Source organism: Clostridium sp. AM42-4 (assembly GCF_003480105.1).
In the GTDB taxonomy this organism is placed as follows: domain Bacteria; phylum Bacillota; class Clostridia; order Lachnospirales; family Lachnospiraceae; genus Brotaphodocola.
In genome coordinates, this window is record NZ_QUIK01000004.1 from 26,205 (window position 1) to 83,875 (window position 57,671).

58 protein-coding genes, 1 pseudogene and 1 riboswitch (1 of these 60 only partly in view) are annotated in these 57,671 nt (G+C 47.3%); of the genes and pseudogenes, 11 read left to right on the plus strand and 48 right to left on the minus strand.

Going from position 1 to position 57,671, the window contains the following annotated elements; all coding sequences use genetic code 11:
- Positions 1-25: 25 nt before the first annotated feature.
- The 5 genes from DW922_RS04235 to DW922_RS04255 form a co-directional block, all read right to left on the minus strand.
- Positions 26-625, minus strand: coding sequence for a cytidylate kinase-like family protein (locus tag DW922_RS04235; RefSeq protein WP_118725920.1), 600 nt, complete (start codon positions 623-625; stop codon positions 26-28).
- A gap of 14 nt (positions 626-639) precedes the next feature.
- The gene (locus DW922_RS04240) at positions 640-1,386 is read right to left on the minus strand and encodes an amino acid ABC transporter ATP-binding protein (protein ID WP_118721100.1); all 747 of its coding nucleotides are present in this window, start codon (positions 1,384-1,386) and stop codon (positions 640-642) included.
- The gene (locus tag DW922_RS04245; RefSeq protein WP_118721099.1) at positions 1,370-2,050 is read right to left on the minus strand and encodes an amino acid ABC transporter permease; all 681 of its coding nucleotides are present in this window, start codon (positions 2,048-2,050) and stop codon (positions 1,370-1,372) included. The genes DW922_RS04240 and DW922_RS04245 overlap by 17 nt, the downstream gene beginning before the upstream one ends.
- Positions 2,051-2,177: 127 nt before the next feature.
- Entirely contained in the window at positions 2,178-3,035 is an 858-nt protein-coding gene (locus tag DW922_RS04250; protein WP_243032046.1) for a transporter substrate-binding domain-containing protein, read from the minus strand.
- Positions 3,036-3,127: 92 nt separating this feature from the next.
- Positions 3,128-3,838 (minus strand): gamma-glutamyl-gamma-aminobutyrate hydrolase family protein, encoded by a 711-nt coding sequence (locus DW922_RS04255; protein ID WP_118721098.1) that lies wholly within the window; start codon positions 3,836-3,838, stop codon positions 3,128-3,130.
- Between the two features lie 495 nt (positions 3,839-4,333).
- Here DW922_RS04255 and DW922_RS04260 point away from each other — a divergent pair, with 495 nt between their 5' ends.
- The gene (locus DW922_RS04260; protein WP_118725921.1) at positions 4,334-4,993 is read left to right on the plus strand and encodes a DUF6198 family protein; all 660 of its coding nucleotides are present in this window, start codon (positions 4,334-4,336) and stop codon (positions 4,991-4,993) included.
- 123 nt (positions 4,994-5,116) lie between these two features.
- Here DW922_RS04260 and DW922_RS04265 read toward each other — a convergent pair whose 3' ends face one another.
- Together DW922_RS04265 and DW922_RS04270 are read right to left on the minus strand one after the other, a co-directional pair.
- Positions 5,117-5,350, minus strand: coding sequence for an EAL domain-containing protein (locus DW922_RS04265; protein WP_147353359.1), 234 nt, complete (start codon positions 5,348-5,350; stop codon positions 5,117-5,119).
- Positions 5,351-5,480: 130 nt separating this feature from the next.
- Positions 5,481-6,299, minus strand: coding sequence for a MerR family transcriptional regulator (locus DW922_RS04270; protein WP_118725923.1), 819 nt, complete (start codon positions 6,297-6,299; stop codon positions 5,481-5,483).
- 150 nt (positions 6,300-6,449) lie between these two features.
- On the opposite strand from DW922_RS04270, the gene DW922_RS04275 reads away from it, so the two are divergent.
- Positions 6,450-7,802 (plus strand): MATE family efflux transporter, encoded by a 1,353-nt coding sequence (locus tag DW922_RS04275; RefSeq protein ID WP_118725924.1) that lies wholly within the window; start codon positions 6,450-6,452, stop codon positions 7,800-7,802.
- Between the two features lie 33 nt (positions 7,803-7,835).
- Here DW922_RS04275 and DW922_RS04280 read toward each other — a convergent pair whose 3' ends face one another.
- Positions 7,836-9,161: an MATE family efflux transporter gene (locus DW922_RS04280; protein ID WP_118725925.1), complete on the minus strand. Its 1,326-nt coding sequence runs from the start codon at positions 9,159-9,161 to the stop codon at positions 7,836-7,838.
- A 354-nt stretch (positions 9,162-9,515) separates the two neighbouring features.
- Between DW922_RS04280 and DW922_RS04285 the strand changes: the two genes are divergently transcribed.
- Positions 9,516-10,199 carry a TMEM165/GDT1 family protein gene (locus tag DW922_RS04285; RefSeq protein WP_118725926.1) on the plus strand — a complete coding sequence of 228 codons (684 nt, stop codon included), beginning with the start codon at positions 9,516-9,518 and terminating at the stop codon, positions 10,197-10,199.
- A 1,070-nt stretch (positions 10,200-11,269) separates the two neighbouring features.
- Complete coding sequence (locus tag DW922_RS04290) at positions 11,270-11,890, plus strand: hypothetical protein (protein ID WP_118725927.1); 621 nt, start codon at positions 11,270-11,272, stop codon at positions 11,888-11,890.
- 19 nt (positions 11,891-11,909) lie between these two features.
- On the opposite strand, the gene DW922_RS04295 is transcribed toward DW922_RS04290, so the two are convergent.
- The 6 genes from DW922_RS04295 to DW922_RS04320 form a co-directional block, all read right to left on the minus strand.
- Positions 11,910-14,444: an excinuclease ABC subunit UvrA gene (locus DW922_RS04295; RefSeq protein ID WP_195714998.1), complete on the minus strand. Its 2,535-nt coding sequence runs from the start codon at positions 14,442-14,444 to the stop codon at positions 11,910-11,912.
- A gap of 68 nt (positions 14,445-14,512) precedes the next feature.
- A complete protein-coding gene (locus DW922_RS04300; protein ID WP_118725928.1) occupies positions 14,513-15,802 on the minus strand; it encodes an ATP-binding protein in 1,290 nt (429 codons plus the stop codon).
- A 327-nt stretch (positions 15,803-16,129) separates the two neighbouring features.
- Entirely contained in the window at positions 16,130-16,774 is a 645-nt protein-coding gene (locus DW922_RS04305; RefSeq protein WP_182436820.1) for a trimeric intracellular cation channel family protein, read from the minus strand.
- Between the two features lie 125 nt (positions 16,775-16,899).
- Positions 16,900-17,172: a hypothetical protein gene (locus DW922_RS04310; RefSeq protein ID WP_118725929.1), complete on the minus strand. Its 273-nt coding sequence runs from the start codon at positions 17,170-17,172 to the stop codon at positions 16,900-16,902.
- A 385-nt stretch (positions 17,173-17,557) separates the two neighbouring features.
- Complete coding sequence (locus DW922_RS04315; RefSeq protein ID WP_118725930.1) at positions 17,558-17,935, minus strand: SdpI family protein; 378 nt, start codon at positions 17,933-17,935, stop codon at positions 17,558-17,560.
- 32 nt (positions 17,936-17,967) lie between these two features.
- Positions 17,968-18,492 (minus strand): hypothetical protein, encoded by a 525-nt coding sequence (locus DW922_RS04320; protein ID WP_118725931.1) that lies wholly within the window; start codon positions 18,490-18,492, stop codon positions 17,968-17,970.
- A gap of 284 nt (positions 18,493-18,776) precedes the next feature.
- Here DW922_RS04320 and DW922_RS04325 point away from each other — a divergent pair, with 284 nt between their 5' ends.
- The gene (locus tag DW922_RS04325) at positions 18,777-19,625 is read left to right on the plus strand and encodes a site-specific integrase (RefSeq protein WP_118725932.1); all 849 of its coding nucleotides are present in this window, start codon (positions 18,777-18,779) and stop codon (positions 19,623-19,625) included.
- Positions 19,622-19,888: pseudogene (locus tag DW922_RS04330) on the plus strand (transposase zinc-binding domain-containing protein); the annotation flags it as partial. The gene DW922_RS04325 and the pseudogene DW922_RS04330, both read left to right, overlap by 4 nt.
- Here DW922_RS04330 and DW922_RS04335 read toward each other — a convergent pair.
- The 4 genes from DW922_RS04335 to DW922_RS17920 form a co-directional block, all read right to left on the minus strand.
- A complete protein-coding gene (locus tag DW922_RS04335; RefSeq protein WP_243032060.1) occupies positions 19,827-20,348 on the minus strand; it encodes an ATP-binding cassette domain-containing protein in 522 nt (173 codons plus the stop codon). The pseudogene DW922_RS04330 and the gene DW922_RS04335 sit on opposite strands and share 62 nt — an antisense overlap.
- Positions 20,349-20,597: 249 nt before the next feature.
- Positions 20,598-21,467 carry a TIGR02452 family protein gene (locus tag DW922_RS04340; RefSeq protein WP_118725934.1) on the minus strand — a complete coding sequence of 290 codons (870 nt, stop codon included), beginning with the start codon at positions 21,465-21,467 and terminating at the stop codon, positions 20,598-20,600.
- A gap of 453 nt (positions 21,468-21,920) precedes the next feature.
- Positions 21,921-22,178 carry a hypothetical protein gene (locus DW922_RS18380; RefSeq protein WP_347560262.1) on the minus strand — a complete coding sequence of 86 codons (258 nt, stop codon included), beginning with the start codon at positions 22,176-22,178 and terminating at the stop codon, positions 21,921-21,923.
- Positions 22,172-22,474 carry a helix-turn-helix transcriptional regulator gene (locus DW922_RS17920; protein ID WP_243032047.1) on the minus strand — a complete coding sequence of 101 codons (303 nt, stop codon included), beginning with the start codon at positions 22,472-22,474 and terminating at the stop codon, positions 22,172-22,174. The genes DW922_RS18380 and DW922_RS17920 overlap by 7 nt, the downstream gene beginning before the upstream one ends.
- A gap of 269 nt (positions 22,475-22,743) precedes the next feature.
- Between DW922_RS17920 and DW922_RS04350 the strand changes: the two genes are divergently transcribed.
- Positions 22,744-23,016 carry a helix-turn-helix transcriptional regulator gene (locus tag DW922_RS04350; protein WP_118719015.1) on the plus strand — a complete coding sequence of 91 codons (273 nt, stop codon included), beginning with the start codon at positions 22,744-22,746 and terminating at the stop codon, positions 23,014-23,016.
- Positions 23,017-23,338: 322 nt separating this feature from the next.
- Here the strand turns inward: DW922_RS04350 and DW922_RS04355 are convergent, their stop codons facing one another.
- Entirely contained in the window at positions 23,339-23,866 is a 528-nt protein-coding gene (locus DW922_RS04355; RefSeq protein ID WP_118725935.1) for a GNAT family N-acetyltransferase, read from the minus strand.
- A 133-nt stretch (positions 23,867-23,999) separates the two neighbouring features.
- On the opposite strand from DW922_RS04355, the gene DW922_RS04360 reads away from it, so the two are divergent.
- Positions 24,000-24,512: a hypothetical protein gene (locus DW922_RS04360; protein ID WP_195714999.1), complete on the plus strand. Its 513-nt coding sequence runs from the start codon at positions 24,000-24,002 to the stop codon at positions 24,510-24,512.
- Positions 24,513-24,556: 44 nt separating this feature from the next.
- Positions 24,557-24,823, plus strand: coding sequence for a hypothetical protein (locus DW922_RS04365; protein WP_118725936.1), 267 nt, complete (start codon positions 24,557-24,559; stop codon positions 24,821-24,823).
- A gap of 292 nt (positions 24,824-25,115) precedes the next feature.
- On the opposite strand, the gene purD is transcribed toward DW922_RS04365, so the two are convergent.
- The 17 genes from purD to DW922_RS04455 all read right to left on the minus strand — a co-directional run bounded on the left by purD (position 25,116) and on the right by DW922_RS04455 (position 40,960).
- Positions 25,116-26,390 (minus strand): phosphoribosylamine--glycine ligase, encoded by a 1,275-nt coding sequence (purD, locus tag DW922_RS04370; RefSeq protein ID WP_118725937.1) that lies wholly within the window; start codon positions 26,388-26,390, stop codon positions 25,116-25,118.
- Between the two features lie 139 nt (positions 26,391-26,529).
- Entirely contained in the window at positions 26,530-27,126 is a 597-nt protein-coding gene (gene purN, locus DW922_RS04375; protein WP_118541990.1) for a phosphoribosylglycinamide formyltransferase, read from the minus strand.
- Positions 27,120-28,151, minus strand: coding sequence for a phosphoribosylformylglycinamidine cyclo-ligase (purM, locus tag DW922_RS04380; protein ID WP_118725938.1), 1,032 nt, complete (start codon positions 28,149-28,151; stop codon positions 27,120-27,122). The genes purN and purM overlap by 7 nt, the downstream gene beginning before the upstream one ends.
- Before the next feature lie 123 nt (positions 28,152-28,274).
- Positions 28,275-28,790, minus strand: a complete 516-nt coding sequence (purE, locus tag DW922_RS04385) for a 5-(carboxyamino)imidazole ribonucleotide mutase (RefSeq protein WP_118725939.1) — start codon at positions 28,788-28,790, stop codon at positions 28,275-28,277.
- 193 nt (positions 28,791-28,983) lie between these two features.
- Positions 28,984-30,138 (minus strand): RNA-guided endonuclease TnpB family protein, encoded by a 1,155-nt coding sequence (locus DW922_RS04390; protein ID WP_118725940.1) that lies wholly within the window; start codon positions 30,136-30,138, stop codon positions 28,984-28,986.
- Positions 30,077-30,748 carry an IS607 family transposase gene (locus tag DW922_RS04395; protein WP_118725941.1) on the minus strand — a complete coding sequence of 224 codons (672 nt, stop codon included), beginning with the start codon at positions 30,746-30,748 and terminating at the stop codon, positions 30,077-30,079. Before DW922_RS04395 ends, DW922_RS04390 begins: the two co-directional genes overlap by 62 nt.
- A gap of 241 nt (positions 30,749-30,989) precedes the next feature.
- The gene (locus DW922_RS04400) at positions 30,990-33,071 is read right to left on the minus strand and encodes an aminopeptidase (RefSeq protein ID WP_118725942.1); all 2,082 of its coding nucleotides are present in this window, start codon (positions 33,069-33,071) and stop codon (positions 30,990-30,992) included.
- A 140-nt stretch (positions 33,072-33,211) separates the two neighbouring features.
- The gene (locus DW922_RS04405) at positions 33,212-33,553 is read right to left on the minus strand and encodes a hypothetical protein (protein WP_118719005.1); all 342 of its coding nucleotides are present in this window, start codon (positions 33,551-33,553) and stop codon (positions 33,212-33,214) included.
- Positions 33,550-34,014 carry a VanZ family protein gene (locus DW922_RS04410; RefSeq protein WP_118719003.1) on the minus strand — a complete coding sequence of 155 codons (465 nt, stop codon included), beginning with the start codon at positions 34,012-34,014 and terminating at the stop codon, positions 33,550-33,552. The genes DW922_RS04405 and DW922_RS04410 overlap by 4 nt, the downstream gene beginning before the upstream one ends.
- Positions 34,015-34,246: 232 nt before the next feature.
- Entirely contained in the window at positions 34,247-34,396 is a 150-nt protein-coding gene (locus tag DW922_RS17450) for a hypothetical protein (protein WP_182430467.1), read from the minus strand.
- 87 nt (positions 34,397-34,483) lie between these two features.
- The gene (gene pyrE / locus DW922_RS04420) at positions 34,484-35,158 is read right to left on the minus strand and encodes an orotate phosphoribosyltransferase (RefSeq protein ID WP_118542114.1); all 675 of its coding nucleotides are present in this window, start codon (positions 35,156-35,158) and stop codon (positions 34,484-34,486) included.
- Positions 35,159-35,732: 574 nt separating this feature from the next.
- The gene (locus DW922_RS04430; protein WP_118725944.1) at positions 35,733-36,635 is read right to left on the minus strand and encodes a dihydroorotate dehydrogenase; all 903 of its coding nucleotides are present in this window, start codon (positions 36,633-36,635) and stop codon (positions 35,733-35,735) included.
- Positions 36,635-37,414, minus strand: coding sequence for a dihydroorotate dehydrogenase electron transfer subunit (locus DW922_RS04435; protein ID WP_118718997.1), 780 nt, complete (start codon positions 37,412-37,414; stop codon positions 36,635-36,637). The genes DW922_RS04430 and DW922_RS04435 overlap by 1 nt, the downstream gene beginning before the upstream one ends.
- A gap of 116 nt (positions 37,415-37,530) precedes the next feature.
- Positions 37,531-38,448: an orotidine-5'-phosphate decarboxylase gene (gene pyrF, locus DW922_RS04440; RefSeq protein ID WP_118725945.1), complete on the minus strand. Its 918-nt coding sequence runs from the start codon at positions 38,446-38,448 to the stop codon at positions 37,531-37,533.
- Positions 38,449-38,581: 133 nt separating this feature from the next.
- The gene (locus DW922_RS04445) at positions 38,582-39,502 is read right to left on the minus strand and encodes a YitT family protein (protein WP_118725946.1); all 921 of its coding nucleotides are present in this window, start codon (positions 39,500-39,502) and stop codon (positions 38,582-38,584) included.
- 385 nt (positions 39,503-39,887) lie between these two features.
- The gene (locus DW922_RS04450; RefSeq protein WP_118725947.1) at positions 39,888-40,577 is read right to left on the minus strand and encodes an LrgB family protein; all 690 of its coding nucleotides are present in this window, start codon (positions 40,575-40,577) and stop codon (positions 39,888-39,890) included.
- Positions 40,574-40,960, minus strand: a complete 387-nt coding sequence (locus tag DW922_RS04455) for a CidA/LrgA family protein (protein WP_118718989.1) — start codon at positions 40,958-40,960, stop codon at positions 40,574-40,576. Before DW922_RS04455 ends, DW922_RS04450 begins: the two co-directional genes overlap by 4 nt.
- A gap of 245 nt (positions 40,961-41,205) precedes the next feature.
- On the opposite strand from DW922_RS04455, the gene DW922_RS04460 reads away from it, so the two are divergent.
- Positions 41,206-41,979, plus strand: a complete 774-nt coding sequence (locus DW922_RS04460) for a GNAT family N-acetyltransferase (RefSeq protein ID WP_195715001.1) — start codon at positions 41,206-41,208, stop codon at positions 41,977-41,979.
- An 88-nt stretch (positions 41,980-42,067) separates the two neighbouring features.
- Here the strand turns inward: DW922_RS04460 and DW922_RS04465 are convergent, their stop codons facing one another.
- Positions 42,068-42,904: an Mrp/NBP35 family ATP-binding protein gene (locus DW922_RS04465; protein ID WP_118718985.1), complete on the minus strand. Its 837-nt coding sequence runs from the start codon at positions 42,902-42,904 to the stop codon at positions 42,068-42,070.
- Positions 42,905-43,225: 321 nt separating this feature from the next.
- Between DW922_RS04465 and DW922_RS04470 the strand changes: the two genes are divergently transcribed.
- Positions 43,226-43,939 (plus strand): GTP pyrophosphokinase family protein, encoded by a 714-nt coding sequence (locus tag DW922_RS04470; protein WP_118725949.1) that lies wholly within the window; start codon positions 43,226-43,228, stop codon positions 43,937-43,939.
- A 98-nt stretch (positions 43,940-44,037) separates the two neighbouring features.
- Here the strand turns inward: DW922_RS04470 and DW922_RS04475 are convergent, their stop codons facing one another.
- From DW922_RS04475 to DW922_RS04525, 11 genes are all read right to left on the minus strand, one after another.
- Positions 44,038-44,613, minus strand: a complete 576-nt coding sequence (locus DW922_RS04475) for a folate family ECF transporter S component (protein WP_118719043.1) — start codon at positions 44,611-44,613, stop codon at positions 44,038-44,040.
- 63 nt (positions 44,614-44,676) lie between these two features.
- A riboswitch (THF riboswitch) is annotated at positions 44,677-44,845 on the minus strand.
- Between the two features lie 27 nt (positions 44,846-44,872).
- Entirely contained in the window at positions 44,873-46,234 is a 1,362-nt protein-coding gene (locus tag DW922_RS04480) for an MATE family efflux transporter (RefSeq protein WP_118725950.1), read from the minus strand.
- Between the two features lie 25 nt (positions 46,235-46,259).
- Entirely contained in the window at positions 46,260-47,771 is a 1,512-nt protein-coding gene (gene yfcC, locus DW922_RS04485) for a putative basic amino acid antiporter YfcC (protein WP_118718981.1), read from the minus strand.
- Between the two features lie 79 nt (positions 47,772-47,850).
- Positions 47,851-49,824, minus strand: coding sequence for a diguanylate cyclase (locus DW922_RS04490; protein ID WP_118725951.1), 1,974 nt, complete (start codon positions 49,822-49,824; stop codon positions 47,851-47,853).
- Positions 49,825-49,831: 7 nt separating this feature from the next.
- Positions 49,832-50,188, minus strand: coding sequence for an Hpt domain-containing protein (locus DW922_RS04495; RefSeq protein WP_118718979.1), 357 nt, complete (start codon positions 50,186-50,188; stop codon positions 49,832-49,834).
- A gap of 217 nt (positions 50,189-50,405) precedes the next feature.
- The gene (gene ppdK / locus DW922_RS04500) at positions 50,406-53,033 is read right to left on the minus strand and encodes a pyruvate, phosphate dikinase (RefSeq protein ID WP_118718977.1); all 2,628 of its coding nucleotides are present in this window, start codon (positions 53,031-53,033) and stop codon (positions 50,406-50,408) included.
- A gap of 383 nt (positions 53,034-53,416) precedes the next feature.
- Positions 53,417-54,805 (minus strand): glycine--tRNA ligase, encoded by a 1,389-nt coding sequence (locus DW922_RS04505; protein WP_118718975.1) that lies wholly within the window; start codon positions 54,803-54,805, stop codon positions 53,417-53,419.
- A gap of 20 nt (positions 54,806-54,825) precedes the next feature.
- Positions 54,826-55,482 (minus strand): hypothetical protein, encoded by a 657-nt coding sequence (locus DW922_RS04510; RefSeq protein WP_118725952.1) that lies wholly within the window; start codon positions 55,480-55,482, stop codon positions 54,826-54,828.
- A 161-nt stretch (positions 55,483-55,643) separates the two neighbouring features.
- Positions 55,644-56,333, minus strand: coding sequence for a DNA repair protein RecO (gene recO, locus DW922_RS04515; RefSeq protein ID WP_118718971.1), 690 nt, complete (start codon positions 56,331-56,333; stop codon positions 55,644-55,646).
- 69 nt (positions 56,334-56,402) lie between these two features.
- On the minus strand, positions 56,403-57,395 hold the full coding sequence (era, locus tag DW922_RS04520; RefSeq protein ID WP_118718969.1) for a GTPase Era: 993 nt from the start codon (positions 57,393-57,395) through the stop codon (positions 56,403-56,405).
- A 111-nt stretch (positions 57,396-57,506) separates the two neighbouring features.
- Positions 57,507-57,671 carry the 3' end of an insulinase family protein gene (locus tag DW922_RS04525; protein ID WP_195715002.1) on the minus strand. Its footprint extends 2,769 nt past the window's final position, so 165 of the gene's 2,934 nt are visible here — the last part of the coding sequence; the start codon falls outside the window, past its right edge — the gene reads right to left on this strand; its stop codon occupies positions 57,507-57,509.

Here is a 57,671-nt window from a genome sequence, read left to right on the forward strand (position 1 = left end):
CTCGTTCGTTACTGTGCTAAATTGTTTATATCTCCCCAAATTTCATCCGTGCCGCCTGCTTGATCAGCTCTGCGGCTTCCTCGATACTGTAATATGCGCTGTTGATGCACAGATCACTGTTTAACGTATCATTCTGATACCCGGGGATGTATTTTTTGTGATAATGTTCCCGTGCCTTATCGGCCTCATTGACAGCCCGCACGGCTTCTTTTCCGGACATGCCGAAATACTCCACACAGTTTTTCAGGCGCACTTCATATGGCGCATAGATGTAAACACGCAGAAGTCTCGGTTCATTTCTAAGACAATAAGCGCCGCAGCGTCCTACAATGATGCAGGAACCCTTGCTGGCGAAATCCTGAATGATACTCTGCTGCACCAGAAAGATTTCATCGCTCACATCCGGTGTTCCCAGTCCAAACGGATAACTGAGATAGGAGAACTTGGAACGGGTGACTTCCTCTTCGCGGCTGATCTGCTTGATGGACGTATTCATCCGCTTCGCAGTCTCTTCGACAATATCGCGGTCCATAAAATCAATATGGAGCTGTTCGGAAAGCTCCTTTGCCACCAGGCGTCCAAAGGAGCCGTACTGTCTGGAGATGGTGATCACATATTTTTCCATGGCTGCACCTCCGTCTAAAGTACCTTATTCAGGAAGCTGATGGTACGTGCTTCTTTCGGGTTCAAGATGACCTCCTGCGGAGTTCCTTCCTCCACAATGTAGCCACCATCCATGAAGATGACACGGTCAGCCACCTCTCTGGCAAATCCGATCTCATGGGTAACGATCACCATGGTCATGCCATCTGCTGCCAGCTGCTTCATAACCGCCAGAACCTCACCGACCATCTCCGGATCCAGCGCAGAAGTCGGCTCGTCGAACAGCATGATATCCGGTTTCATACAGAGCGCACGCGCAATCGCCACACGCTGCTTCTGTCCGCCGGAAAGCTGTGCCGGGTAAGCATCTGCTTTCTCAGCAAGGCCCACCCGCTTTAACATGGCCATAGCACGCTCTTTCGCTTCTTTTTTGTCAGCCTTTTTCAGCTCCATCGGAGCCAGCATGAGGTTATGGAGCACATCCATGTTATTGAACAGATTAAAGTGCTGGAACACCATGCCGATGTTCTCCCGCACCTTGTTCATGTTTACTTTTTTATCTGAAATATCGACACCGTCCACTACAATGCTTCCGGCCGTAGCTGTCTCCAGCTTGTTTAAACACCGCAGAAAGGTGGATTTACCGGAACCGGATGGTCCCAGGATTACAACCACTTCGCCCTCATGGATCTCTGTAGAGATATCCCGCAGAACCTCCAGGTCCCCAAAGCATTTGCGAAGCTTCTCAACTTTAATCTTTACAGCTTTATCGTTTGACTCCACGGTTTACCCTCCTCTCTACGATTTTCGCAAGATAAGACAGGATCGTAATAACGATCAAATACATGGCTCCGACAATGGTCCAGGTCTCAAAGGACTTAAAGGTGCCTGCCTGGACGTTTTTCGCAGCCAGAACCAGCTCTGGAAATCCGATCACGGACAAAATAGACGTATCCTTTACGGTAATGATAAACTGGTTGATGATACTCGGGATCATCGTACGGATCGCCTGTGGAAGAATGATCTTTCTCATGGTTTTCCAGTAAGGAAGACCTAAGGATCTTCCGGCCTCCATCTGGCCGATGTCCACGGACTGGATACCGGCACGGATGATCTCAGCCATGTAAGCGCCGCAGTTTAAGGCGAGGCAGATGACGCCGGCCTGAAGTGCCGACAGCGTAAAGCCATTTCCGATGCCCAGGATCGTATTGAGCAGATACGGAATACCAAAGAATACATAGAACGCCAGCACGATCATCGGCACACCACGTATTACGAATACGAAGATCTGTGCAATGATGTTGCATGCCTTATTCTTAACTACACTGAGAAGTCCGAAGATCATTCCCAGGATACAAGCGAATATCAAACCTAAGAATGCAAGCAGCAGGGTCCGTCCCATTGCAAGCAGAAGAAGCTGTCCGTAGGTGGTGATAATCTTAATCATAATGCCTCACCCTTTTCTTTCCTTGTTTTAAGTGTTACAATCCGCAAGGCCCGCAAAACGCGGGCCTGCTTTGTTTTTTTGTATATCTGGGAGCGCCGGCAGCGCATCCACTGATTTCTGATTGAAATTACTCGCCTAAATATTTTGCGATGATCTCATCGTAGGTGCCATTGTCCTTGATGTCTTTCAGGCCAGCGTTGAACATGTCAACCAGCTCCTGCTTGCTGTCATCAAAGATTGCAAAGCCATACTCAGCCGGGTCGTTGCCAGTTCCGTCTACAAGCTTCATTGCGATGCCGGTGTCTTTGATGTTGCTTGCCATGATCGGGGTATCATCGAAGCATGCTGCTACCTGGCCGCCGACAACTGCCTGGTACATGGTCGGTGAATCCTCGAAATAGGTAACCTCAAAGCCGTACTGGTCTTTTAAGCTCTCTGCATAATCTGCACTCATGGAAGCGGTCTTTACTGCAACCTTCTTGCCACTTAAATCATCAAAACCAGTAATGTCGGAGTTTTCTGCGACTGCCATGCTCTGGTTTGCGTCATAGTAGCCATCGGAGAAGATCCAGCCGGAATTCTTACGTTCATCGGTGATAGATGCGCCTGCGATCATAGCGTCTGCCTGACCAGCCTGGCATGCTGCGATGGAAGCATCCCAGCCAAGTACCTGTACATCGTACTTAAAGCCCTGGTCTTCTGCGATTGCTTTGAGGATATCCATATCAATTCCTACGAAGTTACCGCTGTCATCGGTGTACTCGAACGGCTTAAAAGCGGTATCGGTTGCGATAACCCAGGTCTTGTCTGCGCTGTCTGCTGCAGCTGCTTCTGTCTCATCTGCTTTGGACTCTGCTGCGGTATCTGCTGCGGTAGTATCTGCTGCCGCTGTGGTGTCTGCGGTTGTGCTCTTAGAACCGCCGCATGCGGTCAGAGCTGCTGTCATTGCTGCTGCCATTACCATAACCAATGCTTTCTTTTTCATAATCTTATTCTCCTCTCTTTTCTCCGTGACGGTTTTGTCTGTTTCCTCTCCCTGTCACGCATTTATCTGAAATGGCTTTCACCAATCCAAGATCACTTTTTTCCATTGCAGGCACTGACAAATGCCTGAACTAACTTTTTACACTCCGGATCACTCTCAAACGCAAACTCCGGATGCCACTGCACCCCGGCGATAAAGGATTTATCCGGTACAGCGATTGCTTCCACCAGTCCGTCCTCGGAGTACGCCATAGCCTCAGCTTCCGGCGCCAGGTCTTTGATTGCCTGATGGTGATAGCTGTTCACCGCATGCTGTCCGGCTCCAATGATATCCGCCAGCTTTGTTCCTGCGGCTACATCGACCATGTGCACTGGCTTGTCATAAGGCGGTGTCATGTGATGCTCTGTTTGGGATGGATGCTCCGTTGGGAGATCCTGGTAAAGTGTCCCGCCAAGCAGTACGTTCATAAGCTGGACACCGCGGCAGATGCCGAATACCGGTTTATCCTCCGCCAATGCTTTTTTGAAAAGGTACGCTTCCATCTGGTCGCGGCTGCTGCAGGCAGTTCCGCAGGTTGCTTTGGCTGTTTCCCCATACAGCTTCGGGTCCACATCGTGGCCTCCTGTCATGAGGATTCCATCGCATAGCTGGAAGCAGTCATCCAGCTCCTTTGGATCTGTCGTTAAGGGAAGCATGACAGGCAGTGCACCGCAGCTTTCCAGAACCTTCATATATCCGGGAAGCATCCAGTAGCTGTCCTTGTCATCGTCATAAAGAGGAATCAGTCCGATTATTTTCTTCAAGTTTTCATCTCCTCTCCTGCCAATGCCGTTTTTTATGTAACAAAGGGGGTATGTTGTTTATATAACACAAAAGGGCCTACATCTCCTCATCTGATGTAGACCCCTTTGTCTTGTGTCGTATGATATCACGCCGTTTGGCAAAAGTCAAGTTTGCCTTTATACTTTCTCTATTTTGTACACTTCTGTCTTTATTTTCTGGCATTTTTTCTTAATAATCTTAAGTTGGTTTCCGATTTTGTCTGTATTACAGTTGAAAAGCTGTGAAAAACACACAATTTAAGTTGTAATTTTTTGGTAATTCGCCATAATGGTACAACTTATTTCTAATTTTTTGTTATAGCACTTGAAAAAAAGTTAGATTTTGTTTAAAATATACACAACATACAAAAATAGACGCGACCGTTTCTTGTACAAATATAACAATTTTGTCACTTTTCTATTATTATGACAATGTACCAGAAACACCGGCCGCGACCTGGGGAGGTTTACAAAAATATGTCCATTCACACTTACATCCGACGCTATGCCCTGTTTTTAACCGGGGTGATCTTAAGTGCCACCGGCATCGCTTTTATCACACGCGCAGGTCTTGGCACTTCGCCGGTATCCGGCCTGCCTTTCGTTTTAAGCCTGGTCACAGGAATTTCCATGGGAACCTTTACATTCCTGTTTAACATGACATTCCTGGTCCTGGAAGCACTGCTCCGGAAAAAATTCACGATTCAGCAGGCTTTTCAGATCCCGATCACCTTTTTCTTCAGCTTCTGTATTGATGTAGCCATGCGTTTTATCCCGACACGCTTTGGCGGCCCGTGGGGTCCGTCCTTTGTTTATCTGGTCATTGGCTGCATCATCATGGCGCTTGGCATCAGCTTTGAAGTCATCGCCGATGTGATCATGCTTCCAGCCGAAGCACTGGTCCGCGAGATTTCCAGACAGAGTGGAATCCGCTTTGGCAATGTAAAGGTTGCATTCGACAGCACCCTGACTATTCTGGCTATGGTGGTTGCCCTCATTGCCTTCCATAAGCTCAATGGTGTCCGCGAAGGTACCCTCATTAACGCTCTTTGTGTTGGACAGCTCGTCCGGCTGTGGCGTGCTTTCGTCGAGGTACCACTCAAAAAGATCTGTACGGCAGAGCCGGTTACAGAATAAATGTTATATCCCTTCATGCAAAAACCCGGATGTATGGCTGGCGAATTGCTCACCAGCCATACATCCGGGTTTTTCGTTCTGTAATTTTAAGAATGCTCTTTCTCTTTATTCTGCATCCAGCAGCTACACGAATGGCCTCGGCTTACTGTAATAGTACCCCTGCGCAAAGTCACAGCCCATATCATAGATCAGCTCGGCCTGTTCCTTTGTCTCAATTTCTTCGGAGATGACCTGCATGTTAAGTGCCTTTGCCATATTCATGATGGAGCGGATGACCTCCAGATACACCAGTTTCGGATCCAGATGGTAGCATTCCAGCATACCATGCAGCACATCTGTGAGAGCTTGATCTTCCAATCCTTTTCACATAGCAGAAATACTGCCTGATATTCATCACTGTGCGTACGTTTCATTTGCCTTTTCTACCAGTTCCTTTGCATCTTCTGTATAAAGTACAGCGCAATGTGCGAACATCAGCCAGCACCTGTCACGTTCCCACGATCCGCACCGCGATCTCCGTCACATAATCCTCCATCCGCTTCACAGACAGATTATCCATTACGTCACGCTCCACATAAGGCCCCTCTGTCCGGATTCCATGCTCCTTGCGGTAAGCCTCTATGCGTTCATATGCTTCCTGCATTTCCATCCAGGGTCCCGCATGGAATCCAACCAGATAATCACCTCCGGGAAGCACCTGATAATCCATGTGATCCGGTTTTTGCTGCATCAGCAAAAGTACATTATCATACACGTTCCAAATCCCATTTTTCACATTTGCTTCATGCTGGAAGTATGCCACTTCGTAATCATTCCGCTGTTCGGCATTCTTAAAATCCAGAATCAGCGCATTCGTTTTTTCCACATAATCTTTCTCTGAACTGCCATCCATCTGGCGGATCAGATAATACCGCTCCGGGTAATGCCGGATCTGAATTCTGGTAAAATCCTGCTTTAGCGCAGCGCCGATTTTTTCACGGCGCTGCCGGATCCAGCCCCGCATATTTTCCAGCTTTGCGATTTCCTGTCCGATCTGTGCTTCCCGCTCCGTAAAAATACGCATCAGTTCCTGCGGGCTGCGCATCTGTAAAAACTGGCGGATTTCCTTTAATGGCATGCCAAGATCCCGAAGGATGAGAATGGTATTCCATGTTTCCATCTGATAAAGAGAATACATGCGGTAACCATTTTCTGCTATAAATTCCGGTGAAAACAAACCAATTTCATCGTAATGAAACAAGGTATGCTTCGTTACACCCGCTAAAGCCGCAAATTCACCTGTTGTCATATACAAGTTACGATCCATACGTTCTGTCACCTCCCCATATTTTCAATTTCTCACATACCGAAAAAGATTTCCATTTTCCTATTGACTATCGGGTAACCCTATGGTTTATTCTCTCAAAAGTCACTATTATTTTCAAGACTATGTTTCAGATATTAAGGAGTTTTTATTATGAGTACATCCATCAGCCAGCATTTCAACCCCTGGTCACTGCTGAAATTCGCTTTTCCTTCTATTATTATGATGATCTTCATGTCGCTTTACACGATCGTGGACGGTATCTTTGTTTCCCGCTTTGTCGGAAGCAACGCACTTTCTTCCTTAAATATTGCCTTTCCTGCCGCCAGCGTTGTCATTGCGGTCGGCACTATGTTAGCAACCGGCGGCACTGCTGTGATCAGCAAATACCTGGGCGAAGGCAAAAAAAGAGAGGCACGGGAATGCCTCTCTCTGTTCCTTGCTGCCGGACTCTTATTCAGTATTCTGGCTGCCGTGATTGCTGTTGTATTCCCGGAGCCGATCTGCCGGATGCTTGGCGCAAACGACCTGCTCCTGGCTGACAGCATGACCTACCTAAAGACCATGCTTTTGTTTTCCCCTGCCTGCATGCTCCAGACCCTGTTCCAGTGTTTTCTGGTCACCGCCGGAGCACCGCACATGGGACTGATCCTTACCATCCTGGCCGGACTGGTCAATGCAGTCATGGACTATGTCCTCATCGTAGCGGGACAGCTTGGAATCGGCGGGGCTGCCATGGCAACCGGGCTGGGACAGACCATCCCGGCCGTGGTTGGACTGATTTTTTTCCTGTCACCAAAGCATGACCTGCATCTGACCCGCTTTTCCTTCCGCGCGAAAGAACTCCTGCAGGCCTGCTACAACGGTTCTTCCGAAATGGTCACCCAGTTTTCCAATGCCGTGATCACCTTTTTGTTTAACATCATCCTGATGCGTCTGGCCGGACCGAACGGAGTTGCTGCCATTACCATTCTTTTGTACGGGCAGTTTCTGTTCCAGGCCTTTTATCTTGGCTTTTCCATCGGCATCAGCCCGGTGATCGGCTTCCAGTATGGCGCAGGAAAGAAAACGGAGCTGAAAAACATTTACCGTATTTCCTTCCTGTTTACCGCAATCGTTTCTGTATTTATGACTGCAGCGGCCATTTTCCTTTCCACCGGCATCGTCACCATCTTTACCGACGATCCGAAAACCTATGAGCAGGCTGTCACCGGCTTTCAGCTGTTTGCCATCAACTTCCTGTTCTGCGGCTTTAATATCCTTTCCTCCGGATTCTTTACCGCACTGTCGAACGGAAGGGTATCCGCGATCATCTCCTTTGAGAGAACCCTGGTATTTACCACGATCTCGCTGCTGGTCCTGCCGCAGTTTCTTGGGATCAGCGGAGCCTGGCTCGCTGTCCCAGTGGCAGAATTTCTCACGTTGCTTTTGTCCATCGGCATGCACCGGAAATACTTTTTCTGGGAAGGGAAGCAGAATTATTTTCTGGAAACAGCTTCTTCCTAAGAAAACTGCCTCCACTCCAGAGCTGTTTTCTTCTTATGAAGCATCTATCACTTTTCTGTAAAACCAAATGGTCAGTGTTGTTGCGGCAAACCATCCAAACGGCCACGCCATCCAGATGCCGGTACTTCCAAATTTCGGAGTCAGAAGCAATGCAAATCCAATGCGCAAGATCAAATCCGGCACAGTAGCTGCCACAAAATATGCCATGGCACCAGATCCGCGGATGATTCCGTCTGTCATCAGCTTGATTGAAATCATAAAATAAAACGGCGAGACAATTCTCAAAAACGCGATTCCGGCGCGGATCGCCGCTTCGCTTTCTGCCGTCAAAAACAGGCCCATCATACTGCGGCTGAAGACAAAATACAACACAACAAACGGAAATGCCGCAACTTCTGAAAGCTTCACTCCGGTCTGAAAGCCAAGCGGAATCCGGGCTGGTTTTCCAGCCCCCAGATTCTGGGCGGTATAGCTGGAAAGGCAGGACCCAAGCATCATAAAGATGTTGATCGCAAACGTGTTTAACTTAATCGCGCCGGAATATCCCGCTACGACAGAAGATCCATACCCATTGACAATTTCCTGCACAAACAGATTTCCCACACTCAAAACACTCTGCTGCAGAATGCTGGGAACTGCAATCACAATGATCTGCCAGAACAGGATTGTGTCAAATACCGGCTGCCGTCCCTCTTCTTTTGTAAATTCCACAAGTCGTTTCCATAATGTTACAAAAGCCAGGACAGCAGATACGCCCTGCGCCAGAAACGTAGCCCAGGCTACACCAGACACGCCCAATCCCAGCTGTGCTACAAACAAATAGTCTAATAAAATATTTCCCACAGAGGATCCGATCAGAAAATACAGTGGCGTTCTGGAATCACCGAGCGCCGTAAAAATCCCGGTACATACATTATAAACCAGAAGGAAAACCAGGCCATACACGTAGATTTCCAAGTACCGAACACCATCAGCCATAATGTCCTGCGGTGTGTGGATCCACCGCATCATAGCGCCGCTGAAAAAATACCCAAACACACTCAACACCACGCCCAGGATCAAAACCGAAAGAAATGCCGTGGACACAGCCCGCTTCAGTCCCGCCTTATCTCCGGCACCAAATAACCGTGAGATCACAACGGACGCGCCTAAATTCATGCCTACCGCAAATGCCATATAAATCACCGTGATCGGATACGATGCCCCAACTGCAGCCAGGGCGGCTTCTCCGGCAAATCTTCCGGCAATCATACTGTCAGCAATATTGTAAAACTGCTGGAACATCACACTGAACATCATCGGCAGCAAAAAGCGCCACAAGATCCGGTCCGGATGTTCTTTTGTCAAATCTGTAATCATGATCTTCTCCAATACTATACATGTTTTTATCCATTCTATCACCCATACTGCGTTCCGGCAAGCAGCCATACCTTCTCGAAATTTCCCGTTGACATGGCACCATCTATTTGATATTATTTATCAGCAACCAAATATTCCATGAGGGAGTAGTTAGCACGAACGTGTGATTTGTCAACATTCTGATTATAGTAATTGTATAATCTGGCAAATCTTAAATAATGAGACTCATGTATATCCTTTCTCCGAAGCATCCTTTTCTATTCGGGGAAGCGATATACATGAGTCTTTTTTACTGTCAGATAAATCCACAAAATGGTGCTGCTGGAAACATCATGAAGATAAAAAGGAGACGCCATGTTACTATTTTTAAAAGTATTTTTTACGGAATTTATCGCGGAAATGGGCGATAAAACGCAGCTGATGCTAATCGCGCTCACTTCCAAATACAAATTAAAAGATATTATTCTTGGAACCGCTGCGGCAATTCTTGTGCTCAACGGACTGGCAGTGCTGGCAGGCGGACTGGTCAGTGCATTGATCCCGGACTGGCTGATCAAGGTTGTTGCCGCACTGGCATTTCTTTATTTTGCAGCGTCTACGCTCGCCGGAGACGAGGAAGAGGAAGAAGAAGGCAGCACCAAAAGCAGAATCCAGTTTGCTCCGCTGGCCGTGTTCTGTACCTTCTTTGTCGCAGAGCTTGGAGACAAAACACAGCTGACCGCAATCACCTTTGGTGCCAACGAAGGTATGGGAGCTGCTCTGGTGGTATGGATTGGCTGTTCCCTTGGGCTTTTCGCCGCAGATATTCTCGGCATGCTTGTCGGATATCTGTTAAAGAGCAAGACCCCGGACGGTCTGCTGAATACACTTGCCTTCGCGATCTTTACCATTTTCGGCATCTATACGTTTTATCAGGGACTGAAACTGGTTCAGGCAAATGTCTTTCCGGTTCCGGTATGGCCAGTCCTGATCGCTGTTACCGCAATTTTCGTTGTGATATGTGCCCTGCTTTTTGCCAAAAAAAGTATGGGAAAATAACGATCTTTGCAGAACCATCAAAAATCTGCGTCACAGGGCGCACCACCCCCAAAAAGGTACTGACCGTCATCCGATCAGTACCTTTTTTTCTTCAAATGCAAATTCGGAACCACCTTTTAAACATATTGGAAAACATGCTGACCGTCTCCAGAATGGCTGAAGCTTCGCCGTGTCCAGATAATTTGTGATCGACCACGGATAAAGCCGGTAAATGCATCCCAGTATCCATAAACATACGCTTCCTGCATGGGAGTATCGTATTCGTCCAGCAAAATAATTGCACGTTTTTTCAGGCGCGGCGGGGGCTTTCTACTGTGTTGGCTCCACTACATGTGAAAAACCTGCAACCACTACTGAAATGGCAGAAATAGGCTAACTATCTGCCGAATCGGTAATGGTTGCAGGTTTTTATTCTAGTAAAGCCAGTACACAGGAAACGCAAGCCAGCCGGTACAGGATAAGCATTTGTTTGAAAATCCGTGAGTGGGCGAGCATAGCGTTGGAACGGAGACCCTTGTTTGAGCACGCAGTGCGTGCGAGTTTGGGTCGCAGTTCCAACAATAGACGGCGCAGCCCACGAGCAAAAGGATTTTCACCCAAATGCGTTCCTGTACCGGTTGTGTTTCCGTATCTACAGAGACTTACTATGCAATATTGTTATTTTTTCAAGGCTGCTCCGGCCGCCGAGTGTTCTACGGGATATTCGAAAAGGTGAGCCTAGACACTGGCGATACGCAAAATGCGCATTCCTCCCAGAACCGGCGCAGCAAATGTATTATACTGCCGATAACAATGAAATGCAAGTATTCCCAAGACTCACTTGTGTGAACAGTAACACGCAATTGACAAGTCATCCCATTCATGCTATAAAAATATTAACTTTCATACAGAATGCTTCCAGCACCCCCGGGTGCCGGGTTTCAGGCATAAGGCTTCACTCCGTCAGGGCTGCCCGCAGGCAGAGGGGTGAGGTCTTATGCCTGTTTTGTTATTCTGGACTTAAACAGACCATTCCTTTATAATGAGGAGGAACATCATGTCATTTTCTTATACCGATATCCAGGAAGCCTATGAGCGCATTCGCCCTTACATCCGGGAGACTCCGCTGGAAGAGTCCTTTTACCTGGGCGATTCCAATCAGCATTTTTTTCAAGCTGGAATCCTTTCAGCGGGCCAAAAGCTTTAAGATCCGCGGCGCACTCAATAAGCTTCTGACCCTGGTAAGTTTTATGGCCCGGAAAGAAAAATATATTGCAGAGGCCGGAAGCTGCAGCACCGTAGCCGCTGTTATGGAGCAGCGTGAACGGATCGACGGACATGGCGCGCTTCCCCAAAACTGCGTCGATCCGATGGTAGCAGCCTGCCAGATCATAACCACATGGCAGACCATCGTCAGCCGGGAAGTCCCGCCTGCAGACACTGCAGTCCTCTCGGTTGGTGGAATCAATGTGAAGCGTGCCACCTATAACATCATCCCAGAAAAAGTTTCGGTAGTAGCCGGAATCCGGATCTGCAGCGAAGATTTTGCCTGGTACCAGATCCGCATTCCCGGCGCCCTTATGTTCCTGGGTGTGGGAAATGAAGCCAAAGGGAGCAATTATGCGCAGCATCATGCAAAATTCAATACGGATGATGATGCGCTCGCACTTGGTGTTACAGGATTAGTCGCAATCGCGTGGGATTTTTGTTGAATAAGAAGTAAGCTGCTTACTACAAATATTTTCCCGTTACACTTTCCGCGCACTGCTTCACTTCCTCCGGTGTACCGCACACCACGATCTGTCCTCCTTCTTCTCCGCCGCCTGGTCCCATATCGACGACATAGTCGGCATTGCGGATCAGATCCAGATCGTGTTCTATGACAATGACGGTCGCACCGCTGTCGATCAGGCGCTGAAATACCACAAGAAGCGTTTGTACATCCAGCGGATGCAGGCCGATGGTCGGCTCATCGAAGACAAAGACAGTGTCTGACTGGCCTTTTCCCATCTCACTCGCCAGTTTTAAACGCTGTGCCTCACCGCCAGAAAGACTCGGCGTTGCCTCACCAAGTGTCAGATAGCCAAGTCCAAGATTCGAAAGAGTCTGCAGCCGTCTGGACACCAGCTTTAAGTCATCGCATGCAGGAAGTGCCTTGTCCACGCTCATGCTCATGAGCTCCGGCAGCGTACTGGATGTGCCATCTTCCCGGACACGGTGCACCAGGGAAGCTTCCTTACTGTAGCGGGAGCCGCCGCAGTCCGGGCAGACAACCTCCACATCCGGCAAAAACTGGATATCCAGGCTGATCGAACCGGTTCCGTCGCAGGTCGGGCAGCGCAGCTTTCCTGTATTGTAGGAAAAGTCCCCTGCCTTGTATGTTCCTTTCTTTGCATCCGGCGTTTTCGCATAAATCTTGCGCAGTTCATCGTGGATTCCCGCATAGGTTGCCACGGTAGAACGAATGTTGATACCGATCGGGGTCGCATCGATCAGCTTCACCTGGCTGATGCCCGGAGCCGATACGGCTTTTACATGCGCCGGAAGTGCCTCTCCACGCACCTGCGCCTGCAGACCCGGGATCAGACTTTCCAGGATCAACGTCGTTTTTCCAGAACCGGACACACCGGTTACTGCCGTCAGCCGCCCTTTCGGAATCTTTACGGTCAATGGCTTTACCGTGTGGATCTGGTCTGTCGTCATCTCTATACTTCCCAGTTCAAACATACTTTCCGATTCTGCTTTTTCCCGCACCAGCATCGATCTGGCACCAGACAAAAAGCCGCCGATCCTGGACTCCGGGTCTGCCGCCACATCCGTGATCGTTCCCTGTGAAATAACGTTTCCACCTTTTTCTCCGGCTTCCGGTCCCATCTCAATCATCCAGTCCGCATCTTTTAAGATCTGGGTATCGTGATCAACCAGAACAATCGAATTTCCGTCTGCGATCAGATCTCGCATCACACCACGCAGTCCTTCGATATTAGACGGGTGCAGACCAATAGACGGCTCGTCCAGCACATAGAGGACACCGGTTGTGCGGTTGCGCACCGACCGTGCCAGCTGTACCCGCTGCCGCTCCCCGGTCGAAAGCGTGGATGCTTCCCGGTCCAGAGTCAGATACCCCAGCCCCAGTTCCAGCAGGCGTACCGCCATTCCGCGGAAGGAATCGCAGATACTTTCTGCCATGGAAACCATCTCTTTCGGAAGTGTCGCCGGAATGCTGTCCACCCATTTTGAAAGATCTGTCAGCGTCATACGGCAGGCATCCGCCAGCGTGATGCCTTCGATGCGCGGCGCCCTCGCCCGCTCGGAAAGCCTGGAACCGCCGCAGGCATGACAGACATCCTGCCGCAAAAACTTCTCGACCCGCTTCATTCCTTTTTCATCGGTCACCTTCGCCAAAGCGTTTTCCACCGTATAAACAGCATTAAAATAAGTAAAATCCATCTCTCCCGCCGCACCGGTCTTGGAATTCTGATACAGCATATGGACCTTCTTCGCCGGTCCATGGAACACGATTTCTTTTTCCTGCTCCGTCAGGTCACGAAACGGCACATCCGTCCGCACGCCCATATCCCGCGCGATATCCTTCATCAGCGACCACATCAGGGTCTGCCACGGCAGCACTGCGCCCTCCTCGATGGAAAGCGAATCATCCGGGACCAGGGTCGATTCATCCACCACCCGGACAATGCCGGTTCCGTCACAGGCCGGACACGCACCGGTGCTGTTAAAGGACAGTTCTTCTGCGGATGGCGGATAGAAATGCTCCCCACACTCCGGGCAGACCAGTTCCAGTCCGGCAGCTACATTCATGGTCGGTTCCAGCCGGTGTCCATTCGGACAAACGTGGCTGGACAGACGCGAAAACATCAGACGAACCACATTGAGCAGTTCCGTCGATGTGCCGAACGTGCTGCGCATGCCCGGCACGCCCGGCCGCTGATGCAGCGCCAGAGCCGCCGGAACATAACGCAGATCATCCACCTGCGCCTTTTCTGCCTGTGTCATACGGCGTCTGGTATAAGTCGAAAGTGCCTCCAGATAACGCCTGGAGCCCTCCGCATATAAAATGCCCAACGCCAGGGAGGATTTTCCCGAGCCGGACACTCCGGCAATCCCCACGATTTTGTGTAAAGGAATATCTACATCAACATTTTTTAAATTATGCACCCGTGCGCCGCGCACCTGAATAGCGGTCGGGGTGCCGTGTTTCCAGTTTGGCTGTGATTCCGGTTGGAAATCGGGTAAATGAGTCGTCATGAAATGTTCTCCTGTATAAATATTTGTTACCTTTTATAAGCACGTACTATAAAACAAGCCTTGTCTCATTATAAATTGCACACTGCATATAGCGGAATATTTACCATCCACTCCTGTTTTTTATATTTTAAAGTTGAGAAACGAACCGCCTCTTCCGGATGAAACTTATCGCAATATGCCTTTAAACTCTGAGAATGAATATTTGTTTCCGCCTTGACTTCAATCGGTACGATATTCCGCCCCTTCTGAATTAGGAAATCCTGTTCAAACGTTGCTTTGTCCGTTCCATAATAATACGGAGTATAATCGGTATCAGAAATCAACTGCTGCAGCACATACTGTTCCGTCAATGCTCCCTTAAACCCGATAAAAATATCATTTCCTTCCAGAATTGTCTCAGCCGGTAATTCACTCAATGCTCCTAATAAACCTACATCCAACATAAATAATTTATACGCATTCATATTCATATAGGCCTTTAATGGCATATGCGGCTCATTCACCCGGTTCACTTTATAAACCAGTCCGCAATCCAACAACCATTGAATCGCAATTTCAAAGTCTGTGCTTCTTGCTCCTTTTTTAATCTGACCAAAAAAGAATTTTTTATTTTCTTTCGCAAGCTGCATTGGAATGGAATCCCAAACCATTCTGATTCGCGGCAATGTTTTGGCATCGATATGTTTTCCAAAATCGCCTTCATATTGACGAACGATTTCACTCTGAATTCGGCGAACTTCAGCATAATCCTTTTCTACACGAAAGGCCTCTACAACGGCTGGCATTCCTCCGGTATAATAATAATTTTTCAGCCAGAACAAATACTTTTCCGAAAAAATATCGATAAGTGGATAATCCTTCGTATTTAATGCGTCCGACAACGCTTCTTCTCCCATTGCACAAAGGAATTCCCTGAAATTAAGCGGATACAAATCCAACATATCTACTTTCCCCACAGGGTAAGAAATTCCCTCATGAATTGCTACACCCAAAAGTGATCCTGCTGCAACAACATGATATTCCGGAGCTTCTTCACAAAAATACTTTAATGATTCTAATACCTTCGGCACATTCTGAATTTCATCTAAGATAATCAGTGTGTTTCCCGGAGTTATGGTTACACCAGACTCAATGTTTAAATTCATAATAATACGCTCAATATCAAAATCAACATCAAACACATCCTTCATCCGCCGATTATTATAAAAAGAAATGTATGCCGTTTTCTCATAATACTTCTTTCCGAACTCTTTCATAAGCCAGGTCTTTCCAACCTGGCGTGCTCCCATAATTACAAGCGGCTTTCTACTCGCCCTTTCTTTCCATTTCAAAAGATCATCCATCGCAAACCGTTGCATTTTCCCACCTGCCTTTTCCTTTTATATTAAGTATATCACATTTTTTCCGACCTATGAATTTATAATTTATACATTTTTTCCGACCTTATCTTATCTGATAGTTACATTTTTTCCGACCTTATTCTCTATAGCACAACATTTTTTCGGACGTAATTTTGTTCTAATCAACACTTTTTCGGACGTTGCTCCGTTTATAATCAGCGGACACGCCACCGGCACCTCCTCGATATGCAAAGTAGCAGAAAAAAATCCTGAAAGGAATCATTTCCCTTCAGGATTTCAGATGAATCAGACTATCAGTTATATAATGAATGGTATTTTCCTAATCTACCGGATCCGCGGCAAATTAAGCTTCAGCTTCGTTGCCAGCATGCGGATCACAAACACCAGCCCGGATCCAAGCAGCGCCGCTGCGCTCTGCTGCATCCCATGGACTACGCAAAAGAAATAGCAGGCACTTCCCACAAGCGATGCCACCGCATAAATATGCTTGGAAATGACCATGGGCATCCGCTGCACCATCATATCCCGGATGATTCCGCCGCCGACCCCGGTGATCATTCCCATGAAAATAGCCAGAAAGAAATTGCGCGGACACCCGGACTGCAGGGTTGCCTGAACCCCGTAAACAGAAAAAATTCCTAAGCCAATGGAATCCACCACATTGTTCAGACGGTCAAGCAGCTCTGCATGACTGTCATAATAGTTCTTGTGCGTATATGCGATCCAGAATACCACAAGGGCTGTCATGACCGACAATATGATTTCCGGATAATTGTAAAAATTTCCAGACGGCACCAGCCCAAGAAGGGTATCTCTTAACGTTCCTCCGCCAAGCGCCGTGATCAGTCCCAGTAACATCACCCCAAATACATCGACACCTGCAGCGATCGCAATCATCGCACCCGATATGGAAAATGCGATAATTCCTGCTATTTCCATTCCCATAAGAATCGTTTGAAAATCTGTCATACCCTGTTCCCTCTCCATGTTGATTCGTTGTAATTGTTTTATTCCCCTCAATTACAATTCTCTTCTGATTTTACCATGATTATGAAAACAGCGCAGTAATTTTTTTCCAAAAATCAAATCTCCTGTCATACAAGATTTTTGTCGGGCAAATTTCTATTCGGGAACGCCCCATACTTCCAATCTTCCTGAAATACAGAACCGCAGCCAGCACAAGCGAAAGCACATCCGCAACCGGCTGCGCCCAGATCTTTGCCGGATTGTCCCTCCGCCCGGATCACACTGGAATAGCAGTTTGCGATAAGCACAAACGAACCGGAAACGCAGACTATCCGCAGATAGGTTTTTGCATAATCCCAGGTATCACTGCTCGCCCCGACAAACATAAGGATCTGATCCATGAATCCTCCTTTTTAATAGTACGCTATTGTATCAATATCAATAGCGTGCTATTATTTATACCAAACACTACATACTCTTATTTACTGCTTTTCATGCATTCACAATATAAAACATGATTGGTTCTCTGACTCCGCAGTGCCACATAACACTCGCCATATCGCATTATATGATATTGTCTTCCGCACCAGTTAAGACGTCGACCAACTGAAGTTAACGTTTCGAAGCTCAATCACTATTCAACCCTGCTTTCTTGCTGTCTACGCTTGTCAGATGCCGTTACCGACATCGTCCCAAGACTCGCTATTATCTGGTTGGCTAAACCTTGGATAAACCGGATTCCCACCGGCTTGACTACACACCCTTAGCTGGGCGCACAACTGGAATTTATCGTCTTGTTCCATTCTTATCAAAATTCTTTTTTAATGCTATTTCTGTTGGGAGAATAGACCCAATTAAAGGAATAAGTTGAACACCACAGATAATTCCTCCTATACTCCCAACACAATCTTCATTTTTTCCAATCACTAAAAGCATGAATATTACTGTTATCGGCAACATAATCATTCCACAGACATACCAGACTTTACCACAATATTTATGAGCAAATTCCCATGTGTCTTTGTTCTTCATAGACATCGAAGTCCGATATCCAAATACTGAATTTATTTCCTTTGGAGCCTTTTTCATAAAATATCTTCCAAAACCAATCATCGTAAATGGAAGAAGCAAATCCATCATCAACATAAAAATCCAAAACCCCATTGTAAACCTCCTTTACTACAACTTCAAATTTGTCAAAGAGGATTATTCCAATATTCCACAGTATTTCTATTTACATCATAAAAAGTAATATTATCCGCATTTATAGGCAAGACAATCGCAAAAGGTTTATTGCTGTCAATATCAACCACTTGAATTGTGTTGCCATCATCTATTTCAAGTTGTTGCACCTGCTGTTGATTCATAGAAATAAATGCTCGTTCATTATATCCCTCTACAGTAAACTCCACAATTCCTCTTTGAATCCCCGAAAGAGTTCCACCTCCACGGAAAAAATATCCGAAGGAAAGTCCTGGACGATTGACATAGACGGAAAAAGTGTGGTCGCTCATGTCCTGAGAATAAGAAATATAAGCAGCCATCGTGTTAGAAACGCTTCCATCAAGCGTCCAATCATCTTTAATCTTCTGCGATGAACGAATATCCGTTTCCAAATTGGTCGAAGTCATACCAATGTCATTGTTTGCATAAAGAAATCCAACGAATAAAATGCAAACGAAAACAATCCCTATCACAATTTTAAGAAATCTCTTTTTCATGCTATCAAAACTCCTTGCCAAATTCCGATTGAACAAAATCGCTGCGCGATGGCCTGCCAGGGCTGTGGCGCAGTTTTTCATTTTCATATAAAAAGGCAGTGGTAGCCAAGTCCTAAAAGTAGTATTGTTAAGTCACCACAACCAACAATCAAACAGGATCGACACTATCTCCGCCATGAATAGAATAGCATTATCCAGCGACTGTTTCAAGCAGAAGTTTCTGCCCAGACCTCCTCCGTGAACGATGGTGTTTCTCATCAACTTATCATTCATGGAGGTTTTTTATGTACCAAGATATTTTTGAATCTATCCGCAATGAAGCGGAAAAACGTAACCTACGAGAAAGAACTATTCAACTGTATTGTTCTGATGTCAATTACTTTCTTCGTTGGATTGGAAAACCTGTCTCTGATCTTACGCTTGAAGATGCGGAAAGTTTTCTTACTGCCAAACGTTTGGAAGGCAGGTCCCCTGAAACTCACAATCACTATCGGTCTGCAATCAAGTTCTTCTATAAAAAAGTGCTGAAGGTTGTCTGGGACGATGACACTGTTCCGGCTATGAAAAGAGAACGAAATCTTCCGGCTGTTCTGACCCGTAATGAAATAAATGCAATCATTGACGCCACTCCGAACCTGAAACATAAAGCGATTATTGCAACTATGTATTCTTCCGGATTACGTGTGTCAGAGATCGTTCATCTCCATTATGATGACATTTCCCGCACCAACATGACGATTCATGTTCGCGAAACAAAAAGCAGAATTGACAGGTATACGATTCTATCTCAAAAGAATCTTGACCTTCTCATAGAGTATTGGTACAAATGTGGCCGTCCTAAAGATATCCTTTTTCCAAGCTCCTGGACCGGTGGATATCTGGATATAGCCAGTGTTAACCAGTTCTTTAAGAAAAGTGCCAAACTTGCCAGTATTACCCGTCGCGTTTCTTCTCATGCGTGTCGTCATAGTTTTGCCAGCCACTTATTCGAAAGTGGTACGGATATAAAATATATTCAGTCACTTCTTGGACATGTTGATCCTCGCTCTACAGATGTTTACCTTCATGTGAGCAACAAGACCCTCCTTGGGATTCGCAGCCCGTTCGACAATCCAGAAGGTGGTGAATCATGAGTAGTGCTTGTACTATCCAGGACGTTTTTCATCGTTTTTATCCGTCCTATGAAACCTCACATGATATTTCTCCCACTCAAAGAAAAACGGCTTACCACATCATGAATTGCAAAACAGGTGCCTTTGGTGTAAATGTAAGTGTATGTGAGGATTGTGGCTGTATATCCATCCACTATAATTCCTGCCGTGACAGATGCTGCCCTATGTGTCAGGAATTCCCAAAAGAAAAATGGGTGGATGCACGGCGTGAGGATATATTAGATACTCTTCATTTAATTTCTGCACCAGCTTACGGATATCTGCAATGCCTTGCGGGTCCAGTCCATTGGTCGGCTCATCCAGGATCAGGATTTCCGGATTTCCGAGAATTGCATTTGCAATGCCAAGACGCTGCTTCATGCCAAGCGAATACTGCCGAAATTTCTTTTTCACGCCATCCAGGCCAACGATCTTTAACACACGGTCGATCTCAGATTTCTCTTTGATTCCTTGCATTCTGCAGGAATACTGCAGATTCTGCCTTGCATTCATATATGGAAAGAAATTGCTTCCGATCAGAAATCCGATCTTTTTCCGTCCTTCTTCCATGGAATCTCCCTCATCGCCGATCTTAAGCTCCCCCTGCTCAAACTCCGACAGGCCGAGGATCACCTTAAACATGGTCGTTTTTCCGGCGCCGTTCTTGCCGATCAGACCGAAAATATCACCCTTATAGATGTCCATCGTTACGTCTTCTAAAACCTTATGCTTTCCATAGCTTTTGCTGATTCGATTCAAAGATATCACTTTTTTCCATGCCGCTTTCTCCTTCCCAGTCTTTTCTTATTTTACCAAGCTTAAGGCGGAACTGTCAGACCTTATTTCAATAAAAACGAAAAAAGAGCCCCTCTGCCCGATACGCCCCTGTCTGTTTGACAGGGGACATATCAACTCCCAGAGAAAGCTCTTTCTAATATTTTCTAATTTTCCGATTTATCGTTTTTTACTTCCAAGTACCCGCCTGAATACTGCATAATTGTTTCCGCTCGGATTTGCTGTCTGGTCCCGCTTCGGACAGTACACGGCAAATTCCACGGTATCAAAATCGTATTCAAACTCAGCCAGCACTTCCTTATAAGCCCGTGCCACGACCTCCGGCGGATTCTGGAAAGCCCCGCATCCAAATGCCCCAAGTACCAGCACCTCTGCCCCATTCGCCTTTGCGATGAAAAAAAGGCGCTTTGCACGTTTTTTATGGATCGCAAGCAGTTCCATCGGCTTAACCGCAATTGCCTTGGATGGCTCCGGGTTCCACCGGTTACTTGGATTCGGACGAAGATTCGGCGCTGCGACCGTGATCACGTCCAGACTCATCCGCTGTCCTTCCGGAAGCAGCTGCATGCGGTCATCATCCTTGAAAACCACAACATCCGGCGTGTAGATCGCATCATCATTGTACGTTGCAGTCACCTCTCCGTTTCTCAGCATATCCTTGTGTTTCCGGTAAAATCCTGACATCATTCTGCCGTCTGATAAAAGCGGGTACAATGTTGACACCCGGCACAACGACTCCTCCTGTGCGCTGGAACCATTTACCACGCCTCCGCCTGGATTCGTGAAGGATGCAAAGTTATGGACGCATACCTTCATTCCCCGGTATTTAAGCGCCGCTTCGAATGATTTTTTATCTGATACCGTAACTACTGCCTTCTTTTTATAGACCGGCTCCGTGTTTTCCAGCACCTCGTCTTCCCCATAGATTTTCTGCTTTTCCAGTGATTTCCGGATTGCTTCCGCCAATGCGGCTTCCTTGAAGCGTTCACAGGTATCCTGGAAAACAGCTACGTTTGTTTCCCTGCTCATTTTATCTTCCTTCCAATTTTAATCGATCATTTGTATTTTTCTTGTTTGCATTCATTTATATCGTGATCTACACGAGCTTTGATTAACAATTTTATTGTAGCACGATACGCAGAACGACGCATTAAACCATCAGTTTAAAATTTTCAAAAACTAGCAGGGGGAACTATTCAGATTGACATTTCTCATATCATATTGTATTATTTAGGCATAAAAGAAATGGGTTCTGTGTCGTGTACAGCCTTATGGCTCAATCGAGTTGCTCGTTTCTTTTTTTATGTCCAATATATCGTACAAATACATTTTTTATTCTCCGCATATCTTACAATAAGTGATGCATGAAAAATATTATACCTTTTCATTTCTCCATTATCGTCATAAACCGGAAGCGCAAATCTGGAATCATAGCGATACCAACCATACATCGCATTTCTCCAATGTTTATTCTCCATGTTTTCACGATAATGCCACCGCGATTTCTATCATTTCAGGAATTCCCTGTGTCGCATTTGCCTTTGCTTTCGCGTTTGTTCCTTTAATACTATGTGTATACTTCGAACCACTATATTCATTTGGCAAATCTGAGCCAATATATATAATATCCCCTGTAGACGCTACCTCATAAAAATCTCCTATATACTTTTTTAAATATTCCCTTACTTCTTTCCAATTAATAGATCGTTTTCCTTTAAATCGAATATCATTTATTACCACAATGCTTTTCCCTTCAGCATCTGGGATAACTGAAACATTTCTAGCATATAATTTTCATCTATTGAAAATTCTGTTGATACTGTTTGTTGTTCCCTATAGTCTTCATCACAAAGTAAATTTATAAGTGACATATCCAGTGCTTTACATATTGCTACAAGCTTATCTGCCTGTGGGTTAATCTTTTTCTTTCGCCAGTCACTTATTGTACTTGTGGCAATACCAGTCTTTTTACTCAATTCTATCTGGCTCATGTGCAATTCGTCGAGTCTTGTAAATATTTTTTTATATATCTTCACTGTATGGTATCCTTTCATCCGCCTTTGTATTCCGACTTTTCGGATATCATATTATAAATACTAACTCTTATCAATACCATGTCTGTTGCAGTTTATCATCCCACACGAGTAGATCGATTTTGATAATGAGTATATGTGACATGATATTGGAAAGGCAGTTGAAGCAGCCGGAACAATCATCAAAAAATTTATACTGTTCAATCCGCCTGATCCGTGCTAAACTAAAGATAGTGTTTCGGGATGGTGCAAAATTATGGAGGGATAAGCAAATGGAACCAATGTATTTGTCAATCCAGCCCGTGGAAACCGGGAAGCGGATCAAGCAGCTGCTTTCGGAGCAGAACTATACGATCCGCGAAATCCAGGGTGCTTTCGGTTTTGAGAACCCACAGGCGATCTATAAATGGATCGCGGGGAAATCCATGCCAAGCCTGGATAACTTTGTTATTCTCAGCAGACTATTACATACCAGCATTGAAAATATCCTCGTCATTGACGGGGATATTTCTCGTTTATATCACATTTTACGTATTTTAAATTAAACCACAGGTTCAATGACATACTTTCTCTCCTGCCTTATAATCATTCTATACAAATGATACAAAAAAGCTAACCCTGCATAATTTTCCGTACAGGATTTAACAAAGAACTCCATGGTAAGTTAATCGTTCAGTGATATGGATTATTTTGTTATCTGTTATTTCTTATTTGTTTTTGTTTATGGATAACTCTTAATGAATGGCAAATTCAGATATCTTTCGATCCTGTAAAAAACCTGTGAGTGATCACAGCAGTGCCAAGGTACGGTTTCAGGCACCATGACTGCGGAATCTGATCTTCAGGTTCCGCAGTTTTTTCGGTTCATCACTCTCCCAGATATTTTTCCAATAATACTAACTTGATTCCCGGGATTCCATTAAAATCGGTTGGAACTATGCCAATCTCTGTATATCCATGTTTTTGATACATGGCACGGGCTACCTCATTCTTTTCATTCGTATCGATCCTGAGTTCCATACATCCATGCTCTAACGCATAGTTCTCATAAAATTGAAGAAAGCTTCTCCCATATCCTCGGCCTGCACTTGCTGGAGAAATCACAAGTGTATGCAATACACAGACTTGATCCTCCGGAACATGATATTTCCAGTTTCCATATCGGTAGGAATCTACCTGTACGTTATTTATGATCCCGGTTCCATATATGTTTCCATCTTCTTCAAGCACATATAAATCTTCGCGTTTTAACGCCATTTCAGCTGTCGAACGAACAGGATATATGCCTCGGATCCACCCGATTTGTTGTTTCTGTTCTTCTTCCGCCGTGTGGATCTCATCATATAACTTTTCCACTGCATCAAGATCTTTTTCTGTCGCTTTTCTGATTATCATAGCAGTATCTCAGCTCCTTTTCCAAGCGATAAACTCGCTTTCATAGGTGTTAAACCACAGGTTCAATGACTTTCTTCTTCTCCTGCCTTATAATCATACCATAAACAGACGATGCAAAGGAGGGAAATCTATTATGAAAATAACTTCGGCTTACGCCAATAAAATACTTAAGGCCCTGGCAGATGAAAAATCCTACTGGGAAAACAAGGAGCAGGCATCCCGCACTTATGTTGCTTCTGTTAGTGAGGAACCTGTCATCCCGGAGTATGACTACTCTGCTGTATCTGACACCTTAAAAGAGCTTGACCGCAAAACCGTTGTCATCAAGCATGCACTGAACCTGGCCAACGCCACCGCAAAGATCATGGTTGGCGATACCGAAATGAGCGTTGACAGCATTCTGGTATCGATGGCACAGCTCAACTCCCGGAAAACAACCCTGGATACCATGCGCAAATTTCTGCCTAAAGAGAGGGAAGGTTCCCGCATATTCAGTTCCAGAAATGCTGCTCCTGAATACCGTTATACCAATTTCGACCTGGATCTGGTAAAGCAGGATTATGAACGCATCTCAAAAAAGATCATGGAAATGCAGATTGCCCTTGACCGGTACAATCAGACTTTCCTGTTTGAGGTGGATCTGTAACCATATCGTTAGCATAACGGCCAAGAGCCGGGAGGTCTATGATCATGACTGGGTGGATGAAAAGGTATCATGAGTCACTCAAAGATATGCCGACTCCAATTGAGGCCCGCGAAATACGCCAGAAGCTTGATACCAGAGGCTTAATCGCGTATGCAAAAAAACAAGGGAAGAAAATTATTGACCTTTCTGAGGATGAAAAAATGATGCACATGGTCGTTTCAGCTGCTGATCATATCAGCGTTAACAAATGGCAAGGGTCTGAATATGTGGAATTTTCTCTTATTTTCGGATTCCCAGATGATGCGGAATAAGAAACAACAGGGAATATCCAGCAATGAAACCGGATATTCCCTGTTATTTAATTTAGAGTTCAAAAATTAAAATTACATTTAATATTTTTCAGAGCTATATTTAAGATGTAATTAAAATAGCAAATGCCAATTTACATACGCATATTTCATTTGCAATGTAAAAACGATGACTGTTTTTTATGACCCATATTTGAAATATAAATTAAAAAACTACCGTTTTTTGTTCATCTTATTCGAGATGTAATTACATATTTAAGATATAAATTAAAATTGACAGTGTGCTGATCAGCCCTTACGCTTCATCAATTGCCTTTCCAATATCATGTCTCATATACTTATTATCAAAATCAATCCACTCGGTTGCCTTGTACGCATTGGCCCGGGCTTCTTTTAAGTTGCTTCCGGTTGCGGTCACGCCGAGTACGCGTCCGCCGTTGGTTACAACACGTCCCTGCTCATCGAACTTGCTTCCTGCATGGAAGACATAGTAGCCGTCTTTGTCTTTGAAGTTCTCTAAGCCGCAGATCTCAAATCCTTTTTCGTAGTGCTCCGGGTAGCCGTTGGATGCCAGGACTACGCAGACTGCAGCGTTGTCCTCGAACTCCAGGTTGATCTGGTCCAGAGTGCCGTCGATGCAGGCTTCAAACAGGTCGACCAGGTCATTCTTCATGCGCGGAAGTACGACCTGGGTCTCCGGGTCACCGAAACGGGCGTTGTATTCGAGTACCTTCGGACCGTCTGCAGTCAGCATCAGGCCAAAGAAGATGATTCCCTTAAATTCTCTTTCCTCTGCTGCCATGGCATCGACCGTTTTCTGGTAAATATGCTCTTTGCAGAATGCATCGACCTCCGGAGTATAGAAGGGGCTCGGGGAGAAGGTTCCCATGCCGCCGGTGTTCAGTCCCTGGTCGCCATCCTTAGCACGCTTGTGGTCCTGTGCAGAGGTCATGATCTTGATGGTCTTTCCGTCTACAAAGGATAAAACAGATACTTCACGGCCGGTCATAAATTCCTCGATGACGATCTCATCACCTGCGGAACCGAACTGCTTGTCCATCATCAGGGTCTTGACACCTGCTTTCGCTTCTTCCAAGTCCTTGCAGATGAGAACGCCCTTGCCCAGTGCCAGGCCGTCTGCCTTTAATACGATCGGCATCTTTGCAGTCTCCAGATAAGCGAGTGCTTTTTCCGGGTCATTGAAGGTTTCATAAGCTGCGGTCGGAATGCCATATTTTTTCATCAGGTCTTTGGAGAATGCCTTGGAGCCTTCCAGGATCGCTGCGTTAGCCCTCGGACCAAATGCACGCAGTCCTGCTGTCTCGAACGCATCGACCGCACCTGCTGCCAGCGGATCATCCGGCGCTACCACGGTCAGATCGATAGCATGCTCTTTTGCAAATGCCACCAGCTTGTCAAACTCCATGACACCGATATTGACACACTCTGCCACCTCGGCAATGCCTGCATTGCCCGGTGCACAATACAATTTCTCAACCTTCGGGCTCTTTGCCAGCTTCCATGCGATGGCGTGCTCTCTTCCGCCGCCCCCTACGATCAAAATCTTCATTTGCATATTCCTCCTTTTACCGTTCCTGGTCATTGCCTGCATTTTGCGTAAACAACAACTCTTTTTCTCTATGCGTTCTCATCGCCAGGCAAACCGCAGACAGACCGGAATCCCACCGGTCTGCCCTTATCGTTCGTTTTTATTTTATCTTTCCGTTTGCAATCAGGTCAATGGCCTGCGGCAGTAGCTTCCACTCTGCCTGCTCCATGACTCTGCGCTGCAATACCTCCGGCGTATCGCCGTCCTGCACCTCGACTGCCTTTTGCAGGATGATCGGGCCGGTATCCATACCACTGTCCACAAAATGAACGGTTGCACCCGTCACTTTTACACCGCGTGCCAGTGCTGCCTCATGTACCTTCAGGCCGTAATAACCAACGCCGCAGAAGGACGGGATCAAGGACGGATGAATATTGATGATCTTATGCTCATATTTTTCGATCATCGCAGCCGGGATCTTTACCAGGAAACCAGCCAGCACGATCAGGTCCAGATGATACTCATCTACCTTCGCCAGAAATGCCTCGTTAAATGCTTCCCGGCTCTCATAGTCCTTCGGGGAGATGCACAGGGCTTCCACACCATGCTTCTTTGCGCGCTCCAGCGCATAAGCGCCCGGATTGTTGCTGATGACCACTGCGATCTCGGCATTGGTGATCGTTCCTGCATCCACTGCATCCAGGATTGCCTGTAAGTTGGTGCCGCCGCCGGACACCATTACACCGACTCTTAACATAAAGTCACTCCCTTTTCGCCTTCCTCAATGGAACCGATCACATACGGTACATCTCCGGTTGCCTTGATTGCTTCCATGGTCTTCTCCACGTCAGCCGGATCCACTGCCACGATCATGCCGATACCCATGTTGAAGGTATTGTACATCATGGTTTCTTCGATCTCGCCCTTGTCTGCCAGCATCTTGAAGATGGCCGGTACCTCATAGCTGTCCTTCCTGATGACTGCGCGGGTTCCTTCTTTTAACATACGCGGAATGTTCTCATAAAATCCGCCGCCAGTGATGTGGCTGCAGGCTTTTACAGTCACACCTGCGTTTTTCACGCTCTTTAATGCCTTTACATAGATACGGGTCGGTGCCAGAAGAGCCTCACCCAGAGTCTTTCCGAGAGAATCGTAATAAGTATTCAGCCCTTCTTTGGTCAGCTCCTTCTCAAATACCTTGCGTACCAGGGAGAAACCATTGGAATGAACGCCGGTGGATGCCATGCCAATCAGCACATCGCCAGCCTTTAAGTGCTCGCCAGTGATCATCTCTTTCTTATCGCAGACACCAACTGCAAAACCAGCCAGATCGTAGTCCTCCTCCGGCATCAGTCCCGGATGCTCTGCAGTCTCGCCGCCGATCAGTGCAGCCTCAGACTGCAGGCAGCCCTCCGCAACACCCTTTACGATATCCGCGATCTTCTCCGGATAGTTCTTGCCGCAGGCAATGTAGTCCAGGAAGAATAACGGCTCGCCGCCTGCGCAGGCAATGTCGTTCACGCACATAGCCACGGCATCGATGCCGATGGTATCATGCTTGTCCATAATGATTGCCAGCTTTACCTTGGTGCCGCAGCCATCGGTTCCGGATAAGAGCACCGGCTCCTCCATGTTTTTGATCTTTGCCAGGGAGAATGCGCCGGAAAAACCGCCCAGACCGCCTAACACTTCCTCACGCATGGTCTTTTTTACATGCTCCTTCATCAGCTCTACAGACTTGTATCCTGCTTCAATGTCAACTCCGGCTTTCTTGTAATCCATCTTCTTTTCCTCCATATGTATGGGTTTTGTGGTTGTATCGTTCTGATAACGGACTTTGCCAATCTGAAATGTGAAGCATCGGCAAAATCCTGTTGTTGGACACCCTTGTGAACAGTAACGGTTTTACTTCATCTGGGCCAGATACTCTTTGTATCCAATGCTCTCTAACTTGTCTGCCTTCTTCACGACATCATTCTTCATATCCTCACTGTAGTTTTTCAGCTTCTGAAGAAGCTCTGCGTCAGAAGTTGCCAGGATCTTTGCTGCCAGAATGCCGGCATTGGCTCCACCGTTAATCGCTACGGTCGCTACCGGGATTCCGGACGGCATCTGTACGATTGAATACAGGGAGTCCACACCGCCGAGGTCGGAGGTTTTCATAGGAATACCTACAACCGGCATCGGGAACAGTGCTGCACACATGCCCGGCAGATGTGCTGCTTTTCCGGCACCTGCAATGATCACCTTGATTCCCTTTTCCTCTGCGCTCTTCGCCCACTCAAAAAAGATGTCCGGCTCGCGGTGTGCGGAAATGATTGTCATCTCATAATCAATTCCGAACTTATCCAGGATTTCTGCCGCCTTCGCCATGATCGGCATGTCTGAATCACTGCCCATTACAATTCCTACTCTTGCCATTGTAAGTTCTGCCACTCAAAATGTGATTAAATATACTCACATCGAGACTATGTAGACTCTCGCGAGTTCTACTTACTGCTTCCACGTGTATGCTTTTGATTGATTAAAATCATATCTACTCACAAGTTCTTGTACACTCCACAGTCGTTAATTCCCGACTAAGCCATCGGTACATACCTACGTTTGCGTGTTACTATGCAACTTCGTAAGTTGCCGCATCTCTCAAATTTAATGCAGCATTCAAATCTCTATCTTCCACATAACCGCAGCCACATCTGTAAGTTCTATCGGAAAGCTTTAAATCTTTTTTGATACAACCACAACCATGACATATCCTGGAAGACGGATACCATCTGTCTGCTACCCGGAATTCAATGCTGTTTTCATGACATTTTGCTTGAAGTTTTACCCGAAATTCATAGAATTTCTGTGACGCAACAGCTTTTGAAAGATGCCGGTTCTTCATCATTCCTGATACATTTAAGTTTTCAATCGTTATATAAGATGGTTTGGTTTTTACGATCTCGGCGATTGTTTTATTGATATAATCAGTACGGATCAGATCCAGTTTATGATGAAGTTTTTGTACCTTTAGCTTTTGTTTTTGTATATTTGCTCTTTGAGTGGACTCTCCTTTCTTTAAATTCTCATATTTGCGGGAAAGACTTCTCTGTTCCCTGATCAAATGTTTTTCAATCTTCTTCAATCTTGCTGATTTATTGATATTCTTGTAAGTTCTTCCGTTCGAACATATTGCGAAATCTTTTACTCCAAGGTCGATCCCGATTCCCTCGTTCTTTGGATCGGTTATCTCAGGGTCAGGAACTTCTGCAAGGACAGAAACATAAAATCGACCTGCCTTCATAGAAACGGAACCACTTTTTATTACATATCCGTCTTTCGTTGTAGGTATATATCCCTTTTCCTTGATGCGGATCCATCCCAGGGTCGGAATGCTGATCCTGTGTCTTTCACAACGGCAATCACCCGGATTGTTTTTCACAAAATACATCTTTACATCCGACTTGCCTTTCTTTTTAAAGTTTGGAAAGGCGCTCTGATGCTTGAAAAATCTTGAAAAAGCAGTGCATCCACATTCAATGGAATGCTTTACAGATTTTGAACTCACTTCTTTTATCCAGGAATACTCTGGATGTTTCGGAAGATATTCATTGTTCAGCCAGACACTAAACAATTTTCCGCTCATAAATGGTTCGCCTTTTTCGAAAAGTTCTTTATTATGAGCAAGGTAGAAATTGTAGACGTATCTACACGTTCCGATTGTCTTATGTATCTTGACTTTCTGTTCCTCTGTCGGATTCATTTCTGTTTTGAAGCTCTTTAACAATCTCTTCGTCCCCTTCGATTTGTTTTTTATACTTGCGAAGCCCGTACAATCTGCATGAAAACACATGGAGTATGGAAATAATATCCTGTACAAGTTCTTCCTGTGGTGACAGTTCTTCATTATTCACGACCACGATGGTTGTATGAAACTTCATACAGAATTTTTCAAACCATTCATAACCAAATCGGACAAATCTGTCTTTATGGGTTATCACAATGGTTTTGATTTTTTGTTCCATCACTTCATTTAATAATTCATTCCACTTTTTGCGATTGTAGTTAAGACCACTCCCATAATCTTCGATACATTGGTCAACAATCATGCCCCTGGCATTGCAGAACTGCCGTAAAAATGCAACTTGATTCTGCAAATCATCTTTTTGATTTCTTGTTGACACTCTGGCATAGATCACAATCTGACGCTGGTCATTTTCTGTATGAATGCCTTTAAATTGAAGATATTGGGCGTAGGTATAATAACGCCTGTCCGTTGGAGTCCGGTTTGCCTTTAGAGTTCCTTCCCTGTCCCAGCGCTGTAATGTCTTAACAGACACACCTACCAGTTCAGCAAAATCTTTTGGTTTGTAATTTGTACTACTGGATGTGTTCATAATAGCTCGCTCCTTTGAGTATATTTAAACACATCTCATCATTTTTATCAATATATTTTGTTGTCCGAATTTCCTCCTTTTATATTTATTATTATAATTAATAAATAACCGCATTGTTTGAACTGTTGCTTATAATATAATACTGTATTTTCCATACGCAGTCAATATAAAAAATGCAGTTTGTTGCGGTCTGCGCATTGCGTAAACTGCAACAAACTGCACGATTTTCAGATTTTTAGGATCAGCCGTCCAGCTCTTCATTCAGTTTTTCCGTTCCCGCTACCACAAACCGTCCATTCCGGATCACCGGAAGCTTCCGTCCATCGCTGCAGACTGCCGTGATGTCGCCCAGCTCAGAATACGGGATCGTGATGTCGGTATGACATCCAAAGTAAGCCTTGGAGACATCTTCCTTGCGCAGCAGGGAGATTTCGTTGTCCCGGGCAATGATTTCTTTTCCATCCGGATTGTATACCGCAGAATCCTCACTCCAGCTGTAGCAGGTATCTCCTACCGCAAAATGCGGTCCGGTCTTCTCTGCGATCAGGATCGGGAACTTATCCATAATGTTGTATTTCTTCGCCACTGCATAAGCCGTGGTGTTGGTTCCGATCGCAAACTCACCCATTGGAAGGGTATCGTGATTCTTTAAGATCTGCTGACGGATCAGCTTTTTGCCCTCTTCCGGGTCTGCGAAATTATCGCAGGAGTAATCGGTGATCTTTCCGTCTTTGAATTCCATGCGGAAATTTTTAAACTGGAAATCGCCGATGTAGACCTGGCTCACATGAAGCAGACCTTCTGTTCCAGCTAATACCGGGGAAGTGAAAACCTCTCCCACCGGAATATTCACATCGGCTACACAATTCTCAAAGTTTGTCTGCTTTGCCGGGTCTGTCAGGGGATGCAGGGAAATCTTCATATGGGTCTCATTTCCGGTCTCTGCATTTCCCGTTACCGTCACATACTCTGCCCGATCCAGTACATCCACCAGATTCTGCTGGATCTTTTTGTACTCCTCGTAATCCAGCGTATTGATGCGGATCGTCTCATGGAAGATCTCCGCAAAATCTGTTCCGATCGCCGGAACCGGGAACGCGATGATGGTGAAGCTGGTCTCATCTCCCGGAATGTACTGGTTCACGACCGGCATCGCCTCGTTGGAATAAGCGATCTGCAGCTCTTCCTGTTTTTCACTCAAAGCATAGGCCTCTGGCTTGTTCTTCGGCTCAAAACCATCCTCACCAAAAGTCTCCACTACAGCCGGTCCTGCATACACTGCTGCTTTTGCTTTGCAATTCTCATATGCGGTGCGCAGTACGGCAAGCTTACGCTCCTTAAAGGCCTTATCCAGATAAATAGCCTGGTCGTAGCGGTGATCGTAGTCAAACTGCATATTAGCAGAGGTGCCATGGTAACCAATCTTACGATTCGGACTCATGGTCACGGACCAGATTGCCGCACGATAAAGAATCACTTCCAGTCCCATCTCCTCAAACTGGCGGATCGCAGCGCGGATCATGCGCTCAAAGCCCAGCTCATAGCGGATGGAAACGGTCTTTTTCTTAGAAAGGTCACGCCCCATCACCTCAAAGCCCTTGCGGTATCCTTCTGTGTAGGTCGATGCCATCTTCTCTATGGTCTCCTCCGGCAGGGAATTCAGATACGAAGCGATCTGCAGCTCGGAATCGGAAATATACTCGCCAAACCGATATAGATAACGCAGATCATTTAAGTCTGACTCCATGATGATGTCCTTCGCAAAGCTTAAATCCGGGTCTAGCTGCTCACGGATGCGGTAGGCCAGTGTGACATCGGTATAGTCGCTGAAAAACCAGTACAGCACATCCCGCACCTGGCGCGCCTGCGGGATTCCATCCTCAAACATGTTATAAATCTCAATGAGAGTCTCGCATAAAATCGTGATATCCGTCAGTCTGCATTCATACGCAAAGACGATCGAGGCCCGGAACTGTGCATAAAATGCAGATAAAAGCGGGCCCAAGTCTGCCCCCAGCATCCGCATGGCAAATGCCGGATCAGCATAGCTTTCCTCATAATGATCCGGAAGAATATCCGCATAGAGACTGTGATTCAGCTTCTGAAGCTCCGGAAGAATCAGGCTGTCGAGATCCTCGCGAAGCTGCATTCTTGCCAGTTCCTCGATTTGGGCTGTAAATGCCGCCATCTGGTTAAAGTACGCACGGTACGGCTCTGCCACCCGGTTTTCTGCCGGAATCTCCAGGATCCGCTCCATGGCCAGATCATAGCGCTCTGTTATATTTGTATTTTCTTCGTTCCACAATTCCTGATATTTCACCATAAATTCATTATCCTTTCCTGAGACTTTTTACTTTCAGCCCCATGAAATATTTCGCTGCTGTTCCTGCACTGCGCAAACAGCAATAGAATTTTGCCGGTCCTTTCCATTCCAGACGGACAAAATCTGCTGCCTCAATCGTATCATAGGATCGTCACGATTCCGATCACCAGCATTCCCAGCCAGCAAAACAATAAAATCCCGCCTGCGATAGTTCCGATCCGGGCCAGGATATTGTTGATTTCCTTCATCTTTAACGTTTTTACGCCGCAGATAACGGTCTCCACAGAAAACAGCAGGCTGGTCAGTGCCCAGGCTGCCACATCCGGGCCACCGCTTCCCTGATTTACAATGCTGCGTCCCAGACTAAAACAAAAACAAAACAGTCCGATCACTGCAAAACCAAGGCAGAAAAAGCTCTGCTTTGGAATTGGTTTCCGGATATAGGATATGCGTTTTTTTCTATTTTTCATCGGCTTTTTCATCGGCGTCTTCTCCTTTTTATACGAATCCTCTGAATCGTCCAGTGACTTAAAAAGCCAAGCGCACCACCGAGTGTATTTAAAAACAGATCATCCACATCGAAGCTTCCGACTTTGAAGATCAGCTGCGTCGTCTCGATGCAGAGGCTTAAACAGAAACCGAATAAAATCGTATTGTACCACTTTTTGCTTCTGCGGCTGATGATCGGCAGAAAAAATCCACACGGCATAAATCCTACTACGTTACCTACAATATTTAAAAGGAATGCTTCCATTCCCAGTTGTTTTCGATATTTATAAAAGCGCTTGATTTCCTTGAACAGCTCCAGATTGTACGCATAATCGCGCTGCTCTGGATTGCGTCCAAAGGACTCTGCAAAAAACATAAAATAAACCAGCAAGGCCATGTAAGCGATGAAAAGCACCCATCCCAGCTTCTGATTCCTGGTCGTATTTCTGATCATAATTCTAGTAAAACTCCTTTTTATTTCCAAATGCCAAATTCACCGGAAACGCTCTAAGCACTTCCTTTTTGCACAATGACCACAGGTAAACTTTTTATTCCACATGGTACCCTGCAAGCAAAGGGGCAGTCTCCGCCCGAAACCTGTTGCAGAAACTGCCGCCCCCTGTATCTTTTATAATTTTGATGATATCAGGATCAAAATGTCTTTTGTCCCCAACATCATTTTAATCCTAAAATGTGATCTCGCCCTTGCGCTTTAACAGCAGTCCGCCGCAGACAATGGACATAATGCCCACGGTCACGCCGGTCACGAGCATAATGATTCCCACTGCAATGCTGCAGGCACCGGTGCGCTGCATCGTCTTATATACCTTTTCCATAATATGACTCCTCATTTTTCCAGAGAACATTTCACTGCTGCCATTCATGTTCTAACAGTCTGAAACCAGAACTCTGAGTTCTGCTATTTACTCTGCACCATACTGCTCATAGTAAGCATCGATTGCTGCCTTTAAGGTATCGTCGATGATGACTTTTCCCTTGTAAGGCTTGTTGTAGAGATGCTCTACAACATCTGCCATGGTTACAATCGCGGTGGTCTTGAAGCCGTACTTCTCTTCGATTTCCTTCAATGCAGACTTGGTTCCCTTTCCGCGCTCCATACGGTCTACGGAAACAACCAGACCAAGCACATCGACATCGCCCTGTGCCTTGATGATTGGCAGGGTCTCCTCGATGGAAGTACCGGCAGTAGTTACGTCCTCGATGATCACAACCTTGTCGCCGTCCTTGATCGGGCTGCCGAGCAGGATGCCCTTATCGCCGTGATCCTTTACTTCTTTCCGGTTGGAGCAGTAACGGATATCTGCATCATACAGTTCGCTGATGGACATGGTCGCTGCAACGGTCAGCGGAATACCCTTGTAAGCCGGTCCGAACAGAACATCAAAATCGGTTCCGAAGGTATCCTTGATTGCCTGTGCATAATACTGACCCAGGCGGCGCAGCTGTGCGCCGGTGCGGTAGAAACCGGTGTTGACAAAGAACGGGGTCTTGCGGCCAGATTTTGTCACGAAATCACCGAACTTCAACACTTCACAGTCAATCATAAACTCAATAAATTCTTTCTTGTAATCTTCCATCTTGCTGTTTCCTCCTTATTTTGAGCCAATTTTTCATCATCTATGTCATTCATTTTGTGTTGCCATATTACTGCTGTGCCTTTATGGCGTTTCCATCATTTGATGGATGGAACAAGTCAAAATATAAGGCATGTAATGATATTATTGTTTAGTATATCATTACATGCCTGTTTTTTCAACATAACATTCGTAGAAACGCTTGACTCAAAAAATGAAAGAATATACCGAAATTGCTACTTTATGCAAAACCATTGAACGAAAAATCTCCTATCTGGAAACCACACCTCTGATCGGCTGCGCCAGATTGCGTTATGTACCTTCAAAATACCGCGTTCTGAATTTCTGGACTCACCTTTGGTTTGTGTTTCAAGTGAAGGAAGATGAAAAATGTGTAAAAATTGAATATATCATTGATGAGAGGCAAAACTACGGAGTTTTTCTTAAATAGGACTACCCCAATCAGCGGACGCGCCACTGGCGCCTCCTCGATATGCCAGGCAATGCAAAGAGGAAGCATCAGGCCCGATGCTTCCTCTTTTATCATCAATATAACTATATTCCCACACGCTTTCGTCTATTTTACACATCCGATGAGTTCGCGGATGTCCTCTACCTTCTGTTTCTTCATGAAGTTCTCGATGCCTTCTGCGATCTCGACCGTTGCGTACGGATTGTAGAAGTTGGCAGTTCCCACGGAAACCGCGGTTGCACCTGCCATGATGAACTCCAGCGCATCCTCTGCAGTCGCAATGCCGCCCATACCGATGATCGGAAGGCTCACCGCATTTGCTACCTGGTAAACCATGCGGACTGCTACCGGCTTGACTGCCGGGCCGGACATACCGCCGGTCTTATTGGCAATGGCAAAGGCCCTGCGGTTGATGTCGATTTTCATACCGGTTAAGGTATTGATGAGGGACAGCACATCGGCACCGCCTGCCTCTGCTGCCTTCGCCATAACGGTAATGTCTGTTACGTTCGGACTCAGCTTCATGATAACCGGCTGCTTTGCGTGCTTCTTCACTTCTCTGGTGATGGCTTCCACTGCCTTCGGATCCTGTCCGAATGCAATGCCGCCTTCCTTTACGTTCGGGCAGGAAATGTTGATCTCCAAGAGATCCACCGGTTCATCGCCCAGCCGCTCTACGACTTCAATATAATCTTCCGTGGTCTTTCCGCAAACATTCACGATGATCTTTGTGTCGTACTGCTTTAAAAACGGGATATCGCGCTTTACGAATACGTCGATGCCCGGATTCTGCAGGCCAATGGCATTTAACATGCCGCCATAAACCTCTGCGATACGCGGGGTCGGGTTACCCGGCCACGGCACATTCGCCACACCTTTGGTCACAACTGCGCCAAGGCGGCTTAAATCGACAAATTCACTGTACTCTGCTCCGCTTCCGAAGGTTCCGGATGCTGTCATGACCGGATTTTTCAGTTCCACACCGGCAAGATTTACTTTGGTATTCATTACAGCTCCACCTCCTCAGCAGCAAAGACCGGACCGTCCTTGCAGATACGCTTATTGTGTACGTGGGAATGACTGTCTACCTCTTTGGACTTGCAGACGCAGGCAAGACATGCACCGATTCCGCAGGCCATCTTCTCCTCTAAGGAGAGCCAGCACTCGATGCCGTTCTCTGCCGCATACGCCTTCAGTGCACGCAGCATCGGGGTCGGTCCGCAGGCATAGATCACATCTGCATCCAGCGCATTTGCCTTGATGGCATCGATGACGTTGCCCTTTGTTCCGGCGCTGCCATCTTCGGTTGCCACATAAACTTTACCGTACTGTTCAAATTCCTCGTTTAAGAATAACACATCGCGGTAGCCAAGCACCATCTGCTTTTCGCAGTTTAAGTTCTTTGCCAGCTCCAGCATAGGCGGGATTCCGATACCACCGCCAATGAGGAATGCCTTTTTCTCCTTTAACGGGAAGCCATTTCCAAGCGGTCCCATGATCTCGATGTCATCCCCTGCCTGGTATGCAGAAAACTCTTTGGTTCCGGCGCCTACCACGCGGTACACGATACGCAGTCTGCCCTGCTCCTTATCGATCTCACAAAGACTGATCGGACGCGGAAGCACCTTGCTCTTATCTTTCGTGTATACAGAGATAAACTGCCCCGGCTTTGCCGCTTTTGCGATTCTCTCTGCCTGGATCCACATGCTGCAGATATCATCCGTCAAAGCTTCCTGACTCACTACCTTAGCCGTCAGCTTTACCTTTTCTTTCTGAATTGTTTCCATTTTCCCCTACTCCTCTGTTCTCGCAAAATCTCATTCTGCTTTTCAGAAAGCTTTCTGCCCCAAAATCTCTGTTACAGTCCAGATCATTTTCGCAGAAAGCGTTTCTCCTGCCGCACCTACAGTACGCTGTTGATATCAGCAACCATATCGATGACAGCCTGTCTGGATGCCTCTGCGAAATGCTCTGCGCCAAACTTTGCGTATTTCTCCTGGCGGTATGCCGCAATAATGCCGCGGGAGGAGTTTACAACTGCGCCAAGTCCGTCTTCATTGAAGCAGTGTCTTAAATCTTTTGCGGTGCCGCCCTGAGCTCCATAGCCCGGAACCAGGAAGTAGGTCTTCGGCATAAGCTTTCTGAGCACTGCACTCATCTCCGGATAGGTTGCGCCGACTACTGCACCGACATTGCTGTAGTTACCGTCCATGGACATCTCGCCCCACTCAACGACCTTTGCAGCCACATGCTCATAAAGCGGCTTACCGTCAATGAGTCTGTCCTGGAATTCTCCGCTGGACGGGTTGGAGGTCTTTACCAGAACGAAAATTCCCTTATCATCGGAATTACAGACATCGACAAACGGTTTTACGCCGTCAGTTCCCAGATACGGGTTTACCGTAAGGAAATCGGTGTTGAATGCGGAACAGATGTTGTTTCCAACCTTCACCTTGCCCAGATGTGCAGTCGCGTAGGCTGCGGAAGTAGAACCAATATCACCGCGCTTTGCGTCACCGATCACTACAAGGCCTTTTTCCTGGCAATACTTTACGGTCTTGTCATACACTTTCAGTCCCTCGATGCCGAACTGCTCGTACATGGCAATCTGCGGTTTCACGGACGGGATCAGGTCCCATGTGTGATCCACGATCTCCTTGTTAAAATTCCAGATGGCGTCTGCAGCGCCCTCCAACGTCTCCCCGAATTCTCCGAAGGACTTCTTTAAAATGTGCTCCGAAATGTAGTTTAACATCGGGTCCAATCCCACACAGATCGGTGCCTTTGTCTTCTGAATCTTTTCAATCAGCTTCTGAATCATGGCTTCCTCCTTAAGTGTATGCATAGCGCATTGCTATTCTTTTTTATACTTCATTTAAATATACCATATCCCCAAAACCCTTTCAACCGGAAAAGCACAACATTATATTTGTTTTTCTCTTTCTTTTCAGCTGCTACCGATATCGTTTTTTCATGGAAAAGCCACGTCCGCTCACCTCGCTGACCCGGTTTACCACCATAAAACATTCCGGATCGATGCGATGGACCAGCTTTTCCAGTTCCGGAAGTTCCCGGTTTGAGATGACACTGAAGATCATCTGCGTCTGGTGTTTCAGATAGCCGGTTTCTCCGGAAAGCATCGTAACGCCGCGGTCCATTTCCGCCAGGATGGCTTCCCGGATTTTCTGACTGTGTTCACTGACAATCCGCACTTCTGTGCGCGTCGTTCCCAATAACATCAGCTTATCCAGTACCAGGGTATAAACCATGACCAGAATCAGTCCATACAATACGTTTTCCGGTGGATTTCCAACCGCCTGGACCAGAAGAATGCAAAAATCAAAGACATACATGGAAACAGAAACCGGAATCTGAAAATAATGATGGAGCACAAGCGGCGGAATGTCCATTCCTCCCGTCGATGCGCCCGCCCGGATCACAATTCCAAGAGAAGCCCCAATTCCAAGTCCGGAAAATACCGTGTTCAAAAACAGATCCTGCGTCAGGACCGTACTTCCCAGTATCTGTTCAAAAAAGCCCAGCGCAATGGGATATACAAAGGTACTCACAACCGTCGTCAGTGCAAATTTTCTTCCAAGAACACTCCAGCCGACAAGGAGCATCACTACATTAAACACCAATACAAACGCAGACACCGGTATACCAAATGCGCGGTTCAATGCCAGACCAATTCCCGTTGTTCCTCCGGTAAGCAGTCCCGCCGGCACCAAAAAAGTTCTGACCGTCAGCGCGTACAAAACATTCCCCAGAATTACAATAGCAAGGGAAGCTGCTGTTGCTGTTTGCGCAACGCGTGAACCGCAGCATGCTGCCTTCTGGCATGGATCTTTCCTGTCATTTTCCTTTGTTTCCATCGTTTTTTGTTCTCCTTTTCCTGTCAATCCGCTCAAACTTCATAAAATGTACCCAGGCCTGCCCACTCAAAGACGCAATTTTCTATGAAACAAAAAAGAATGTGCCTTGGCACATTCTCGCGCCGAGGCGCGGTTGCTTCAGCAACCATCTACCTTTGCGCCGAGTGCGCTTCCTCGCGGAGCATTTTTATATGATAGGACGCAATTTCCTATCATATAAAAAAAACGTCTGTCAGGGAGTTTTTCCCTAACAGACGTGGATCAAGGCATTGCCTAATACAAGTTCAGTATAAAAATTTTCTGGAATTCTGTCAAGTCGAAAAACATATCTTCACATGAATTGATTGCCAGGATTACCAGACATGTGTGCGTAAGCAGCAGCTTTTCAGATCAGTCCCGACACCAGCGGAACCACAATGACTGTCATCAGTCCGGCTACTGCAATGGAAAGACTGCCCATGGCTCCCTCTACTTCACCAAGTTCCAGTGCCTTTGAAGTACCAATGGCATGTGCTGAGGTACCAAGTGCCAGTCCCTTTGCGATCGGTTCCCGGATTTTCAATACCTTAAACAACATTTCTGCAATGATATTTCCGAAAATACCGGTAATGATGATGCAGACCACCGTGATCGTCACGATGCCGCCTGCTTCCTCACTGACTCCCATGCCAATTGCCGTGGTGATGGATTTCGGCAGGAACGATACGTAATGGATATGTTCCACACCAAATAACGTACACAGAAGAAAAATGCTGCCCGCACTGGCTGCCACGCCGGAAGCGATCGCTACAATCACAGAAACAAAATTCTTCTTCAAAAGCTCCAGCTGCTTATAAAGCGGGATTGCCAGACACACCGTAGACGGTGTCAGAAGGTAGCTGATGTACTTGGCACTATTATTATAAGAAGCGTAATCTACATGCAGCAGCTTTAACACTGCAATGACGATCACAACAGATACCAGAAGCGGATTTAAGATGGCCCATCCCACCTTCTTTTTCACCCAGACACCAGCCAGATATGCTGCCAGGCTGATCACAAAGCCAAAATAAAGGGATTCCTGTAAAAAACTCATGCTCTCTTCTCCTCTCCTGCATTCTTTCCATTCTTCTTTTTCAGCAAGGATACCATAAGCTCTGTCACCTTGCCGGTCACGCCCATAACAACAATGGTGGAAACCAAGCAGGTCACTACCAGCGGTACCAGGATTGCCTTCATGGCATCATAGCTTTCGATCAGTCCAACCGATGCCGGGATAAACAGGATCGGCATGATGTCCAGAAGGAAATTTCCGGTTGCTTCAATGTCTTTCAGCTTCAGCAATCCGGTACAAAGCAAAAGTAAAAGCAAAAACAGCCCATACACACCAGCTGGAACCGGCAGCGGCAAAAGCTCATTCAAAAACTCTCCGATCATCGTGATACCAAAAATGATCGCGGATTCCTTTACGTATTTCATGTTGTTTGTCCTTTCCATATTTGGTAAACCATTCTACTCGTTCATACAGAATTTTCCATTGCATTGCATATCGTGGATGCACCAAATAGCGCATCCTCTGCTTTAAAAAATCCCTGTTCGCGAACAATAACTCGTATTCTACCACTCGAAGTCAAAAAGTCAATGTAGATTCTTGTATTCTTTATGTTTTTTTCTTATACTTTACTTACAAAAAAGCAATGAATTTTTCCGCCAGGAGGTTCTCTATGAAATTCGATATTCATATTAGCTCAACCAATTTACTCACCCAAAAACAGCAAGCCGGGCTTGCCAGTCTGGCCGCACTCTGCCGCCAGCACGATCATACCGATCTGTCCTATCCGATGGAAGACGATCTGACGCATTTTCTGGCCTATCTTCCAGACGGCACGCTAGTTTCCTGCCTCACACTGATTCCTTACGGGGATGACCTAGCAGAATGCTGTGCCTTCACCCACCCGGACTTCCGGAACCATGGCGCTTTTTCCTGTTTATTAGAAGAGGGACTTGCCCACATCCCAGACAGCAACCTGCTCTTTGCGGTTTCCGGGGCTTGTGCAGATACCTTAAAAACACTGGAAGCACTCGGCGCAGAAAAAGACTCTGAAGAACTGGTAATGGAATGTGACCTGACAGATTCCAATGGTCCGGCAGATTTCAACTACATTTCCACAAGTTCTCAGGAAAATCCTGAAATTTTCTCTCTGCATCAGTCTTCTGACACCGAATTTTCACTTTACCAGGGAGACACACTTCTCGGCATTGCCTTTGCAGAACCTGTCAGCGAGAGTTCAGTCTGCCTTCACCATGTGGAAATCCTGCCAGCATACCGCCACCAGGGCTTTGGCACTGTATTTTTTACGCTGCTGCTTCCCGCCCTTGCCAGACAGGGGTTCCATACAGCTCTGCTGCAGGTTGCCGGGGACAATGCGCCAGCCATTTCCCTGTACAAAAAAACAGGGTTCTCTGTCACGAAAACCCTGTCGTACTATTTCTATTGAATTCATTCAGTCACTGCACCTGCCCTGTTTCCCGTTTGCAGCTTTGGTCCGGTTTCCACTTACAAACCTGCAAGCGAAATTTTCAGTTTTACAGTGCCAGTACCTTCTCAGCTGCTGCATCGAACCAATCTCTCTCCAGATACTCGATGGTGCCGTTGTCTACATGCTCGGCTACCTTCGGGTCGATCGGGAGCTTTGCCAGTACCGGCAGATCGTACTCTTTGGCGATCTCGTCTATATGACTCTCGCCAAATACGGAAATCTTCTTACCGCAGTCCGGGCACTCCAGATAGCTCATATTCTCAACCAGGCCAAGGATCGGCACATTCATCTTCTGCGCCATCTTCACAGCCTTTGCCACGATCATGGAAACCAGCTCCTGCGGAGAAGTTACGATGATGATGCCGTTCACCGGAAGAGACTGGAATACGGTTAACGGAACATCGCCGGTTCCCGGCGGCATATCTACAAACATATAATCTACGTCTTCCCAAAGTGTCTCATTCCAGAACTGCTTCACTGCGCCTGCAATGACCGGACCTCTCCAGATGACCGGATCCGTATCGTTGTCCAAAAGCAGGTTTGCAGACATAATGTCAATGCCCAGAGCGGAAGTTGCCGGAATCATCAGATTGTCTTTTGTCATCATGACCATATTGTCGTTTAAGCCAAATGCCTTCGGAATAGACGGGCCGGTAATATCTGCATCCAGGATTGCGGTGTGTTTGCCCTTACTGTTCATCTTAACAGCCATCATGGCAGTCACCAGAGATTTTCCGACACCGCCCTTACCGCTGACTACGCCGATCACCTTTTTTACGCTGCTCGCCGGGTTTAACGGCTCCAGAAAGCTTGTCTGCTCTGCTGTGCGGCTTCCGCAGGATTCGCCACAGGTACTGCAGTTATGGGTACAATTTTCACTCATGTAAATACCTCCAGATTTCTATCTTACATTTCATTTTTTTACAGCTGCCCTTCCTTTTCAGATCTGCATGAGACACCAAAAATTCCAGCCAGCTGATAGCTTATGCGATTCACGCATAAAGGCCCTTAGATTAAGCATATCACATTTCGGAAGAAAACAAAACCCTTGTATCAGAAATTAGTGCTGCTGTTTGCGTATACATGGACAGCAACAAAAATATCCCTTGTATGACATTCAAAATCTGGTATAATATAGATAATATTTCTGCAATATTTCACATTTTCAGGAACTATTGCACAAAAAGCAACGAGGTATCTACTTATGAACATGAATATGAACCCAAACAGTGAACTGGTCCAGTCTGCTGTCAACGTGCCAAACCTGGTCCAGGTCCCGGATGCCCTGATCAGTCAGGCCAGAGAATTCCAGCAGGCCATGATGATGTACACCTGCGCGATCCGCGAAGTAAAAACAAAACTGGAAGTATTAAACGATGAGCTTTCCATCAAAAACCAGAGGAATCCCATCGAGATGATCAAATCCCGTGTCAAAAAACCGATCAGTATCGTAGAAAAGCTGCAGCGCAGAAACCTTCCGGTCAGTCTCGAATCCATGATGAACAAATTGGACGATGTAGCCGGAATCCGCGTCATCTGTTCCTTTGTCGATGACATCTATGCTGTCGCTAACATGCTGGTCAGCCAGGATGACATCACCGTCATCGCCATCAAGGATTACATCAAAAATCCAAAGCCAAACGGCTATCGCAGTTATCACCTTATCATCGAAATTCCAGTCTTCTTCTCAGAAGAGAAGAAAAATCTGCGTGTAGAAGTCCAGATCCGGACCATTGCCATGGATTTCTGGGCCAGCCTGGACCACCAGCTGAAATACAAAAAGGATATCGGAACGGTTGCCGATGAGATCAGCGAAGACCTGCGCCAGTGCGCCGAGGTCATCGCCGCAACCGACCAGCACATGCTTCAGATCCGCAAACGCATCGAAGATAAAAATGGGAAGCACGCACCACAGTAACAATACCGGGCGATAAACACAAGCGGGCGGGGAGGTTCTCCCCCCGCCAAATGGCGGGGGCAGAACCTTCCGGCCCTCGTTCGTACTGTGCAATATTGTTAAATTACCGCTTTGCTCCGTCCGGCTGTCTTCAAAAGGCGGAATACCCCGGATGCCTCCAGTGTCTTTCCGATGGTGTAAAACAGCATGGAATTGACCGGCCACATGATCAGGTTTTTGAAAGCCCGCATGGGAAGAAGCACCATAAATGCTTTTCCATAGAGCATGCTCAGCCACAGCGTTCCAAGCAGCATGTTGCAGATGACCGACGCGGTCAGTTCTGCAGCCAGTACGCGCGTGAAACGGATTGGACGCTTATACAAGAAGCAGCCATAGATCACGCCGCCCACCATGGCACCAATGGTAAAGCCCGGGAAATACGCACCGGTCGGGCGAATGATATATTTTAAGATATCCAGCGCCCCGCCAAAGGCCGCGCCTGCCACCGGGCCAAACAGATAATACACGAACTGATTCGCGATCGTGGAAAATCCGATCTTTAAGTAATCGCCCAGAACCAGGGTAAAATACCCAAGCACCACAGAGATTGCCGCAAACATCGCCATGACTGTGACTGTGTTAACGTGCTTCAGCTCTTCCATGGAATCCGTGAACAAAGTTACAAACTTTTTCATAAAAAAATTACCTCCTTTGCAGTATTTCTCGACTACAAAGGAGATAACCGTATCTATCCTCTTCGCAGCGGGATGCGGCCTGTGTACCGCGAAAAAACCGCTGCTCAGCTTCCAGATCACCCCAAACTGCTTTTTGCAGTTTTTACGGCAACCGGTCACCGAAACGTTTTCCTTCGTCCCGCCGGCAACTCCCTGTCCGGCTGGCACTTAACGCACACAGACCTACTCTGCTTTTCTTTGATTTTTATTTTGTGTGCTACTATAGCACAGTTTTTTCTTTCTGTAAAGAAGGTGCAGTAAATTTCCGCATTTTATAAATATAATATGGGATCAGCGGGATCAGTGCGGAGATCCATGCTGCCGGATCGGACAGGCAGGTGCTCACGAACCCACCGCCCAGGTGAAGGACCAGCATGACAACACCGGCCCTGGCCAGCAGCTCGAATACACCGCCTAACATCGGCACCAGGCTATAGCCCATTCCCTGAAGCGCATTCCGGTACAGGAAGATACTTCCAAGGAACGGATAACACCAGGATACCGTTTTAAAATACTGGTTGGCTGCATCGATCACCACAGTCTGGGAGCTGTCCACAAAGATCAGTGTCAGCTTTCCTGCCAGAAAATGAATGATCAGAAAGAAAGCAGCCGCTGCGACCAGGATCATGATCTGGGTATCCTTTACGCCCTGGCGCACCCGATCTAATCGTCCGGCACCGCGGTTCTGTCCCACATAAGTTGCAATGGTCGCACCAAATGCAATGAAGATGGTGTTTACCATATTCTGCAGCTTTCCAGCTGCGGCATAACCCGCGATGTAATCCGCACCAAACACATTGATGGCGCTCTGCACGATGATCGTTCCAATCGCCGTGATAGAAAACTGCAGGCCCATCGGCACACCAATGGACAGCAGGCGTTTGATCATAGCCGGATCAAACCGGAAATCCGCTTTCTGAAGCTTTAAGATATCGAATTTCAGAATGATATAAATCAGGCATAACAGTGCCGAGATTCCCTGGGCAATGACGGTTGCGTAGGCACAGCCCTCCACCCCCATATGGAACTTTACGATAAAAAGTACGTCCAGCACGGCGTTGATCACTGCGGAGATGATCAAAAAATAAAGTGGGGAACGGCCGTCCCCCAGTGCACGCAGCACCGCTGCAAAGGCATTGTAAGCAGCCGTTACGCAGAGGCCTGCATAAATGATTCCCATATAAGCAGCAGTCTGGCCGATGATCTCATCCGGCGTATTCATCAGACGCAGGACCGGCACATTAAAAAGCACAAGTCCTGCCGTCATGGCCACCACAAAGGCCACGCACAGATATACCGACATGGCAACATAATGGCGCATCTGCTTGTAATCCTTTGCGCCAAAGCTCTGGGCCACCATGATGGCAAAGCCACTGGTGATTCCCTGCAGCCACCCGGTCACCAGAAAAATCAGCGAGGTTGTGCTGCCGATGGCCGCCAGGGCATGGACCCCGATATAGCGGCCGGCAATCACCGAATCGACCAGATTGTAAAACTGCTGGAAAATGTTTCCGAGATATGTCGGAATCATAAAAGCCAGGATCAGGCGGACGGGATTTCCCCGTGTCATATCATTTGTCATGACAATTTGTTCCTGCCCTTTCCGGTTATGACAATCCGATCATCATTGCAACAACCACTGCAATGGATGCGCATACAAACAGGAATGCCTGGAACTTGATCTGGAACTTTGCCCACTGTCCCCACTCCAGTCTTGCTGCTGCCAGGGCACCAAGAAGGCATCCGCTGGTCGGAACGATAAAGTTGGTGAACGCATCACCAAGCTGGTAAGAAAGGACTGCAACCTGACGTTCTACACCGACCAGATCGGCAAGCGGTGCCATGATCGGCATGGTCAGGGCTGCCTGTCCGGAACCGGATACAACGAAGAAGTTGAATACGGACTGGAATACATACATCAGCCATGCAGAGATGACCGGCGGGAAATTCTTCATGCCATTGCTGATAGTATAAAGAATGGTGTTCAGAACGGTTCCATCGGTTGCGCTGGTTCCGCCCAGGATGATGATGATACCCTGTGCCATACCTACGCACATTGCAGCGCCCAGAAGGTCAGCCGCACCACGGTCAAACGCACGCGGGATATCGTTTAAGTGCATATCATTTAAGTGGAAGATCAGTCCGATGATACCGGAAACAAGACCCATTACAAAGAACTGGGATGCGATCTCCGGAATGTAGTAGCCCTGGGTTACTACGCCCCAGATGGTCCATACCATGCAGGCTACGATGGTTAAGAGCACCAGCTTATGGCCCAGGGTAAACGGCAGGTCTGCTTTACCATTCTTTGCGAAGTCCTCACGGTACTCTTCGTCAGACTCGTAAGCAACAGAAAGCTTCGGGTTCTTTTTGATCTTTGCTGCGTAACGAAGGGTAAACACACAGGTCAGGCCGGTAAAGATGATCCATAACGGGATACGGAACCATGCACCGGACATAACCGGGATGCCTGCGATACCCTGTGCCACAGCCAGGCCGAACGGGTTCTGCCACGAGGTACCGAAACCAATCTGGGTTGCCACGTAGCTGCACATGATGCCGACTACTGCATCGTAACCCATCGCGATGAACATCGGCACCAGGATCATGACGAACGGGATGGCTTCCTCACCCATGCCGAACACGGCACCGCCCAGGGAAAACAGGACGATCAGGATCGGTACCAAAAGGATTTCCTTACCGTTTGTCATGCTGATGACCCGCATGATACCGCTCTCCACGGCACCGGTTCGTAACACGATACCAAAGGAACCGCCCACCACCAGGATAAAGGCGATGATTCCGACTGCAGTACCGTTTTTGTTACCGGTTGTAAGACCCTCAAATACATAGTTTAAAATACCCTGGCCACCGAAATCCTCCGTACCGAAAAGCGGGGCAACCTTCGTTACCTTGTTTCCGTTTTCATCCAGGACATACTCAAAGCTGTCCGGATCCAGAACGGTTCTGGTCTTTTCTTCGCCGTTCATGGTGTAGGTGATTTCTTTTGTCTCATATTTACCCAGTGGGATAAACATGGTCAGGATTGCTGCAAACAGAATTACACCAAAGATGATGATGTACGTATGCGGCATCTGAAACTTCTTTTTCTTTTCCATTTGTAGTTCCTCTTCATTCTCAAAAATAAATTGACGTGTCGCAACGAAAAATTATACCATACAGACCTATAAAAGTAAACTAATGATTCTGCGGCTCATGATCATATGCCTGGATCCGGTCCTGGATCTCGATCAGGCATTCCAGAAGGAGCGGATTAAACGTACCGCACTCCCCATTCATGATCATGCGCATGGCCTGCTCATGCGGGAACGCTTTCTTGTATACACGCGGACTCACCAGGGCATCGTAAACATCTACAATGGAAACCACCTGGGCTGCGATCGGGATTTCTTCTCCCTTTAAGCCGTCCGGATATCCCTTTCCATCGTAGCGCTCATGGTGCCACCTGCAGATCTGGTAAGCGATCTTTACGATCGGCTCGTTCTGGTAGGCAGTCAGATGCTTTAGCATGGAAGCACCGATGACGGTGTGGGTCTTCATGATCTCGAACTCCTCCGTTGTCAGTCTGCCAGGCTTGTTCAGGATTTTTTCATCAATGCCAATCTTTCCGATATCATGAAGAGCCGATGCTGTTGCGATCAGCTCCCGGTCCGGTCTGGACAAATGGTACTGGCTTGTCTTCTGGGTCAGGCGCTCCAGCAAAAGATCGGTCAGACGGTTGATATGAGAGACGTGAAGCCCGCTCTCCCCATTCCTGAATTCCATGATCTGGCTTAAAATCCCGACCATGATCCGGTTATTCTTTTCTTTTTCGTAGATCTGGCTTGTCACCAGTTTGATCAGGCGGTGCTGCTTCGCATACAGCTTAATGGTATTGAATACGCGCTGAAATACCACCTTGGCATCAAATGGACGGCTGATATAATCAGAAACGCCAAGCTCGTAGGCCTTGCGGATGTATGGCTCTGAATTTTCACTGGAGATCATAATGACAGGGACCTCCTCGATCCAGTGGTTTCTGGTCATGTATTCCAGCACCTCAAAGCCATTCATGACCGGCATGACAATATCTAACAGGACCAGGGCGATTCCGGTTCCGTACTGCTCTAACTGGGCAATGCACTCTTTTCCGTTTTCTGCCTCCAGAATGCGGAAATCTGAGTGAAGCATTTCAGAAAGGATCTCGCGGTTCAGCCCGGAATCATCTACAATGAGGATCTGCTGCTTGATATTCTCCTGATCCTCAGTATTGTCCCCTGAATGCTGTACCTCCTGCTTTGTTCCTTCCGTCACAACCGTATTTTTCCGGTTTTTAGCCTGATACATAAGCTTATCGGCACAGATCGCAGCATCCTCCACCGTTTTGGTCCCATCACTCAGTACTCCGCCAATGCTCACAGAAAGGCGCAGGTTCGTATAGCCTGGCACATCGGCATCGCAGACCTTTTCCTTGACCCTGCGCAGGCTTTCCTCAAACTGTGCCTGGCTGATATCCGGCATCAGAAGAAGGAATTCATCGCCTCCGTAACGGATGATGGAATCTTCATCCCGCACACAGTTCCGAAGCATCTGGACCAGGGTTCTCAGCACGGCATCGCCTGCGTCATGTCCCCAGGTATCGTTGTAGAGCTTAAAGTCATCCAGGTCGATCATGGCTACGCCGCCCTTCTGGGCTGAGGTTTTGATCTTATCCTCGTAGTAACGCCGGTTGTAGGCACCGGTCAGGGCATCAATGTAAAGCTCATCGTGATAGCTTGTCAGCTTGCTGAGAAGCTTTTCCCTGCCCTCAGCATCGATCAGGCAGGTGCCGTCCATCGCACGCACCAGCTCCATGATATAAGGAGTCCCGTCTACCTCCACATAGCGGGCAGTTACCTCAAAGAGATCATTTCCTCTGTACTCCAGCTTCGTCCTCTGAATCCCATCCTGATAAACCTTCCTGGAAATGCAGTTTTCACAGGGCTGACTTTTCTTCCAGTAATCATAACAGTAGCAATGGTTCAACCCACCCGTCTGGTCTTCTTTTGTTTTTTTCGCTCCAGTCAGACGAAGATCAGCAGCATCCAGAAGGCGCACGGCTGTAAACACCTGCCGGTAGAGTTCCATCTGTTCCTCTGCCTGCTGTCTCGTCAGTTTATCGTATGAATTCATATATGGGTTAAGCCTCCGCTTCCAGCTCCCGAATTGCTTCTGTTAACTGCTCGTAACGCTCGGTCAGTTCCGGAAATAACCGGTCACCGCCGTTGATGTCTCTTCCTCTCAGGTCTTCTGTCAGAGCTGCGCTGGTCTCGTAGAGACGGTCAAATCCAAGATTTAAGCAAACGCCCTTTAAGGTATGTGCTGCACGGAATGCACGCTCTGCGTCATGCACCTCCAGGGCTTCTTTTAAATCCGCATAGCTCGGATCCTTTAAAAACTTCAAGGCAAAGCGCTTTACCAGCGCCTCGTTGCCGAATCTGCTCAGCACACTGTCGTAATTAGATCCAATTTTTTCATAACATTCTTTCGTTGTCATTTGTTTTTCCCCTAATTCTTTCATTTCTGTTTTCTATCTATCGTAATGGTTTTGCCGCTGCTGTTTACGCAAAGCACAAACAGTAACGAATATATGCTTAGTCTAGCATAAATTTCTTTGTATTTCTACCCATAAAGCTCAACATAGCCACAAAAAGACCGCGTACCAAACAGTACGCGGTCTTTCAGTATAGGATATCCTATGATTTTGTTTTTCATTATTTCTGCGCAATTGCTGCCTGTGCTGCCGCAAGTCTTGCGATCGGAACACGGTACGGTGAGCAGGATACATAATCCAGACCGATCTTGTTGCAGAACTCTACGGAAGACGGATCTCCGCCGTGCTCGCCACAGATACCGATGTGCAAATCCGGGTTGGAAGCCTTGCCAAGCTTGATAGCCATCTCCATCAGCTTGCCTACGCCAGTCTGATCCAGTTTTGCGAATGGATCGTTCTCGTAGATCTTCGCATCGTAGTAAGCACCTAAGAACTTACCAGCATCGTCACGGGAGAAGCCGAAGGTCATCTGGGTCAGGTCGTTGGTACCGAAGCAGAAGAAGTCAGCCTCTTTTGCGATCTCGTCTGCAGTCAGGGCTGCTCTCGGGATCTCGATCATGGTACCTACATGGTAGGTCAGGTCAGAACCAGCTGCTGCGATCTCTGCATCTGCAGTCTCAACAACGGTCTTCTTGCAATATTTTAACTCTTTTACATCGCCGATCAACGGAATCATGATCTCCGGAACGATGCTCCAGTCCGGATGAGCTTTCTTCACGTTGATTGCTGCACGGATAACAGCCTTGGTCTGCATAACAGCGATCTCCGGATAGGTAACAGCCAGACGGCATCCGCGGTGACCCATCATCGGGTTGAACTCATGCAGGGACTCGCAGATTGCTTTGATTTCTGCAACGGTCTTGCCTTTTGCCTTAGCCAGCTTCTCGATGTCCTCTTCCTCGGTCGGAACGAACTCATGTAACGGCGGATCCAGGAAACGGATGGTTACAGGGTTACCCTCCATAGCCTCGTAGAGCTGTTCGAAATCGCCCTGCTGTAACGGAAGGATCTTCTCCAGAGCCTCTTCTCTCTCTTCTACGGTATCGGAGCAGATCATCTCGCGGAATGCGTCGATTCGGTCGCCCTCGAAGAACATATGCTCGGTACGGCAAAGGCCAATGCCCTCTGCGCCAAGCTCACGAGCCTTCTTCGCATCGTGCGGGGTATCTGCATTGGTGCGTACTGCCATGGTTCTGTACTCATCAGCCCATGCCATGATACGTCCGAACTCACCTGCGATGGTTGCCTCTACAGTCGGGATTGCTCCGTCATATACACAGCCGGTAGAACCGTCGAAGGAGATCACATCGCCCTCATGGTACTCTTTACCAGCCAGGGTGAATTTCTTGTTTTCCTCATCCATGATGATGTCGCCACAGCCGGATACACAGCAAGCGCCCATACCACGTGCAACTACTGCTGCGTGGGAGGTCATACCACCACGTACAGTTAAGATACCCTGGGAAGCCTTCATACCGGTAATGTCTTCCGGAGAGGTCTCAAGACGGACAAGAACAACCTTCTCGCCTCTTGCTGCCCACTCTACTGCGTCATCTGCAGTGAAGACGATCTTACCACATGCAGCACCAGGAGCTGCGCCTAAAGCCTTAGCGATCGGGGTAGCAGCCTTTAATGCCTTCTGGTCGAAAGTCGGATGCAGTAAGGAATCCAGGTTACGCGGATCGATCATTGCAACTGCCTCTTCCGGAGTTCTCATGCCCTCGTCTACTAAGTCGCAAGCGATCTTTAATGCAGCCTGTGCAGTTCTCTTACCATTACGGGTCTGCAGCATGTACAGCTTGCCGTGCTCAACGGTGAACTCCATATCCTGCATATCTCTGTAGTGATCCTCCAGAGTCTTACATACCTTCTCGAAATCTGCGTATGCCTGCGGGAACTTTTCTGCCATCTCCTGAATGTGCATCGGGGTGCGGACACCAGCTACTACGTCCTCGCCCTGTGCGTTGGTTAAGAACTCACCGAACAGGCCCTTTGCGCCGGTTGCCGGGTCACGGGTAAATGCAACACCGGTACCACAGTCATCGCCCATGTTACCAAATGCCATGGACTGTACGTTTACAGCAGTACCCCAGGAATACGGGATATCGTTGTCGCGGCGGTAAACGTTTGCACGCGGGTTATCCCAGGAACGGAATACAGCCTTGATTGCGCCCATTAACTGCTCCTTCGGATCATCCGGGAAGTCAGCGCCGATCTTGTTCTTGTACTCAGCCTTGAACTGGTTAGCCAGCTCTTTTAAATCATCTGCGTCAAGCTCAACGTCAAGCTTAACACCTTTCTTCTCTTTCATCTGGTCGATGAGAGCCTCAAAATATTTCTTACCGACTTCCATTACAACGTCGGAATACATCTGAATGAATCTTCTGTAGCAGTCCCAAGCCCAACGCGGGTTGCCAGACTTCTCAGCGATTACGTTAACAACCTGCTCGTTTAAGCCCAGGTTTAAGATGGTATCCATCATACCTGGCATGGAAGCACGTGCGCCGGAACGTACGGAAACCAGAAGCGGGTTCTCAAGATCTCCGAATTTCTTTCCGGTGATCTCTTCCATTTTCACAATGTACTCGTTGATCTGTGCCTGGATCTCGTCGTTGATCTCGCGTCCATCCTCGTAGTACTGTGTGCAGGCCTCAGTTGTAATTGTAAAGCCCTGCGGAACCGGAAGACCGATATTAGTCATCTCAGCCAGGTTAGCGCCTTTACCACCGAGAAGATTTCTCATGGTAGCGTCACCCTCTGTAAATAAGTACACCCACTTTTTAGCCATTGGTTTATCCTCCTCAACTTGTGTAGACGTTTTGTCTACGGTTTTCAACTCCGCCGGTATAGTTTTTGCACAAAAATGTTTTCATCGGCGGTCTGGTATAAGTATACCATATTTTTTCCAGGAGTAAAGGTTTTTCTTGGTGTTTTTTGTATAAATTTAAGTAAAAACTCGTAAAATTTTGTTTTGTTCCCGTCATTTTCACATATACGATGTAAGTTCGTATATACGAATGTATATTTTGCATATTTTGACGAATTTTGCAGACGGGGCAATCGCAACCGTCACAATCATGATATACATGGCAACAAAAAAGAGCATGCAAAATGAAGCATCCATTTTGCACACTCTTTTTCTGTTATAAGCTTTCTCTCAGAAGTTTTCTTCTAGAAACGGAACTTGTCCTCAAAATACTGCTTTAACTCAGCGATCGGCACACGAACCTGCTCCATGGTATCGCGGTCGCGGACGGTCACTGCATGGTCCTCCTCAGACTCGAAGTCGTAGGTGATGCAGAACGGGGTACCGATCTCGTCCTGTCTTCTGTATCTCTTACCGATGTTTCCTCTGTCATCGAACTCACAGTTGTAGTACTTCGCAAGCTCTGCGTATACCTTCTCTGCGCCCTCGTTTAACTTCTTGGACAGCGGAAGGATACCGATCTTAACCGGTGCGATGGCCGGATGGAAGTGAAGCACGGTGCGGACATCGCCCTCGCCGATCTCTTCCTCATCGTATGCTGCGCACAGAAATGCCAGGGTAACACGGTCTGCACCCAGAGACGGCTCGATAACATACGGGATGTATTTCTCTTTTGCCTCGTCATCGAAGTAGGTCATATCCTCACCGGAGGTATTCTGGTGCTGGGTTAAATCGTAGTCGGTTCTGTCTGCGATACCCCACAGCTCGCCCCAGCCGAATGGGAACTTGAACTCGATATCGGTGGTACCCTTACTATAGAAGCAAAGCTCCTCCGGAGAATGGTCGCGCAGGCGGATCTCGTCTTCCTTTAAGCCAAGTGCCAGCAGCCAGTCACGGCAGAAGCCTCTCCAGTACTGGAACCACTCCAGGTCAGTGCCCGGCTTGCAGAAGAACTCCAGCTCCATCTGCTCGAACTCACGGGTACGGAAGGTAAAGTTACCCGGGGTGATCTCGTTACGGAAGGATTTACCGATCTGTCCGATACCAAACGGAACTTTCTTTCTGGAAGTACGCTGTACGTTCTTGAAGTTTACGAAAATACCCTGAGCAGTCTCCGGTCTTAAATAAACGGTGTTCTTTGCATCCTCGGTTACACCCTGGAAAGTCTTGAACATCAGGTTAAACTGACGGATATCGGTGAAGTCATGCTTACCGCAGCTTGGGCAGCAGATGTTGTTATCATCGATGTATTTCTTCATTTCTTCCTGGGACCATGCATCTACACTACCCTCAATGGTAATGCCATTCTCAGCCATGTAGTCCTCGATCAGCTTGTCGGCACGGAAACGCTCCTTACATGCCTTACAGTCCATCAGCGGATCAGAGAAGCCACCAAGATGTCCGGAAGCAACCCAGGTCTGGGAGTTCATGAGGATCGCGCAGTCAACACCTACGTTATACGGGCTCTCCTGAACGAATTTCTGCCACCATGCTTTCTTTACATTGTTTTTCAGCTCAACACCAAGGTTGCCGTAATCCCAGGTGTTTGCGAGACCGCCATAGATCTCGGAACCCGGATAAACAAATCCTCTGGTTTTTGCCAGTGCTACGATTTTTTCCATTGTTTTTTCCATCGTCAGATAACCTCTCTTTTTTACTTAAATATAATACAGCCGGTTCCCTCTGGGGTCACTGCTGAATGATCACTTGTTATTTCCACACCTTCGGTCACATAAAGGATTTTTCCCTCTGTATAAACAAAAGCACTGCCCTCGGTCAGGACCATGTGGCTGTCCTTCTTCTCCCCTGCCTTGGAAAGCTCTGCGCTCTTTCCGGAAGCAGTTCTGTAGGCTAAGTCCGGCAGCTTTGATGCGTCTGTGTCCAGCACCTGCAGCGATGTCACCGAATGGGTATCATCCCCGTTTTCCTCGGAAAACCTTACAAAATCCTCCGGGGTCGCATAAGAAAATACCAGCGTACCGGTTTTCCCTTCCAGGCTGCTTTTTTCCAGCGCGGCCGGAAGCTTTTCTTTTCCTTCTGTATTTTCTGCCTCGGCGGCTGCCCCCTGCTCTTCATTATAAGAGCAGATCTGCTTTTTTGCAAATTCGGCTAAGCCTTCGGCACTGTACAGATCGTTTTCCTTTTGTGATGTGTAGACCATGGCGCTCTGCACACTTAAGTCATCCGCCACATAAATGCTGTTCTCAGAAGCATCCCAGGCTTTTTTCTTTGCCCCTGTTTCTGAACAGCCTGCAGCCCAGACTGCACAAAGCAGCACGGCTGCAGCCAAAACTGCTGCTTTCTTTTTCATAAATCTCCTCTTTGCTCCTGTTCACGCACTGCGCAAACAAGAACTTCTCTTTCCCCTTTTATGGGTTATTTAGGATTATACCTGTTCATGGAAAATTTGTAAACCACCTTATTTGCGTTTCCGGTTCGCACATACTTATTTTGGAAAGAAGTTTTTTGCTGCTATTTTCCCTGGACAGCAGATTGCTGCGTGCCGCGAACTGCCGTCTCCATCATCTTCAGGATTTCCAGGGAATGGAACTCCCGGTCGATGAAGCGCCGTTTGTTCAGCTCCACGCAATGCTTCAGTTCCTCTAAAACTTCCGGTGCCAGCGTAAAGGTATACAGGGATTCAAGCGGTGATGCCACGATATATTCCCAGGCATAATTGGCAGAATCGCTGACCGGACGGGGCGGATGCTCCGTATAATCCCCGTTGATCGCCATGCTGCGCAGTTCAAACACTGCCTGTACCAGCGAGTTTGGAAGGGCCGGCTTTAACAAGGCCCGCAGCGACTGGTAGAGCAAAAGGAGCTGCTCGGTCGCCTCTAAATTTTCCCGGCTGTAATAATCCGCAAATTCCAGAAAATAAGAGCCGTAGCAGGTTGCCTCCATATCCATCGTGATCTCGGAAAAATAGTTGAGCACGTCGGCTGCCTGCAGATTATAGGCATCTCTTCCTTCGTACAGCTTAAAGGTACCAAACACAAAGGGTCTGGTCACGCCCAAAAGCTGGCTGCCCGGCCGTTTCGCACCGCGGGCAAAGGCCGTGATCTTGCCGCGCTCCCTGGTTAAGATCACCAGCCGCCGGTCATTTTCCCCGACCGGCGTTGCTTTTAAGACCATTCCGGTCAGATTCACCGATTCTCTCACTGTTCCCGTTTGCCTTTCTGCTCCCACAGCACTTCTATTTGCCTTTCCATCCCTGAGGCGCTTTTTCTGTTATTCCTTCGGATTATAACCATAATTCTTCATTAACAATTCGCTGTCGCGCCATTCTTTCCGCACTTTGACCCAGATCTGCAGGTTGACCTTCGTCTCCAGCATTGCCTCCAGCTCTCTTCTGGCAGCGGAACCGATGCGTTTTAACATGGCGCCGCCCTTGCCGATGATGATGCCCTTGTGGGAATCGCGCTCACAGATGATGGTTGCCTCCACATCCATGATGCCATTCGGGCGCTCACTCATCTTCTCAATGGTGACTGCGATTCCGTGCGGAATCTCTTCATCTAACAGGCGGAGTGCCTTTTCACGGATCAGCTCTGCGGCGATCTGGCGCATCGGCTGGTCTGTCACGGTATCCTCATCGTAGAACTGCGGACCGTAAGGCAGATATTTGAACAGCTGTTCCAACAGGGTGTCCGTATTCTTATCACGGAGCGCCGATACCGGAACGATCTCCGCAAAATTGCAGATATCCTTGTAAGCATTGATAAAGGTCAGGATATCTTCCTGGTTCTTTACCGTATCGGTCTTGTTGATGACCAGAATGACCGGGGTTTTGACTCCCTGAAGCTGCTCGGCGATATGGCGTTCCCCGGCACCGATGAAGGTGCTCGGCTCTACCAGCCACAAGATCAGGTCCACCTCTTTTAAGGTATGCTCTGCCACATTGACCATATACTCACCCAGCTTATTTTTTGCCTTGTGGATGCCCGGCGTATCGAGGAAAATAATCTGTCCCCGCTCATCGGTATAGACGGTCTGAATGCGGTTTCTTGTGGTCTGCGGTTTGTCTGAAGTAATGGCGATCTTCTGGCCGATGAGATGGTTCATCAGCGTGGATTTCCCTACGTTTGGCCGTCCGATCAGCGTTACAAAGCCGGATTTTTTCTGAACCGGGGCAGCTGCTTCGCTGCCCGCACCGCCCTTTTTCGCTCCATTCAGTTCTTCCAGCAATTTATCAAAATTCGTACCTTCCGGTTTCTTTGCCATAGTTTATCCTTTCCCATACATAACTGTTTTGGTAACTGTTCAGTACCTTCCCAGTTATCCTTTCCCAACAACGTTTCCTACAGGCTTCGTGCCGCACACTGCACACACCTGTTATCCTCTCGTAAGGCTGGAAACCTCGCCAAACATTGCGCGGTTTGCCTCGATCTTTTCCTCATTTCCTACCACGCAGAAGCTTCCGGTCTGCAGTACGGCACGGACATGGGCCGCCAGCGCGCGGATATCCTCCTTGGTCGCCTGTAAGACCTGGTCACGCTC

What these genes read in the sequence shown, in the direction of transcription:
- DW922_RS04235 (WP_118725920.1), bottom strand. Translation starts at nt 625, where the DNA reads ATGGAAAAATATGTGATCACCATCTCCAGACAGTACGGCTCCTTTGGA.
- DW922_RS04245 (WP_118721099.1), bottom strand. Translation starts at nt 2,050, where the DNA reads ATGATTAAGATTATCACCACCTACGGACAGCTTCTTCTGCTTGCAATG.
- DW922_RS04250 (WP_243032046.1), bottom strand. Translation starts at nt 3,035, where the DNA reads ATGAAAAAGAAAGCATTGGTTATGGTAATGGCAGCAGCAATGACAGCA.
- DW922_RS04260 (WP_118725921.1), top strand. Translation starts at nt 4,334, where the DNA reads ATGTCCATTCACACTTACATCCGACGCTATGCCCTGTTTTTAACCGGG.
- DW922_RS04270 (WP_118725923.1), bottom strand. Translation starts at nt 6,299, where the DNA reads ATGGATCGTAACTTGTATATGACAACAGGTGAATTTGCGGCTTTAGCG.
- DW922_RS04275 (WP_118725924.1), top strand. Translation starts at nt 6,450, where the DNA reads ATGAGTACATCCATCAGCCAGCATTTCAACCCCTGGTCACTGCTGAAA.
- DW922_RS04280 (WP_118725925.1), bottom strand. Translation starts at nt 9,161, where the DNA reads ATGATTACAGATTTGACAAAAGAACATCCGGACCGGATCTTGTGGCGC.
- DW922_RS04285 (WP_118725926.1), top strand. Translation starts at nt 9,516, where the DNA reads ATGTTACTATTTTTAAAAGTATTTTTTACGGAATTTATCGCGGAAATG.
- DW922_RS04290 (WP_118725927.1), top strand. Translation starts at nt 11,270, where the DNA reads ATGAGCGCATTCGCCCTTACATCCGGGAGACTCCGCTGGAAGAGTCCT.
- DW922_RS04295 (WP_195714998.1), bottom strand. Translation starts at nt 14,444, where the DNA reads ATGACGACTCATTTACCCGATTTCCAACCGGAATCACAGCCAAACTGG.
- DW922_RS04300 (WP_118725928.1), bottom strand. Translation starts at nt 15,802, where the DNA reads ATGCAACGGTTTGCGATGGATGATCTTTTGAAATGGAAAGAAAGGGCG.
- DW922_RS04305 (WP_182436820.1), bottom strand. Translation starts at nt 16,774, where the DNA reads ATGACAGATTTTCAAACGATTCTTATGGGAATGGAAATAGCAGGAATT.
- DW922_RS04310 (WP_118725929.1), bottom strand. Translation starts at nt 17,172, where the DNA reads ATGGATCAGATCCTTATGTTTGTCGGGGCGAGCAGTGATACCTGGGAT.
- DW922_RS04315 (WP_118725930.1), bottom strand. Translation starts at nt 17,935, where the DNA reads ATGGGGTTTTGGATTTTTATGTTGATGATGGATTTGCTTCTTCCATTT.
- DW922_RS04320 (WP_118725931.1), bottom strand. Translation starts at nt 18,492, where the DNA reads ATGAAAAAGAGATTTCTTAAAATTGTGATAGGGATTGTTTTCGTTTGC.
- DW922_RS04325 (WP_118725932.1), top strand. Translation starts at nt 18,777, where the DNA reads ATGTACCAAGATATTTTTGAATCTATCCGCAATGAAGCGGAAAAACGT.
- DW922_RS04335 (WP_243032060.1), bottom strand. Translation starts at nt 20,348, where the DNA reads ATGGACATCTATAAGGGTGATATTTTCGGTCTGATCGGCAAGAACGGC.
- DW922_RS04340 (WP_118725934.1), bottom strand. Translation starts at nt 21,467, where the DNA reads ATGAGCAGGGAAACAAACGTAGCTGTTTTCCAGGATACCTGTGAACGC.
- DW922_RS04350 (WP_118719015.1), top strand. Translation starts at nt 22,744, where the DNA reads ATGGAACCAATGTATTTGTCAATCCAGCCCGTGGAAACCGGGAAGCGG.
- DW922_RS04355 (WP_118725935.1), bottom strand. Translation starts at nt 23,866, where the DNA reads ATGATAATCAGAAAAGCGACAGAAAAAGATCTTGATGCAGTGGAAAAG.
- DW922_RS04360 (WP_195714999.1), top strand. Translation starts at nt 24,000, where the DNA reads ATGAAAATAACTTCGGCTTACGCCAATAAAATACTTAAGGCCCTGGCA.
- DW922_RS04365 (WP_118725936.1), top strand. Translation starts at nt 24,557, where the DNA reads ATGACTGGGTGGATGAAAAGGTATCATGAGTCACTCAAAGATATGCCG.
- purD (WP_118725937.1), bottom strand. Translation starts at nt 26,390, where the DNA reads ATGAAGATTTTGATCGTAGGGGGCGGCGGAAGAGAGCACGCCATCGCA.
- purN (WP_118541990.1), bottom strand. Translation starts at nt 27,126, where the DNA reads ATGTTAAGAGTCGGTGTAATGGTGTCCGGCGGCGGCACCAACTTACAG.
- purM (WP_118725938.1), bottom strand. Translation starts at nt 28,151, where the DNA reads ATGGATTACAAGAAAGCCGGAGTTGACATTGAAGCAGGATACAAGTCT.
- purE (WP_118725939.1), bottom strand. Translation starts at nt 28,790, where the DNA reads ATGGCAAGAGTAGGAATTGTAATGGGCAGTGATTCAGACATGCCGATC.
- DW922_RS04395 (WP_118725941.1), bottom strand. Translation starts at nt 30,748, where the DNA reads ATGAACACATCCAGTAGTACAAATTACAAACCAAAAGATTTTGCTGAA.
- DW922_RS04400 (WP_118725942.1), bottom strand. Translation starts at nt 33,071, where the DNA reads ATGGTGAAATATCAGGAATTGTGGAACGAAGAAAATACAAATATAACA.
- DW922_RS04405 (WP_118719005.1), bottom strand. Translation starts at nt 33,553, where the DNA reads ATGAAAAAGCCGATGAAAAATAGAAAAAAACGCATATCCTATATCCGG.
- DW922_RS04410 (WP_118719003.1), bottom strand. Translation starts at nt 34,014, where the DNA reads ATGATCAGAAATACGACCAGGAATCAGAAGCTGGGATGGGTGCTTTTC.
- DW922_RS17450 (WP_182430467.1), bottom strand. Translation starts at nt 34,396, where the DNA reads ATGGAAAAGGTATATAAGACGATGCAGCGCACCGGTGCCTGCAGCATT.
- pyrE (WP_118542114.1), bottom strand. Translation starts at nt 35,158, where the DNA reads ATGGAAGATTACAAGAAAGAATTTATTGAGTTTATGATTGACTGTGAA.
- DW922_RS04430 (WP_118725944.1), bottom strand. Translation starts at nt 36,635, where the DNA reads ATGAATACCAAAGTAAATCTTGCCGGTGTGGAACTGAAAAATCCGGTC.
- DW922_RS04435 (WP_118718997.1), bottom strand. Translation starts at nt 37,414, where the DNA reads ATGGAAACAATTCAGAAAGAAAAGGTAAAGCTGACGGCTAAGGTAGTG.
- pyrF (WP_118725945.1), bottom strand. Translation starts at nt 38,448, where the DNA reads ATGATTCAGAAGCTGATTGAAAAGATTCAGAAGACAAAGGCACCGATC.
- DW922_RS04445 (WP_118725946.1), bottom strand. Translation starts at nt 39,502, where the DNA reads ATGGAAACAAAGGAAAATGACAGGAAAGATCCATGCCAGAAGGCAGCA.
- DW922_RS04450 (WP_118725947.1), bottom strand. Translation starts at nt 40,577, where the DNA reads ATGAGTTTTTTACAGGAATCCCTTTATTTTGGCTTTGTGATCAGCCTG.
- DW922_RS04455 (WP_118718989.1), bottom strand. Translation starts at nt 40,960, where the DNA reads ATGAAATACGTAAAGGAATCCGCGATCATTTTTGGTATCACGATGATC.
- DW922_RS04460 (WP_195715001.1), top strand. Translation starts at nt 41,206, where the DNA reads ATGAAATTCGATATTCATATTAGCTCAACCAATTTACTCACCCAAAAA.
- DW922_RS04465 (WP_118718985.1), bottom strand. Translation starts at nt 42,904, where the DNA reads ATGAGTGAAAATTGTACCCATAACTGCAGTACCTGTGGCGAATCCTGC.
- DW922_RS04470 (WP_118725949.1), top strand. Translation starts at nt 43,226, where the DNA reads ATGAACATGAATATGAACCCAAACAGTGAACTGGTCCAGTCTGCTGTC.
- DW922_RS04475 (WP_118719043.1), bottom strand. Translation starts at nt 44,613, where the DNA reads ATGAAAAAGTTTGTAACTTTGTTCACGGATTCCATGGAAGAGCTGAAG.
- DW922_RS04480 (WP_118725950.1), bottom strand. Translation starts at nt 46,234, where the DNA reads ATGACAAATGATATGACACGGGGAAATCCCGTCCGCCTGATCCTGGCT.
- yfcC (WP_118718981.1), bottom strand. Translation starts at nt 47,771, where the DNA reads ATGGAAAAGAAAAAGAAGTTTCAGATGCCGCATACGTACATCATCATC.
- DW922_RS04490 (WP_118725951.1), bottom strand. Translation starts at nt 49,824, where the DNA reads ATGAATTCATACGATAAACTGACGAGACAGCAGGCAGAGGAACAGATG.
- DW922_RS04495 (WP_118718979.1), bottom strand. Translation starts at nt 50,188, where the DNA reads ATGACAACGAAAGAATGTTATGAAAAAATTGGATCTAATTACGACAGT.
- ppdK (WP_118718977.1), bottom strand. Translation starts at nt 53,033, where the DNA reads ATGGCTAAAAAGTGGGTGTACTTATTTACAGAGGGTGACGCTACCATG.
- DW922_RS04505 (WP_118718975.1), bottom strand. Translation starts at nt 54,805, where the DNA reads ATGGAAAAAACAATGGAAAAAATCGTAGCACTGGCAAAAACCAGAGGA.
- DW922_RS04510 (WP_118725952.1), bottom strand. Translation starts at nt 55,482, where the DNA reads ATGAAAAAGAAAGCAGCAGTTTTGGCTGCAGCCGTGCTGCTTTGTGCA.
- era (WP_118718969.1), bottom strand. Translation starts at nt 57,395, where the DNA reads ATGGCAAAGAAACCGGAAGGTACGAATTTTGATAAATTGCTGGAAGAA.